The 57,671-nt window shown below is 71.4% G+C and carries 40 protein-coding genes and 6 pseudogenes (2 of these 46 cut by a window edge); 28 read left to right on the forward strand and 18 right to left on the reverse strand.

Annotated features, from left to right (window positions below; genetic code table 11):
- Positions 1-199: the end of a LuxR C-terminal-related transcriptional regulator gene (locus tag ACIBNA_RS11430; RefSeq protein WP_399164980.1), read on the forward strand. It extends 1,526 nt beyond the left edge of the window; 199 of the gene's 1,725 nt are visible here — the last part of the coding sequence; its start codon lies off the left edge, out of view; the stop codon is at positions 197-199.
- A gap of 42 nt (positions 200-241) precedes the next feature.
- Here the strand turns inward: ACIBNA_RS11430 and ACIBNA_RS11435 are convergent, their stop codons facing one another.
- Positions 242-2,809, reverse strand: a complete 2,568-nt coding sequence (locus ACIBNA_RS11435; RefSeq protein WP_399165037.1) for a CHAT domain-containing protein — start codon at positions 2,807-2,809, stop codon at positions 242-244.
- 178 nt (positions 2,810-2,987) lie between these two features.
- Here ACIBNA_RS11435 and ACIBNA_RS11440 point away from each other — a divergent pair, with 178 nt between their 5' ends.
- The 3 genes from ACIBNA_RS11440 to ACIBNA_RS11450 all read left to right on the forward strand — a co-directional run bounded on the left by ACIBNA_RS11440 (position 2,988) and on the right by ACIBNA_RS11450 (position 5,538).
- A complete protein-coding gene (locus tag ACIBNA_RS11440) occupies positions 2,988-4,418 on the forward strand; it encodes a S8/S53 family peptidase (RefSeq protein ID WP_399164981.1) in 1,431 nt (476 codons plus the stop codon).
- Between the two features lie 62 nt (positions 4,419-4,480).
- The gene (locus ACIBNA_RS11445; RefSeq protein ID WP_399164982.1) at positions 4,481-5,056 is read left to right on the forward strand and encodes an RNA polymerase sigma factor; all 576 of its coding nucleotides are present in this window, start codon (positions 4,481-4,483) and stop codon (positions 5,054-5,056) included.
- A complete protein-coding gene (locus tag ACIBNA_RS11450) occupies positions 5,053-5,538 on the forward strand; it encodes a hypothetical protein (RefSeq protein WP_399164983.1) in 486 nt (161 codons plus the stop codon). The genes ACIBNA_RS11445 and ACIBNA_RS11450 overlap by 4 nt, the downstream gene beginning before the upstream one ends.
- A gap of 10 nt (positions 5,539-5,548) precedes the next feature.
- On the opposite strand, the pseudogene ACIBNA_RS11455 reads toward ACIBNA_RS11450, so the two are convergent.
- The 5 genes and pseudogenes from ACIBNA_RS11455 to ACIBNA_RS11475 form a co-directional block, all read right to left on the reverse strand.
- Positions 5,549-6,131: pseudogene (locus ACIBNA_RS11455) on the reverse strand (hypothetical protein); the annotation flags it as partial.
- Positions 6,132-6,211: 80 nt separating this feature from the next.
- The gene (locus ACIBNA_RS11460; RefSeq protein WP_399164984.1) at positions 6,212-7,000 is read right to left on the reverse strand and encodes an N-formylglutamate amidohydrolase; all 789 of its coding nucleotides are present in this window, start codon (positions 6,998-7,000) and stop codon (positions 6,212-6,214) included.
- A gap of 137 nt (positions 7,001-7,137) precedes the next feature.
- Positions 7,138-9,357, reverse strand: a complete 2,220-nt coding sequence (locus tag ACIBNA_RS11465; protein WP_399164985.1) for an NADP-dependent isocitrate dehydrogenase — start codon at positions 9,355-9,357, stop codon at positions 7,138-7,140.
- Positions 9,358-9,884: 527 nt separating this feature from the next.
- Positions 9,885-10,982: a mechanosensitive ion channel family protein gene (locus ACIBNA_RS11470; protein WP_399164986.1), complete on the reverse strand. Its 1,098-nt coding sequence runs from the start codon at positions 10,980-10,982 to the stop codon at positions 9,885-9,887.
- A 230-nt stretch (positions 10,983-11,212) separates the two neighbouring features.
- Positions 11,213-12,196 (reverse strand): YbhN family protein, encoded by a 984-nt coding sequence (locus tag ACIBNA_RS11475; RefSeq protein ID WP_399164987.1) that lies wholly within the window; start codon positions 12,194-12,196, stop codon positions 11,213-11,215.
- A gap of 212 nt (positions 12,197-12,408) precedes the next feature.
- Between ACIBNA_RS11475 and ACIBNA_RS11480 the strand changes: the two genes are divergently transcribed.
- Together ACIBNA_RS11480 and ACIBNA_RS11485 are read left to right on the forward strand one after the other, a co-directional pair.
- On the forward strand, positions 12,409-14,295 hold the full coding sequence (locus ACIBNA_RS11480) for an ABC transporter ATP-binding protein (RefSeq protein WP_399165038.1): 1,887 nt from the start codon (positions 12,409-12,411) through the stop codon (positions 14,293-14,295).
- Between the two features lie 57 nt (positions 14,296-14,352).
- Complete coding sequence (locus ACIBNA_RS11485; protein WP_399165039.1) at positions 14,353-14,811, forward strand: hypothetical protein; 459 nt, start codon at positions 14,353-14,355, stop codon at positions 14,809-14,811.
- A 2-nt stretch (positions 14,812-14,813) separates the two neighbouring features.
- On the opposite strand, the gene ACIBNA_RS11490 is transcribed toward ACIBNA_RS11485, so the two are convergent.
- Complete coding sequence (locus tag ACIBNA_RS11490) at positions 14,814-15,797, reverse strand: Bug family tripartite tricarboxylate transporter substrate binding protein (protein WP_399164988.1); 984 nt, start codon at positions 15,795-15,797, stop codon at positions 14,814-14,816.
- Between the two features lie 97 nt (positions 15,798-15,894).
- Here ACIBNA_RS11490 and ACIBNA_RS11495 point away from each other — a divergent pair, with 97 nt between their 5' ends.
- Both ACIBNA_RS11495 and ACIBNA_RS11500 read left to right on the forward strand, forming a co-directional pair.
- Complete coding sequence (locus tag ACIBNA_RS11495) at positions 15,895-17,526, forward strand: ATP-binding protein (protein ID WP_399164989.1); 1,632 nt, start codon at positions 15,895-15,897, stop codon at positions 17,524-17,526.
- Complete coding sequence (locus ACIBNA_RS11500) at positions 17,523-18,242, forward strand: response regulator (RefSeq protein WP_399164990.1); 720 nt, start codon at positions 17,523-17,525, stop codon at positions 18,240-18,242. Before ACIBNA_RS11495 ends, ACIBNA_RS11500 begins: the two co-directional genes overlap by 4 nt.
- 5 nt (positions 18,243-18,247) lie before the next feature.
- Here the strand turns inward: ACIBNA_RS11500 and ACIBNA_RS11505 are convergent, their stop codons facing one another.
- A complete protein-coding gene (locus ACIBNA_RS11505) occupies positions 18,248-18,529 on the reverse strand; it encodes a hypothetical protein (RefSeq protein WP_399164991.1) in 282 nt (93 codons plus the stop codon).
- Positions 18,530-18,664: 135 nt separating this feature from the next.
- Positions 18,665-19,612 (reverse strand): methionyl-tRNA formyltransferase, encoded by a 948-nt coding sequence (locus tag ACIBNA_RS11510; protein ID WP_399164992.1) that lies wholly within the window; start codon positions 19,610-19,612, stop codon positions 18,665-18,667.
- Positions 19,613-19,819: 207 nt separating this feature from the next.
- On the opposite strand from ACIBNA_RS11510, the gene ACIBNA_RS11515 reads away from it, so the two are divergent.
- The 8 genes from ACIBNA_RS11515 to ACIBNA_RS11550 all read left to right on the forward strand — a co-directional run bounded on the left by ACIBNA_RS11515 (position 19,820) and on the right by ACIBNA_RS11550 (position 39,967).
- Entirely contained in the window at positions 19,820-21,175 is a 1,356-nt protein-coding gene (locus tag ACIBNA_RS11515) for a lysine N(6)-hydroxylase/L-ornithine N(5)-oxygenase family protein (RefSeq protein WP_399164993.1), read from the forward strand.
- 114 nt (positions 21,176-21,289) lie between these two features.
- Complete coding sequence (locus tag ACIBNA_RS11520; protein ID WP_399164994.1) at positions 21,290-22,348, forward strand: FecCD family ABC transporter permease; 1,059 nt, start codon at positions 21,290-21,292, stop codon at positions 22,346-22,348.
- Positions 22,345-23,418 (forward strand): FecCD family ABC transporter permease, encoded by a 1,074-nt coding sequence (locus tag ACIBNA_RS11525; protein WP_399164995.1) that lies wholly within the window; start codon positions 22,345-22,347, stop codon positions 23,416-23,418. Before ACIBNA_RS11520 ends, ACIBNA_RS11525 begins: the two co-directional genes overlap by 4 nt.
- 38 nt (positions 23,419-23,456) lie before the next feature.
- Complete coding sequence (locus ACIBNA_RS11530; RefSeq protein ID WP_399164996.1) at positions 23,457-24,296, forward strand: ABC transporter ATP-binding protein; 840 nt, start codon at positions 23,457-23,459, stop codon at positions 24,294-24,296.
- A gap of 113 nt (positions 24,297-24,409) precedes the next feature.
- Positions 24,410-25,468, forward strand: coding sequence for an iron-siderophore ABC transporter substrate-binding protein (locus tag ACIBNA_RS11535; RefSeq protein WP_399164997.1), 1,059 nt, complete (start codon positions 24,410-24,412; stop codon positions 25,466-25,468).
- A gap of 46 nt (positions 25,469-25,514) precedes the next feature.
- The gene (locus ACIBNA_RS11540) at positions 25,515-27,302 is read left to right on the forward strand and encodes an ABC transporter ATP-binding protein (RefSeq protein ID WP_399164998.1); all 1,788 of its coding nucleotides are present in this window, start codon (positions 25,515-25,517) and stop codon (positions 27,300-27,302) included.
- Positions 27,303-27,360: 58 nt separating this feature from the next.
- On the forward strand, positions 27,361-38,280 hold the full coding sequence (locus tag ACIBNA_RS11545) for an amino acid adenylation domain-containing protein (RefSeq protein WP_399164999.1): 10,920 nt from the start codon (positions 27,361-27,363) through the stop codon (positions 38,278-38,280).
- Complete coding sequence (locus ACIBNA_RS11550; protein ID WP_399165000.1) at positions 38,267-39,967, forward strand: ABC transporter ATP-binding protein; 1,701 nt, start codon at positions 38,267-38,269, stop codon at positions 39,965-39,967. Before ACIBNA_RS11545 ends, ACIBNA_RS11550 begins: the two co-directional genes overlap by 14 nt.
- Positions 39,968-40,051: 84 nt before the next feature.
- Here ACIBNA_RS11550 and ACIBNA_RS11555 read toward each other — a convergent pair whose 3' ends face one another.
- Positions 40,052-41,149, reverse strand: a complete 1,098-nt coding sequence (locus ACIBNA_RS11555) for an alpha/beta hydrolase-fold protein (RefSeq protein ID WP_399165001.1) — start codon at positions 41,147-41,149, stop codon at positions 40,052-40,054.
- 91 nt (positions 41,150-41,240) lie between these two features.
- Between ACIBNA_RS11555 and ACIBNA_RS11560 the strand changes: the two genes are divergently transcribed.
- Genes ACIBNA_RS11560 through ACIBNA_RS11570 form a run of 3 tightly spaced genes read left to right on the forward strand, consistent with a single transcriptional unit; the run spans position 41,241 to position 43,582 of the window.
- Positions 41,241-41,453 (forward strand): MbtH family protein, encoded by a 213-nt coding sequence (locus ACIBNA_RS11560; protein ID WP_086599049.1) that lies wholly within the window; start codon positions 41,241-41,243, stop codon positions 41,451-41,453.
- Between the two features lie 6 nt (positions 41,454-41,459).
- Positions 41,460-43,058 carry an amidohydrolase gene (locus ACIBNA_RS11565; protein WP_399165002.1) on the forward strand — a complete coding sequence of 533 codons (1,599 nt, stop codon included), beginning with the start codon at positions 41,460-41,462 and terminating at the stop codon, positions 43,056-43,058.
- Entirely contained in the window at positions 43,055-43,582 is a 528-nt protein-coding gene (locus ACIBNA_RS11570; RefSeq protein ID WP_399165003.1) for a GNAT family N-acetyltransferase, read from the forward strand. The genes ACIBNA_RS11565 and ACIBNA_RS11570 overlap by 4 nt, the downstream gene beginning before the upstream one ends.
- Before the next feature lie 13 nt (positions 43,583-43,595).
- Here ACIBNA_RS11570 and argB read toward each other — a convergent pair whose 3' ends face one another.
- Positions 43,596-44,501 carry an acetylglutamate kinase gene (gene argB / locus ACIBNA_RS11575; protein WP_399165004.1) on the reverse strand — a complete coding sequence of 302 codons (906 nt, stop codon included), beginning with the start codon at positions 44,499-44,501 and terminating at the stop codon, positions 43,596-43,598.
- A gap of 55 nt (positions 44,502-44,556) precedes the next feature.
- A complete protein-coding gene (locus ACIBNA_RS11580; RefSeq protein WP_399165005.1) occupies positions 44,557-45,213 on the reverse strand; it encodes an isochorismatase family protein in 657 nt (218 codons plus the stop codon).
- A 176-nt stretch (positions 45,214-45,389) separates the two neighbouring features.
- On the opposite strand from ACIBNA_RS11580, the gene ACIBNA_RS11585 reads away from it, so the two are divergent.
- Complete coding sequence (locus ACIBNA_RS11585) at positions 45,390-46,262, forward strand: oxygenase MpaB family protein (protein WP_399165040.1); 873 nt, start codon at positions 45,390-45,392, stop codon at positions 46,260-46,262.
- On the opposite strand, the pseudogene ACIBNA_RS11590 reads toward ACIBNA_RS11585, so the two are convergent.
- Positions 46,219-46,416, reverse strand: a pseudogene (locus tag ACIBNA_RS11590) (substrate-binding domain-containing protein); the annotation flags it as partial. The gene ACIBNA_RS11585 and the pseudogene ACIBNA_RS11590 overlap by 44 nt on opposite strands.
- Here ACIBNA_RS11590 and ACIBNA_RS11595 point away from each other — a divergent pair.
- The 3 genes and pseudogenes from ACIBNA_RS11595 to ACIBNA_RS11605 form a co-directional block, all read left to right on the forward strand.
- A complete protein-coding gene (locus tag ACIBNA_RS11595) occupies positions 46,346-46,516 on the forward strand; it encodes a hypothetical protein (protein ID WP_399165006.1) in 171 nt (56 codons plus the stop codon). The pseudogene ACIBNA_RS11590 and the gene ACIBNA_RS11595 sit on opposite strands and share 71 nt — an antisense overlap.
- A 17-nt stretch (positions 46,517-46,533) precedes the next feature.
- A pseudogene (locus ACIBNA_RS11600) lies at positions 46,534-46,653 on the forward strand (DUF2399 domain-containing protein); the annotation flags it as partial.
- A pseudogene (locus ACIBNA_RS11605) lies at positions 46,628-46,869 on the forward strand (hypothetical protein); the annotation flags it as partial. The pseudogenes ACIBNA_RS11600 and ACIBNA_RS11605, both read left to right, overlap by 26 nt.
- Before the next feature lie 337 nt (positions 46,870-47,206).
- On the opposite strand, the gene ACIBNA_RS11610 reads toward ACIBNA_RS11605, so the two are convergent.
- Positions 47,207-47,422, reverse strand: a complete 216-nt coding sequence (locus ACIBNA_RS11610) for a hypothetical protein (protein WP_399165007.1) — start codon at positions 47,420-47,422, stop codon at positions 47,207-47,209.
- A gap of 588 nt (positions 47,423-48,010) precedes the next feature.
- On the opposite strand from ACIBNA_RS11610, the gene ACIBNA_RS11615 reads away from it, so the two are divergent.
- Positions 48,011-49,024: an EcsC family protein gene (locus ACIBNA_RS11615; RefSeq protein ID WP_399165008.1), complete on the forward strand. Its 1,014-nt coding sequence runs from the start codon at positions 48,011-48,013 to the stop codon at positions 49,022-49,024.
- 125 nt (positions 49,025-49,149) lie between these two features.
- Here the strand turns inward: ACIBNA_RS11615 and ACIBNA_RS11620 are convergent, their stop codons facing one another.
- Complete coding sequence (locus ACIBNA_RS11620; protein WP_399165009.1) at positions 49,150-49,332, reverse strand: hypothetical protein; 183 nt, start codon at positions 49,330-49,332, stop codon at positions 49,150-49,152.
- Between the two features lie 100 nt (positions 49,333-49,432).
- Between ACIBNA_RS11620 and ACIBNA_RS11625 the strand changes: the two are divergent.
- Positions 49,433-50,133, forward strand: a pseudogene (locus ACIBNA_RS11625) (IS5 family transposase).
- Between the two features lie 76 nt (positions 50,134-50,209).
- Here ACIBNA_RS11625 and ACIBNA_RS11630 read toward each other — a convergent pair.
- Positions 50,210-50,422, reverse strand: a pseudogene (locus tag ACIBNA_RS11630) (transposase family protein); the annotation flags it as partial.
- A gap of 90 nt (positions 50,423-50,512) precedes the next feature.
- Between ACIBNA_RS11630 and ACIBNA_RS11635 the strand changes: the two are divergent.
- From ACIBNA_RS11635 to ACIBNA_RS11645, 3 genes are all read left to right on the forward strand, one after another.
- Positions 50,513-51,880 carry a cytochrome P450 gene (locus ACIBNA_RS11635; protein ID WP_399165010.1) on the forward strand — a complete coding sequence of 456 codons (1,368 nt, stop codon included), beginning with the start codon at positions 50,513-50,515 and terminating at the stop codon, positions 51,878-51,880.
- Between the two features lie 14 nt (positions 51,881-51,894).
- Positions 51,895-52,347, forward strand: coding sequence for a hypothetical protein (locus ACIBNA_RS11640; RefSeq protein WP_399165011.1), 453 nt, complete (start codon positions 51,895-51,897; stop codon positions 52,345-52,347).
- A 1,153-nt stretch (positions 52,348-53,500) separates the two neighbouring features.
- Positions 53,501-53,989, forward strand: a complete 489-nt coding sequence (locus ACIBNA_RS11645; protein ID WP_399165012.1) for a GNAT family N-acetyltransferase — start codon at positions 53,501-53,503, stop codon at positions 53,987-53,989.
- 1,174 nt (positions 53,990-55,163) lie between these two features.
- Here the strand turns inward: ACIBNA_RS11645 and ACIBNA_RS11650 are convergent.
- Both ACIBNA_RS11650 and ACIBNA_RS11655 read right to left on the reverse strand, forming a co-directional pair.
- Positions 55,164-56,363, reverse strand: a complete 1,200-nt coding sequence (locus ACIBNA_RS11650) for a threonine aldolase family protein (protein WP_399165013.1) — start codon at positions 56,361-56,363, stop codon at positions 55,164-55,166.
- A gap of 70 nt (positions 56,364-56,433) precedes the next feature.
- A protein-coding gene (locus ACIBNA_RS11655) for an MFS transporter (RefSeq protein ID WP_399165014.1) crosses the window boundary here: on the reverse strand, positions 56,434-57,671 show its 3' portion. The gene runs 43 nt beyond the window's last position; 1,238 of the gene's 1,281 nt are visible here — the last part of the coding sequence; the start codon falls outside the window, past its right edge — the gene reads right to left on this strand; its stop codon occupies positions 56,434-56,436.

Genomic DNA, 57,671 nt, shown 5'->3' on the forward strand with positions numbered 1-57,671 from the left:
CGGCGAACTCACCGCCCGGCAGCGGCAGATCGTCACGCTCGCGGCGGCGGGCCTGAGCAACCGGCAGATCGCCGAACGCCTCACCCTGTCGATCCGGACCGTCGGCAACCACCTGTACAGCGCCTACGCCCGCCTCGGCGCGAGCGACCGCGGTGCCCTGCCCTGGCTGACGGAGATCCCGCAAGCCCAGCCGGCCTGAGGCCGCACCCTGACCGGCGGCCTGACCCGAACAGGGGACGGGTCAGGCCGCCCCGAACGCCGAGAACGCCCAGCCCGTGGCCTGGTGCAGCGCGTCGCCCGGCAGGGCGGCCCGGGCGTCGCGCAGCGCCTCCGCCAGGGACAGTCCGGACCCGAGGCCCTTGTGCAGCGCGAGCATCAGCGGCACCACTGCGGCGTCGTTGACGGGCGCGCTGCACGCCACCACCCCGGCCGTGCCGAGCGGCAGCAGCGCGGTGACCAGGCCGAGCAGTTCGTCGGCGCCGACGGCGGCGAGGAGGGCGGTGTCGCAGCAGGACAGGATGATCCGGTAGGGGCTGCGGTCCAGACGCTCGAAGTCGTGCACGACGATCGGGCCGTCGGCCATCCGCAGGGAGGAGAACAGCGGGCTGTCCGCGCGGAACGTGCCGTGCGCGGCGATGTGCGCCAGCGTGGCACCGTCCAGCTCCTGAAGCACCCGCGGCACCCGCGCCTCGTCGTCCTCCAGGACCGTCGCGCAGGCGTAGCGGCCGGCCAGTTCGGGCACCTCGGCGCCGCCCGTGGCCAGGCCCGGGCCGCGTACCAGCACCTGGCGGCCGTCCGGCGGCGGCGCGGTCTCCCGGGCCCGCAGCCAACTGCCCGCCGAGGGCGACACACTGAGCACCCGTTCCCGCAGCGACGGCAGCAGCGCCCACGGCACCCGGTGCAGCCGCCCGGGCGGCACGATCACCACCGGACCGCCGCCCAGGTGCGCCGCGGCCGGTCCGAGCAGCAGCTCCTCCAGCCGCCGCCCCGCGGCCTCCACCACCGCAAGCCGCGCCTCTGCCCCGGGGTGTGCCAGCCGCCGCAGCCCCGCCTGTACGTGCTCGGCCTCGGTCTCCGCGTCGGCCAGCAGCCCGGCCTCGAACCTGCGCACCCGCCCCTGCCCGCACAGCAGCACCTGCACCCGTCCGTCGAGCACGGCGAGTTCCACCAGCCGTACCCCGTCGCCCAGCCGCTCCAGCAGCCGGCCGACGTCGAAACGGTCGCCGTCCCCGGGGGCCTCGCCGCGCATGTGCAGGGTCCGGGAGCGGATCTGCCGCTCCAGGCGCCGCTGTTCACGCTCCAGGGCCGGAACCGGCCGGCCCTCCATCCGGGCGGCCTCCGCGCGGGAGGCGATCTCGCGGAAGGCGGTCATGCCGCTGAGCAGTTCCGGGTCGGCGGGCGGCCGGGTCGGCGGGGTGGACAGCACGGTGGCCCGCCAGCGCTCGCTCCACACCAGCAGCCGCCGGGGCCCGCCGGACACGAGGCTGGCCCGTTGCGCCAACGCCGCCAGCTCCGCGCCCTGCTCGGTGGCACGCGCCCGCAGCTCCGAGGCGCCCAGCGTCATCCGGTGGTCGTCGAGCACGTCCAGGCCGCGCCGGCACGCCTCAAGGACGCCCCGGGTCGACCCCGCCGCTCGTGCCCGCAGCGCCTGCGCCGCCCAGCCCGTCATCCGCGCCAGCGGCGGGCCGTTCCGCCTGCTGCGGGCGGCGACGGCCAGATGCCGTTCCGCGTCCGCCGTCCAGCCCAGGCCCAGCGCGATGCGGCCCGCGAGCAGCGACGCCTCCGGCGCGGCCGGCGCGCCGAAGGCGGCCAGCTTCTCGGCCACCGCGGCGGCGTCGGCGACCAGCCGCCCCGAGCCGCGCCCGGCCGCGTGCCGCGCCTCGATCAGCACCAGCCGGGCGTGCGTCTCCCACCAGGTGCGCCGCTGCCCGGCGAACAGCCGTACCGCGAGGGCGGCACGGGCGATCGCCGTGTGCGGGTCCCCGGCCAGCCGTGCGGCCCGCGCGGCGGCCAGCAGCAGCTCCGCCTTGCGCGTGGACTGCCCGCCGATCCCGTCCAGCCTCGCGATCGCCGCGTCCGCCTCGGCCAGCGCCTCGGGAGCCAGCCCGGCCGCCATCAGCACCTCACAGCGCCGGATGTTCAGCATGAACGTCGGCGTGCCCAGCCGGGCGTACCGCTCCTCCGCCTCGTCGAGCAGCCGCAGCGCCGCCGGCACGTCACCGGACCGGAACGCGGCGAGCCCCCGGCTCTCCACCGCGTCGGCCTTGTCGTGCTCCTGGCCCGTGGTGTCCCACAGCGCCTCGGCCGCCGTGAAGTCCGCCTCGGCCCGCTCCACCGCCCCCAGCGCCAGATGCACGGTCGCCCGCAGGGTCAGCGCCCGCGCCGTCCAGATCACGTCCTCCGCCTGGCGCAGCACGGGAATCGCCCGGCGTACGTCCTCCAGCGCCTGGCGATGGTGACCGAGCACCCACCACACGTACGCCCGTCGGTACAGCACCCGCGCCCGCGTGTGCCCGCCGCCTCGCGCGACCCCCCGCTCGAACGCCGCCAGGCCCTCCCGGGTGCGGCCCGCGTGCACCAGCGCCACGCCCAGGGTGGCCAGCACGTCCGCCTCCCGGTCGGCCGAATCCGCCCGCGCCGCGAACTCACGGGCCCGCCGCAGATGGTCCAGCGCGAGCCGCAGATCACCGAAGTCCCGCTGCCAGATGCCGATCACCTGGTGGGCGACGGACGCGTGCAGCGGGGACGGGTCGGCGTCGAGCAGCGCCCGGGCCCTCGCGAGAGCCTCGCCCGGGTCGGCGAACACCATCGGCAGCAGTTCCTGCACCGAGTCGCTTCCCGCTGTCACGCCTCGGATGGTAGTGGCCCCGCAACCGCACCACACAGCGTTGGCGCTGTATCAAAAGACCGCCAGACGGCTCTTGTCGACGAGTACCGACGACCGTTTGCCGCACCGACCGATGCCGTCGCCCAGTGGGAGGACCCGCATGGCACCTCAGCGATTCCACGAGCAGTTCGACCAGATCCAGCGCGCGATGCCGGACGTCCCCCTCGCGATGGGACCGGACGACTCGGCCGAGTTCATGTACGAGAAGGGCGTCGTCCTCGTCCGCGACGGCGAGGAGGCCCGGATCGTCGAGGACACCGTACGGGCGCACTTCACGGCGGCACTCGACCTCGACCAGGACCAGGTCCGCCGGGCGGGCCCGCAGACCAACCGAAGCGGCGTCACCCGGATCCGGGTCGGCGACCCCGGCGAGGGGAGCCGGGGAGCGGACCGGGCCGTCGCGCAGGCACTGCGGGCCGTGCGCGAGCGCGAGGCCCGGGCCGGGCACCGGATGGTCGCCCGCAACCACGTGGTGCACATCGCAGTCAACGCCTGCCCCGGCGACGAACCCGTACCCGCCCCGGCGAGCGAGCCGCCCAACCCGGCGGCCGCGGACACGGCGTACGACCCGGACACCGCCGTCGGCGTCCTCGTCGTCGACACCGGCCTCACGCACGACTACCGCTCCTGCACGCTCCTCGCCCACACCGACGGCGACGCCCAGGTCCAGGAGTGCGACGAGCAGGGGATCCTCCAGCAGTACGTCGGGCACGGCACGTTCATCGCCGGGCTCGTCGCCGCCGTCGCACCCAACACCGACATCACCGTGCGCGGCAGCCTCAACGACGCGGGCGCCGTCCTGGAGTCGGAGTTCGGCGAGAAGCTCTTCGAGGCCGTCGACGCCGGCGGCTGGCCCGACGTCCTCAGCCTCTCCGCCGGCACCTCCAACGGCCGCACCGACGGCCTGCTCGGCGTGGAGAACTTCATGCGGGAACTGCGCGAGCAGCGCACCCTGCTGGTCGCCGCCGCCGGCAACAACGCCAGCGCCACCCCCTTCTGGCCCGCCGCCTACGCCGACCTGCCCGGCTGGGAGGACTCCGTGCTGTCGGTCGGCGCGCTGCGCAGCGACGGCGAGTTCGGCGCCTGCTTCACCAACCACGGCCCCTGGGTGAAGGTCTACGCCCCCGGCGAACGCCTCATCAGCGCCCTCACCGGCTTCGAGACGCCCGTCCCGTACGTCTACCAGCACTCCACGTACGACGCCTGCCGCTACGGCTTCGATTACGGCTGCACCTGCCGGCACCCCCGCCACACCGGCGTGCTGAGCGACGAGAACGCCCCCGCCAAGCCGGACCAGGTGATGTTCGAGGGGTACGCGCAGTGGAGCGGCACTTCCTTCGCCACTCCCGTGACCGCGGGCCTGGTCGCCGCCCACATGACGGCGCACAAGGAGACCGACCCGCGTGCGGCCCGGCGGCAACTGTTCGCCGCCGGCACCGGGTTCGCGGAAGTGCGCGGGGCGCACGTACCCGCGCTGCGCCCGCCCACCTGGCGCCCCGTCCCGGTCGTCCGTCACGCCCCCGGGCTGTGAGGGCCGGAACCGCCCCCTCCACGGCGTACGATGACGTGCCGTACTCGAGGGGTGGGGCTGCCGTGGACCGTACTGATGCCGGCGCGCTCGTCCAGGCCGCCGCCGACGGCGACGCGGCGGCCTGGAAGGCGCTCGTGGAAGGGCTGAGCCCCCTGGTGTGGTCCGTGGTGCGGGCCCACCGGCTGTCCGACGCGGACGCCCACGAGGTCTACCAGACCGCCTGGTTCCGCTTCGCCCAGCACCTCGGGCGGATCCGGGAACCCGGCAAGGCGGGCGCCTGGCTGGCGAGCACAGCGCGCCACGAGTGCCTGAAGGTCATCCGGAGCTCGCAACGACTGACCCTGACGGACGATCCACAGCTCCTGGACCGGGTCAGCGAGGACGGCACGCCGGAACAGTCGCTGCTCGACTCCGAGGAGGCCGCCGCCCAGAGCGAACGGGTACGGCGGTTGTGGCAGGAGTTCGAGGAACTGGGCGAGCGCTGCAGGCAGTTGCTGCGGGTGCTGATGGCCACGCCGCCGCCCAGCTACCAGGAGGTGTCCGCCGCGCTCGGAATCGCGGTGGGCAGTATCGGGCCGCTGCGGCAGCGCTGCCTGCGCCGGCTGCGGGCCCGGCTCGAGGCGCGGGGGGCGATATGAGCGACATGAACGACGACGTGTTAGACGAGGACGCCTGGGACGACCAGGAGTTCGACGCCGGGCTGCTGGAGGAGGAACTCCGTCAGGCCGCCGCCGTCCTGGACCCCGTGCCGGCGGAGCTCCAGCAGATCGCCGTCGACGCCTACGCGTTGCACGACCTGGACGCCCGCGTCGCGGAGCTCACCTTCGACTCGCTGGTCGACGCCCTCCCGGTCCGGGGAGCCGGCGAGGTGCCCCGGATGCTGACCTTCCGGGCGGGCGAGGTGACCGTCGACGTCGAGGTCACCGCACACGGGCTGATGGGCCAGGTGCTGCCGCCGCAGCCGGCCCGGATCGAGGTCCTGGCCGGACCAGGCCCCGGCTCCTCGCTCACGGCCGACGACCTGGGCCGCTTCACCGCCGACGCACCGCCGTCGGGCCCGTTCGCCCTGCGGCTGCGAACCGGCGGGGACGTGGTGGTGACGGAGTGGCTGCGGGCGTAGACCCCAGGAGTCACCAGGCGCAGGGCAGCGTCCTCGGTCCCCGGATCATCGTCTTCCGCCGCCAGGCCACCTGGTGTCCGGCTAGGGTCTGTCGTTTGGATCAGGTCGCAGGGAAGCGACTGTTCTGCTCGGTCGCGTCTGCGGCGTGATCCAAACGACAGGCCCTAGGGGAAGACGTCCGGGTCGCGGTTGGCGGCGAGGTACGAGACGTAGACCGGGTCGCCCGCGTGGATGCGGTGCCCGTGCAGGTCGACGTCCTCCCTCGTGCCACGCCTGCCGCAACTCGGGCCGGGTGAGCAGCAGGTAGGGCTTCTGGCCGCAGGTGTGGGTGACGGCCTCGCCGCCGATCTGGAGCGGCTCGGCGAGGCCGACCGCCTCCGTCTCGCTGATGTCGCCGGCGGCGCCGCGGCTGAAGTGCGAGCCATACGCGTCACTTGACGCCCAGTCACCTCCGCGCTGGTGAACCGCGGATCGTCGGTGATCGGCTTCACGTCGTCGTGGCGGGTGGCCGGCCACGCCTATCCCAAGCCGTGCGGCAGCCGGATCCGGGTCAGCGGCCCCTCGCACATCTGCCCCGCGAGGACCGGGCCGAACCGTGGTGGTCTCCTCCGTCACTGCCCCCTTCACCGCGCCCCCGCCGCTTGTCGCGCGGGAGTGCTCCAGCCGGTGACGGTCAGCCGGACACGGCGTCGACCAGGCGGGCCAGCGCGGCGGCGAGCCGCTCGAGGCCGGGGCCGGCAAGGCCGCCCGGCTCGGTCATGTAGGTGTCCCGGCGGATCTCCACCATGAGCGCCTCGACCCGCGGGTCGGTCCCGTAGAACTCCAGCGGCACGTACGCCCCGCTGAACGGGCTGTCGAGCTCCGTCTCCCCGAAGGCCTGCCGCGCGGCGTCCAGCAGCCCGGGAGAGGTGTGGAAGGAGTCGGTTCCGAGACACACCGGCGGCCGGGCCCCCTCCCCGTGCAGCTCGTACGGCAGCCGGGCGCGGGGGTAGGAGTGCACGTCGATGATCACGGCCCGCCCGGTGGCCGCCAGCCGGTCCGCCACGGCCTGCGTCATCGCCCGCGCGTACGGCAGGAAGTACCGCTGGACGAGCGGCCCGGCTTCGACGTCCCCGGACCGCAGCACGGCGCCGTGCGTGGTCCGGGTGTAGACCGCGCCCATCCCGACGGCCCGCATCTCCTCCCGTTCGTCGGGGAAGCGCTCCGGGTCGACGACCAGCCGCGACAGCCGGTTGACGAACCGCCACGGGACGACGCCGGCCGCCCCGGCCGCCGCCTCGGCGATCTCCGCCGTGTGCGCGTCGGTGATGTGGTCCAGCTCCCGCGCGAGCTCGTCGTCGCCCAGCACGATGTCCGCCCGTACGGACGGCGGTATCTCCCGCGCCGAGTGCGGGACATGCAGGATCACGGGGGAGTGCCCGGCGCCGGGCAGGACGTCGAAGGACCGGGGGTCGTCGGTCACGCGGCGGCTCCACGGGCGTTGTCAGGGACGGTGTCAGGGGGCTTCGCTCGAAAGCCCCGCCTCTTCGAACATAACTCCGCCCCGGCCGGGCGGTGCGCCGGCCGGGGCGGAGCGGAGGGACCGAAGGGCCCCGGGCATCAGCTCAGGGACGCCAGCGCCTCGTTCCACGTGGCGGACGGGCGCATGACCTCGGCGGCCTTCGCCGGGTCGGGCTGGTAGTAGCCGCCGATGTCGGCCGGCTTGCCCTGGACGGCGTTCAGCTCGTCGACGATCTTCTGCTCGTTGGCGGCCAGCGTCTCGGCGATCGGTCCGAAGGCCTTCGCCAGGTCCGCGTCGTCGGTCTGCCGGGCCAGCTCCTGCGCCCAGTACAGGGACAGGTAGAAGTGGCTGCCGCGGTTGTCGATGCCGCCGACGCGCCGGGTCGGGGACTTGTCCTCGTTGAGGAAGGTCGCCGTGGCGCGGTCGAGGGTGTCGGCCAGGACCTGGGCGCGGGCGTTGCCCGTCACCTTGGCGAACTGCTCGAGGGACGGCACCAGGGCGAAGAACTCACCCAGGGAGTCCCAGCGCAGGTAGTTCTCCTTGACCAGCTGCTGCACGTGCTTCGGCGCCGAGCCGCCCGCACCCGTCTCGAAGAGGCCGCCGCCCGCCATCAGCGGGACGACCGACAGCATCTTGGCGCTGGTGCCCAGCTCCAGGATCGGGAACAGGTCGGTCAGGTAGTCGCGCAGCACGTTGCCGGTGACGGAGATGGTGTTCTCGCCGCGGCGGATGCGCTCCACCGACAGCTTCGTGGCCTCGACCGGGTTCAGGATCCGGATGTCCAGGCCCTCGGTGTCGTGCTCCGGCAGGTACTGCTCGACCTTGGCGATCAGGTTGGCGTCGTGCGCGCGGGTCTCGTCCAGCCAGAACACCGCCGGGTCGCCCGTGGCGCGGGCGCGGGTGACGGCCAGCTTCACCCAGTCCTTGATCGGCGCGTCCTTGGTCTGGCAGGCGCGGAAGATGTCACCGGCCGAGACGGTCTGCTCGATGAGCGCGGTGCTGTTTTCGTCGACCAGGCGGACCGTGCCCGTGGTGGGGATCTCGAAGGTCTTGTCGTGGCTGCCGTACTCCTCGGCCTTCTGCGCCATGAGGCCGACGTTCGGCACCGTGCCCATGGTGGACGGGTCGAAGGCGCCGTTGGCCTTGCAGTCCTCGATCACGGCCTGGTAGACGCCCGCGTAGGAGGAGTCCGGGATGACCGCCAGGGCGTCGTGCTCCTGCCCGTCCGGGCCCCACATGTGGCCGGAGCTGCGGATCATGGCCGGCATCGAGGCGTCGATGATGACGTCGGAGGGCACGTGCAGGTTGGTGATGCCCTTGTCGGAGTCGACCATCGCCAGCTCCGGGCCCTCGGTGAGCTCGGCGTCGAAGGAGGCCTTGATCTCGGCGCCCTCGGGCAGGGCGTCCAGGCCCTTGTAGATGCCGCCCAGACCGTCGTTCGGGGTCAGGCCGGCCGCGGCGAGCTTGTCGCCGTACTTCGCGAACGTCTTCGGGAAGAAGGCGCGCAGCACGTGGCCGAAGACGATCGGGTCGGAGACCTTCATCATCGTCGCCTTCAGGTGCACCGAGAACAGCACGCCCTCGGCCTTGGCCTTGGCGACCTGCGCGGTCAGGAACTCGCGCAGCGCGGCGACCCGCATCACGGAGGCGTCGACGACCTCGCCCTTGCGGACGGGTACGGACTCACGCAGCACGGTGGTGGTGCCGTCGTCGCCGACGAGCTCGATGCGCAGCGCGCCGTCCTCGGCGATCACCACGGACTTCTCGGTGGAGCGGAAGTCGTTCTGGCCCATGGTCGCCACGTCCGTCTTGGACTCGGCGGACCAGGCGCCCATGCGGTGCGGGTGGGACTTGGCGTAGTTCTTGACCGACGCGGGGGCGCGGCGGTCCGAGTTGCCCTCACGCAGGACCGGGTTCACGGCGGAGCCCTTGACCTTGTCGTAGCGGGCGCGGATCTCGCGCTCCTCGTCGGTCTTCGGGTCGTCCGGGTAGTCCGGCAGCGCGTAGCCCTGGCCCTGGAGCTCGGCGATCGCGGCCTTGAGCTGGGGGATCGACGCCGAGATGTTCGGCAGCTTGATGATGTTGGCGGCGGGCGTCTTGGCGAGCTCGCCGAGCTCAGCGAGCGCGTCCGGGATGCGCTGGTCCTCGGTCAGGTACTCCGGGAACAGGGCGACGATGCGCCCGGCCAGCGAGATGTCGCGGGTCTCGACGGCGACACCCGCCTGCGAGGCGTACGCCCGGACCACCGGCAGGAAGGAATACGTTGCCAGGGCCGGGGCCTCGTCAGTGTGCGTATAGATGATGGTCGAGTCAGTCACCGGGTGCTCCGCTCCACGTCTGCAACATTGCTCGACATCAAGATATCTCGTGATCGACCTCGTCTCGACAGGGGTCCGCGCCCAGTTTCGGTGACCGGGACCCGGGAGCCGCCCGAGCGAAAGCGGACGATGGGATGTCGCAGCCAAGTGACGGCCCGGGAGGCCGCGCTCACCGGCACGGTCGCGGCTCTGACCGGCCGCGCCGCGGGGCTCCGGAAGACCGGACGCGTCCCCGGGGCCCCGAGAGCAGGTGGCCGAGAAGCTGCGGATCACCTCGGCGCGTACGCTCCCCGCGAAAGCCCGCGCCACGCGCCCTGGCGAACCGCGGGGACTCGCGGGCGGCGGCTCGGCCGCACCGAGCGGCTTGACCGGCGACCGGACCGCGGACACGTACCGCTCCCGCTCGCCGCTCTCCGATCGCCACCGAGGTGGTGCAGATCACGGTCGGCGGCTACGCGCACCCGCGGCTGTACGGGAGGAGGACGCCGTACAGCCGGTGGGACGGGCACTGCCCACGAGAGCCGGCCTCAGTCGAGCCGGGCGGAGGTCATGTCGCCCGGCTCGATCTCGCCGGTCCGCTGCTGGGGGATGACGACCCCGCCCTGCTGGAGCGCCACCGTCCGGGCCGGGGCGGGGATGCGGATGCCCTCCGCGCGGTAGCGCTTGTGCAGCCGCTTGATGAACTCGTGCTTGATCCGGTACTGGTCGCTGAACTCGCCGACGCCCAGGATGACCGTGAAGCCGATGCGGGAGTCGCCGAAGGTGTGGAAGCGGATGATCGGCTCGTGGTCCGGCACGGCGCCCTCGACCTCGGTCATCGTCTCGGCGATGACCTCGTTGGTCACCCGCTCCACGTGCTCCAGGTCGCTGTCGTAGGCCACCCCGACCTGGACCAGGATGGTCAGCTGCTCCTCCGGCCGCATGAAGTTGGTCATGTTGGCCATGGCGAGCTGGCCGTTGGGGATCACGACGAGGTTGTTGGACAGGTTGCGGATCGTCGTCTGCCGCCAGTTGATGTCCTCGACGTAGCCCTCCTCGCCGCTGCTGAGGCGGATGTAGTCGCCGGGCTGGACGGTCTTGGAGGCGAGGATGTGGATGCCCGCGAAGAGGTTGGCGAGGGTGTCCTGAAGCGCCAGCGCGACCGCCAGACCGCCGACGCCCAGCGCGGTGAGCATCGGGGCTATGGAGATCCCGAGCGTCTGGAGCACCACCAGGAAGCCGATCGCCAGGACCAGGATCCGGGTGATGTTGACGAAGATCGTGGCCGAGCCGGCGACACCGGAACGGGACTGGGTGACCGTGCGCACCAGGCCGGCCACCACCCGCGCCGCCGACACCGTCGCCACGAAGATGAGCAGCACCGTCAGCACCTGGTTGGTGTGGTGCTGCACCGTCCTCGTCAGCGGCAGCGCCGCCGCCGCGCCCGCCGCTCCGCCCACCACCGCGGCCCACGGCAGCACCGCCCGCAGCGCGTGCACGATGACGTCGTCCCCGCTCCAGCGGGTGCGGTCGGCGTGCCCGCCCAGCCAGCGCAGCAGCATGCGCAGCGCGAAGGCCGCCAGCAGGCCCGACGCCAGGGCGATGCCGGCGAAGACCAGATCGTCCGCGGTGAGCGCCCGGTTCACCTGTCACCTCCGGGAAGCGGAACTGCGGCGAACGCCGTCGCCGGCGGCCGGATGTGAAGTTTCGTCACGTCGTCACCTGTTCGTCCTACGGGATGCTCGATCGCGCGCGACCACCCTGACCTGCGGTCGGCGCAATCGTTCATCCTGCCGCATCCCGCAGGGGGTTTCGTACCGGGGAACGGGCCAAGCCGGGGGAGTTCCGCCAGGGCGCTGAAGGGCCTGTCGGGCGGTCAGATCACCTTCAGCCGTACCAGCGCGCCCAGTGTCAGCGCGCCGGGCAGCAGCGGCAGCCAGACCGTGATGACCCGGAAGGCCAGCACCACGGCAGTGGCCACCGCGGCCGGGCCGCCCGCCGCCACCAGTGCCACGACCAGCGCCGCCTCCACCGAGCCGATCCCGCCCGGGGTGGGCACCAGCGCGACGGCGACCGTCGCCGCCAGGTAGGCCACCGCCATGTGCGCGGGCGGCACGTCCAGCCCCACCGCCCTGCCCACCAGCACCAGCACGGACGCCTGCAACGCGGGGAAGGCGAAGGCCCCGCCCCACAGGGCCAGGGCCCGGGCCGGGCGGGTGTGCACCGAGCGCGCCTCGCCGAGCGCCGTCCGCAGGAAGGACAGCACGGCCGAGCGCACCCGCCGGACCAGGGTCAGTACGGCCACCGCGATGACGAGCACCACACCGGCACCGGCCAGCAGCGGGCCGAACGCCGCCTGAGGAACCAGCGTGCCGAGCCGCAGCGCGTCGGGGAACGCGACGAGCAGGGCACCCAGCAGGACCACCCGGCCGATGCTCTCCGCCAGCAGATACAGCGCGAGGGCAGCCGAGGAGCGGGCGAGCGGCAGCCCGCACACCGTCATGAACCGCAGGTTGACCGCGCTCGCGCCCAGCCCCGTCGGCAGCAGGTGGTTGGCCGCGCCCGCCGCGAACTGCGTGGCGAGCAGCCGCCGTCGGGGCAGCCGCTCGACGACCGCGCCCTGCCGGGTGCAGGCGGCGGCGACCCAGGTCAGACAGGTCGCGCCCACCGCGGCCAGCAGCCATGGCCACTCGGCGTTGCCCAGATGCACGAAGCCCTCGGCCAGCACCGACCGGTGCTGCACCGCGACCACGGTGACCATCAGGAGCGGAAGCAGACACAGGATCTGACGCAGGCGGCGGACCGGGACGCGACGGGGGAGTCGTCCCGGTCGCAGTTCGGGGAGTTGTACCGCTGTCACGTCCGCTGAGGCTTCCCACGCCCCGCCAACGGCGGGTTGCGGACGTGCGGACGGCGTCTTACGCGCGGGGAGCGGCTGGGGGGAGAGCGTCATCAGGGCCTTTGCGGGGGGACGGGGAGAGGGGGTTCGGGCCGATTGTGCGGGATGTCGGGGCGATGCGCGAGCGCCTTGACCTCAAGATTGCTTGAGGTTCTACGGTCCCTTCCATGAGTATGGAGACCACAGCGTGGACACAACTGCACAGCGTCATGAACGCCCAGGAGGAGCGCCGCCCCCTCGCCCTCGCCACCCTGCGCCGCATCGGCGCGTTCGCCCGCCCGCACCGGCGCCGCATCGCCCTGTTCGTCCTGCTCGGCGTGGGGACCGCCCTGCTGGCCGTGGCTACCCCCGTCCTGGCCGGGAGCGTCGTCGACGCGATCGTCTCGGGCGGCACCGAGGGCACCGTCGTACGCCTGTCCCTGCTCATCGCGCTGATCGCGGTGGCGGAGGCGGCACTCGGCATCCTCGGCCGGAGACTGTCGGCGACGCTCGGCGAGCACCTCATCCTCGATCTGCGGACCGCCGTCTTCGATCATGTGCAGCGCATGCCGGTCGCGTTCTTCACACGCACTCGTACGGGCGCCCTCGTCTCCCGACTCAACAACGACGTCATCGGCGCCCAGCGCGCGTTCAGCAACACCCTGTCCGGAGTGGTCAGCAACCTCGTCACGCTGCTGCTCACACTTGCCGTGATGCTCACGCTGTCCTGGCAGATCACCCTGCTCGCGCTGGTGCTGCTGCCGGTGTTCGTGATCCCGGCCCGGCGCATGGGCCGCCGTATGGCGCACATGCAGCGGGAGGCCGCGACGCTGAACGCGGCGATGGGCACCCGCATGACCGAGCGCTTCTCCGCACCCGGCGCCACCCTTGTCAAGCTCTTCGGGCGCCCCGGGGAGGAGTCGGCGGAGTTCGCCGAACGCGCCCGCCGGGTCGCGGACATCGGCGTCCGGACGGCGACCGCCCAGGCCGCGTTCATCACCGCCCTCACCCTGGTCTCCGCCCTCGCCCTGGCCCTGGTCTACGGCCTCGGCGGCGCCCTCGCCCTGCGCGGCACGCTGGAGCCCGGCGCGGTCGTGTCGCTGGCGCTGCTCCTGACCCGGCTGTACGCGCCGCTGACCGCGCTCGCCGGGGCACGGGTCGAGGTGATGAGCGCCCTGGTCAGCTTCGAGCGGGTCTTCGAGGTGCTCGACCTGAAGCCGCTCATCGAGGAGAAGCCGGACGCGCGCCGGGTGCCCGACGGGCCCGTCGCGGTCGAGTTCGACGACGTCCGCTTCGGCTACCCTGCCGCCGACAAGGTCTCCCTGGCCTCCCTGGAGGAGGTCGCCACGCTCGACAAGCGGGGCGGTGACGAGGTCCTGCACGGCATCTCCTTCCGTGCCGAGCCGGGGCAGACCGTGGCGCTCGTCGGTTCCTCCGGCGCGGGCAAGTCGACCGTCGCGGGGCTGCTGCCGCGCCTGTACGACGTCGACGGCGGCGCCGTACGCGTCGGCGGCGTAGACGTCCGCGACCTGAGCGCGCGGTCCCTGCGGGAGACCCTCGGCATGGTCACCCAGGACGGGCACCTCTTCCACGACACCGTCCGCGCCAACCTCCTCCTGGCCCGCCCCACGGCCACGGAGAGCGACCTGTGGGACGCCCTGCGCCGCGCCCGACTCGACGACCTCGTCCGGTCGCTGCCCGACGGCCTCGACACCGTGGTCGGCGAACGCGGCTACCGCCTGTCCGGCGGGGAACGCCAGCGCATGACCATCGCCCGGCTGCTGCTGGCCCGGCAGCGCGTCGTCATCCTCGACGAGGCCACCGCCCACCTCGACAACACCTCCGAGGCCGCCGTCCAGGACGCACTCGCCGAAGCCCTCGAAGGCAGGACGGCGGTCGTCATCGCCCACCGGCTCTCCACGGTCCGGACAGCCGACCAGATCCTGGTCGTCGAGGCCGGCCGGATCGTAGAACGCGGCACGCACGAGGAACTCCTGGCGGCGGGGGAGCGGTACGCGGAGCTGTACCGGACCCAGTTCGGCGGGACGGAGAGCGCGGTCGTGGACGGGGCGGCCGCGTAACACGCCCGACCTGTGTGAACGCCTCCGGGCGCGCATCCGTACCCCTGACGAGTACTCCTGCCTGCCCGCGAGGGCTGGACGGCTCGCACCCGGAGAGGCGACGTTCCCCTGGTCGCCGCCTGCGGCGGCGGTGACGACGACAAGCCGGCCGCCGGCGGCAGGACGGCGGCGCCGAGCGTGTCCGCCGCTCCCGCCGCCGCCGGCGTCGTCGCGCCGGCGAAGGTGGAGGTGATCGCCGGCCTGACGGGCTGCAAGGTGAAGATCCGTACCGAGGCGGACGAGCTGCGCGAGGGCGTGTGCCACACGAAGAAGGGTGACTACCTCATCACCACCTTCCCCGAGGAGAAGCTCAAGGAGACCTGGCTGGAGTCGGCCGGTGTGTACGGGGGCAAGTACCTCGTCGGCATGCGCTGGGTCGTCAGCGCCAAGCCGGAGATGCTCGAACCGCTCCGCGCGAAGCTCGGCGGCACCGTCCGGGAGCTGCGGGGCACCGGCCCCGGCGCGAACGCCTCCTGACGTCACCGCGGTCCGAGCCGGCGGACGAGACCGGCGACCTGCTCGTCCTGCCTGGCCAGGTACGACTCGAAGGCACGGCCGGTGGCGAACACGTCTGTCCAGCCGTGCCGGCGCAGCTCGGCCCGCCACTGGCGGGAGTCGTGCAGCTCGGTCAGCGCCTCGACCCAGCGCCGCCGGTCGGTGTCGCTGATGCCGGGCGGAGCCACGATGCCCCGCCAGTTGTCGAAGACCAGGTCGATCCCCGAGGACTTCAGGGTCGGGACACCCGGCAGGACACCGACCGGCCGCTCGCCGGTGACGGCCAGGACCCGCAGCCGGCCGGCGCGGATCTGGTCGAGGAACTCGCCGAACCCGCTCGTGGCGACGTCGACCCTGCCGTCGAGCAGCGCGGGCAGCAGCTCACCGCCCCCACCGTCGTACGGCACGTACGCGACCTTCCGCGGGTCGATGCCGACCGTCTGCGCCAGCCGCATCGGCAGCAGATGGTCGGGACCGCCGACGGAGGAACCGCCGCCCACCCCGAGGCTTACGGGATCCTTGCGCCAGGCGGCCACCAGCGCGCCGATCGTCCGGTACGGCGAGTCCCGCCGGACGACGATCGCGCCGGCCTCTTCGGCGAGGCGTGCGATCGGGGTGGTCTCGGTGACGGTCACCCTCGACCCCGCCACGTGCGCGGCGCCCACGACTCCAAGGCCCATCTGGAGGGCGAGATCGCCGTTGCCCCTCTCGTCGGCGAGGCGCTGCAGGCCCACCGTGCCCCCGGCGCCGGGCAGATTGAACACCTGCACGTCCGAGGCGATCCCGGCCTCCTCCATCACCCGGGCCGCGGTACGGGCCGTGGTGTCGTAGCCGCCGCCAGGGGTGTTGGGCACCATGAGCCGCAGGTCCCGCGCGGGCCCGTCGCCGGGCCACCCACCGCACGCGCAGGCCGCCAGCAGGGCCAGGGCGGACAAGGCACCGATCAAGGCGCGTGCGGGGCCTCTCATGACACCTCACTTCCGGTTTTCCCGGGTCGGCGTCATGATTGTGCGACTCGGCACACGAGCCGCCCCACCTGTGTCGGCATTGAAGATTGAGTTCATTGTGGTCGCCACCTTTCGTCGCCATTCGCTCGCGGGCGAGATGCTGGTGCTCCAGCTCGCCATCGTCGTGGTGGTGCTGCTGGCGGTCGCCGCGGTCTCGCTCGCCCAGTCGCAGGCCACCTTCAACCGCGTCGAGGGACGCCGGGTGAGCGCGCTGGCCGAACAGCTGGCCGCCAACCCCCTGGTGCGCAGCCAGCTGGTGCGTCCCGTGCCCGGAGAGACGCTCGCCCCGCTGGTGCACGCCACGCAGGCGCACTCCGGAGTGACCTCGGTGACGGTGGCCGACGCCTCCGGCCGGATCGTCAGCTCCACGAATCCCACGGTGGTCGGCGAGCGGCTGCCCCTGGGGCAGGGCAGTCACCGGGCGCGGGGCTGGTCGGGGCAGCTGACGCTGGACGGCAACCGCGAGCTGGCCGCCCAGGTCCCCGTCCTCGGGGCGACGGAGGAGAACCTCGGCAGGATCCTCGGCACGGTGATGATCGGCGAGGCCGATCCGACCGTCTGGCAGCGGCTCAGCGGCGCCTCCTCGTACCTGCTCGCCTATCTGGGCGTCGCCAGCGGGCTCGGCGTGGCCGGCTCCTGGCTGCTCGCGCGGCGGGTGAAGCGGCAGACCCTCGGGCTGGAGCCGGGTGAGATCGCGGGACTCGCCGAGCACCGGGAGGCGATGCTGTACGGCATCGCCGAGGGCGTGATCGCCCTGGACCCGCAGCACCGGCTCACCCTCGTCAACGACATGGGCCGCCGCCTGCTCGACCTGCCCGAGGACTGCGTCGGCCAGAGCCTGGACGGCCTGGGCATCGACGGACGGCTGCGCGACGTGCTGGCCGGGACCACCGCCGCCGACAAGCGGGACGAGGTCGTCGTCCGCCACGGCCGGGTCCTGGTGATGAACCGGATGACCGTCACCAAGGACGGCCGGCTCCTCGGGTCGGTCACCACCCTGCGCGACCGCACCGAACTGGCCCGGCTGGAGCGGGAGATCGGCTCCTTCCGCAGCTCCTCGGAGCTGCTGCGGGCGCAGGCGCACGAGTTCGCCAACCAGCTGCACACCATCTCCGGGCTGATCCAGATCGGCGAGCAGGACGAAGTCGTGCGCTACATCCGCGCGTTGAACCAGCACCGCCAGTCCCTGGACGTCACCCTCAGCCGCCGCGTCGGCGACACGGCGGTGGCCGCGCTGCTGATGGCGAAGGCGTCCCTGGCGGCTGAACGGAAGGTCAGCCTGCGCATCTCGGACGACACCGCGCTGGAGCGGCTGGCCCCGCAGGACGCCGCCGACGTGGCGACCGTGGTGGGCAACCTCGTGGACAACGCCGTCGACGCCGCAGCGCCCGACGGGGAACGGTGGGTCGAGGTGGCGCTGCGGCAGGACGCCTCCAGCGTGGAGATCGTGGTCCGCGACTCGGGGCCGGGCGTGGCTCCCGAACTGGCCCGCGAGGTGTTCTCCCACGGCTTCACCACCAAGGCCGCGCGGGAGGGCGAGCGCGGCATCGGACTGGCCCTGACCAAGCTGGTCTGCGAACGGCACGGGGGAGAGATCTCGGTGGCCAACACCCCCGACGGGGCCGTGTTCACCGCACGCATGACCGTCAGCCACCTCGCCGAAGCGGTGGCGGAAGGAGCGGCCCCATGACCGGAGCGCGCGACATGACCGGAACGCACGACAATGCGGGCACGATCGACGTCCTCGTGGTCGACGACGACTTCATGGTGGCCCGGGTCCACCGCGCGTTCGTCGAACGCGTCGAGCCGTTCCGGGTCGTCGGCGTCGCCCACACCGGCGGACAGGCGATCGAGGCCGTGGACGAACTGCGCCCCGACCTCGTCCTGCTCGACCTGTATCTCCCCGACCTCTTCGGCCTCGACGTCATCCCCCGGCTGCGCGCCGCAGGTCACGACTGCGACGTCATGGTCATCAGCGCCGCGCAGGAGGCCGACGCGGTCCGCGGCGCCGTCCGGCAGGGGGTCGTCGACTACCTCCTGAAACCCTTCGACTTCGAGGACCTGCGCTCCCGGCTGGAGCGCTACGCCGCCCAGCGGGGCCGGCTGCTCACCGCGGTGGTGCGGGGCCAGGCCGACATCGACCGGGTCCTGGCCGGAGCGGGCGTCCCCGCACCGGCCCCCGCGCTGCCCAAGGGCATGAGCGTGGAGACCGCCGAACTCGTCGAGCGGGCCCTGCGCGAGGCGGACGGCACCCTGTCCGCCTCCGAGTGCGCCGCGCTGACCGGCGTGTCCCGGGTGAGCGCCCGCCGTTACCTGGAGTACTTCCACGGTGCCGGCAGCGCGGATGTGTCCCTGCGCTACGGCGTCGCCGGCCGGCCCGAACGACGGTACGCCTGGCGGGCGTGACCCCCCTACGGCGGGTCGTTGCCCTGCTGAGGGTCGGGCGCCGGCAAGGGGGAAGGCGCGGGCGCCGGGACGGAGACCGTCGAGGCGTCCGGCTTCTGCGTCGTGTCCTGCGCGATCCTCACGGTGTACAGGCCCGGACTCTGGTCACGCCACTGCTCGGATTCCGGTCCGACGGCGGTCGCGGCGGTCAGGGGGAGCACCACGGCCCCGGTGAGCGCCAGGACCCAGCCGAGGACGGGGCTCAGGAATGCGCCGGCAGTCCGGTGGTAGCTGTCGTGGTAGGCCAACTGTCGTCCCGGTGGTTCGACTTGACGTCATGTACTGCCCCCATGGGACTCAACTGTCGCAGCCGCCGCCGGCAAAGGGAATCTTGAAACTTAAAGCCCCACGTGCTGCACAGAAGTTTCACAGTCGGCCCTTGGTCAGGGCTGGTTGGTCAGGTAGCCGCCCATGGCGGTGAAGTACTCGGTCGCGGGCAGCTCCCGGCCGTCCTCGGTCCGAACGCGCGTGATGGCCAGGCCGTGGTTGCGGCCGGTGCGGGCGTCGGCGCCGGCGACGATCACCACGCCCTCGCCCTCGCGGTAGAAGATGCGTCCGGGCGTGCCGCCGTACCGTCCCTCGGAGACGACGGCGGCCAGGACCTCCAGTCGCTTGCCCTTGTGGAAGGTGAACGCGCTGGGGTACGGCTCGGACTGGGCGCGGACCAGACGCTCCAGGTCCTCGGCCGGCCAGGTCCAGTCGATGCGGCTGTCCTCGATGGACCGCTTGTGGAAGAAGCTGGCCTGGGAGCGGTCCTGCTTGGTGAACTCCGTCTGCCCGGAGGCGATGAGGTCGAGCGCGCCGATGGTGACCGGGGCGATGAGGTCGACGGTCTTGTGGAACAGGTCGGTCGCCGTGTCCGTCGGCCCGACCGCCACCGCCTCCTGCCGCACGATGTCGCCGGCGTCGAGTTCGTCGTTCATCATGTGCGCGGTGACGCCGACTTCGGGCTCGCCGTTGATCAGTGCCCAGATCAGCGGGGAGAAGCCGGCGTACTTGGGCAGCAGCGAGTCGTGCACGTTCAGTGTGCCGTGGCGCGGCAGGTCGAAGATGCGCGGCGGAATCCACGTACGCCAGTTGTTGGCCACGATGATGTCCGGGTCGGCTTCCTTGAGGCGCTCGAACAGCTCGTCGTCGTCAGGGCGGTTGCGGATCACGACCGGTACGCCGTGCTCCTCGGCGAGGTCGGCGACCGAGTCGCTCCAGATCTTCTCGTACGCGTGCTCGCTCTTGGGGTGCGTCACGACCAGGACCACGTCGTGCTCGGAGTCCAGGAGGGCTTGGAGGGTGCGGTGCCCCCAGGTCTGGTAACCGAACATGACGACCCGCATGGGGTTCCTCCTCGAAGCAGGGAATGGCCGTGGCCAGTAAAGCAAGGCTTACCTAAGTGGTCAACGGGCCCGCTTGGCGCGCGTGTTGGACATCCACCCCCGCTCGCGTGTCCGTTTTGTCTATGGACAGCCTCACGGGATGAGCTTAGCCTTACCTAAGTTTTGGGTGGTGCCTCTTCGGCGTGCCCGACTGACGATGGGAGTGACATGGCACAGGCTCGTCCTGGCGACGCCCCTTTGATCCACGACCTCATAGGCATCGGCTTCGGGCCGTCCAACGTGGCCATGGCGATCGCGCTCAGCGAGCACAACGCACGCGCCGGTGGGGAGGAAGCGGTCTCCGCTCACTTCTTCGAGCAGCAGCCGCACTTCGGCTGGCACCGAGGCATGCTCATCGACGACGCGACCATGCAGGTGTCCTTCCTCAAGGACCTGGTGACGCTGCGGAACCCCGCCAGCGAGTACAGCTTCCTGTGCTACCTCAAGAGCAAGGGACGGCTGATCGACTTCATCAACCACAAGAACCTCTTCCCGCTGCGGGTGGAGTTCCACGACTACTTCGAGTGGGCCGCCGGCCAGGTCGACGACATGGTCTCCTACGGCCACGAGGTCGTCGGCGTCATGCCCGTCGTGCGCGACGGCGTCGTGGAGTACCTGGACGTGACGGTCCGTTCGGGGGAGGGCCTCGAGGTCCACCGGGCCCGCAACCTCGTCCTCGGCACCGGCCTGCGCCCCCTGATGCCAAAAGGCGTGGAGCGCAGCGACCGCGTCTGGCACAACTGTGAACTGCTGGGCCGAGTCGACGCGTTGGAGGGCACCTCGCCCTCCCGGTTCGTCGTCGTGGGCGCCGGGCAGAGCGCCGCCGAGAACGTCGCCTACCTGCACCGCCGTTTCCCCGAGGCCGAGGTCTGCGCGGTCTTCTCCCGCTACGGCTACAGCCCCGCCGACGACAGCGCCTTCGCCAACCGGATCTTCGACCCCGAGGCCGTCGACGAGTTCTTCGCCGCGCCCAAGGACGTCAAACGCCGGCTGATGGACTACCACGGCAACACCAACTACTCCGTGGTGGACATCGACCTGATCGACGACCTGTACCGGCAGATGTACCAGGAGAAGGTCCTCGGCACCGAGCGCCTGCGCTTCCTCAACGTCTCCCGGCTCACCGGTGTCACGGAGACACCGGACAAGGTCAGGGCCACCGTCACCTCCCTCGTCACCGGTGAGGAGACCCTCCTGGACGCCGATGTCGTGGTGTTCGCCACCGGCTACAGCCCCGCCGACCCCGTCGGTCTGCTCGGCGAGGTGGCCGACCGCTGTCTCCGTGACGATGAGGGCCGCGTCCGCGTCGAGCGCGACTACCGCATCGCGACGGAGTCCGCCCTGCACTGCGGCATCTACCTTCAGGGCGGCACCGAGCACACGCACGGCATCACCTCGTCCCTGCTGTCCAACACCGCCATCAGGGTCGGCGAGATCCTGGACTCGCTGCTCGACCGGGGCCGCAAGTCCGCCTCCGACGAGGCCCGGACGGTCGCCGACGGAACCGGCAGCGCTGCGCGTTAGCTCCGCTGTGAGGCCGTACTACGTCTGCGGGTCGACTGTGGCTGGTCGCGCAGTTCCCCGCGCCCCTTCGGGGCGTTGCCGTTCTCGTTGATCAAAGGGATAACGTACGTCGACATGGGCACGATCGCAGTGGAGCGCCCCGCGTCCAAGGTCGCAACTCAGGCCCGTCGGCGGCGAGTTGTGGGCCTGGCCGCGCTGGTGCTGATCCTCGTGGCAGCGGGGGCGGTGTCGTTGGCCGTCGGGGCGCGCGCGTTGAGCCCCGGCGAGGTGTGGCACGGGCTGTTCGCGGCACCGGAGTCCGACCAGCGGCTCACCGAGATCAGGCTCATCGTGGAGACCGTGCGGGTGCCCCGGACGGTGCTCGCGATCGTGGCGGGCGTCGCCCTCGGGGTCGGCGGGGCGCTGATCCAGGGGTACACGCGCAACCCGATCGCCGACACCGGCCTGCTGGGCGTGAACTCCGGCGCCTCGTTCGCCGTGGTGACGGTGATCGCCGTGTTCGGGCTCTCCGACCCGTTCCAGTACATCTGGTTCGCGTTCCTGGGGGCGGCGGTCGCCGGTGTCGTGGTGTTCGGTCTTGCGAGCATCGGCCGCGGCGCCGGGAACCCGTTGACGCTGGCCCTGGCCGGGCAGGGAGTCACGGTGTTCCTCGCGGCGATGACCACGGCGATCGCGCTGTCGGACCAGAAGTCGCTGAACGCGCTGCGGTTCTGGAACGCGGGCTCCGTGGCCGGCGTGGGATTCGGCGTCATCTGGCCGGTGACCGGGTTCATCGCGGCCGGACTGGTGCTGGCACTGATCACGCTGCCTGCCCTCAACCTGCTCAACCTGGGTGACGACGTGGCGCGCGGGCTCGGGGTGAACATCGCGCTGAGCCGGACCATCGGCATCACCGCCATCACCCTGCTGGCGGGCGCCGCGACGGCCGCCTGCGGGCCCATCGCGTTCCTCGGGCTCATGGTGGCCCACGTGGCCCGGTATCTGACCGGGCCCGACTACCGCTGGCTGGTGCCGTACGCGGGTCTGCTCGGCGCCATCGTGCTGTTGGTCTGCGACATCGTGGGCCGCCTGGTGGTGCGGCCGAGCGAGCTGGATGCGGGCGTCGTCGTCGCGCTGCTGGGCGCCCCGTTCTTCGCGGCTCTGGTGTGGCGCGGAAAGTTCAAGAACGCATGAACAGGACAGACGTGAAGCCGGACGTGAAGCCGTCGGTGGCGCCGGGCGTGCGGCTCGGCCAGGTGTCGTTCGTGTGGCGGCCGTGGATCGTGTGCGTCTCGCTGCTGCTCGCGGCGGCGACGTTCCTGGTGTTCTGCCTGTCCATCGGCGTCGGGGACTTCCCCATCGGGCTGCCCCAGGTGATCGCCACGATCTTCGGCCGGGGTGAGCAGGTCGACGAGTTCGTGATCATGGATCTGCGGATGCCGCGCGCCCTTGCCGGGGTCGTCGTGGGCATCGCGCTCGGGGTGTCCGGGGCGCTCACGCAGTCCATCGCCCGCAATCCGCTGGCCAGTCCGGACGTCCTGGGCATCACGAACGGCGCCAGCGCGGTCGCGGTGTTCCTGGTGACGGTGTCGGGCGGGACGGCCGCGGCGATCGTCAGCTCCGTGGGCCTGTCTGCGGCGGCGCTCATGGGCGGTCTCGGCACGGGCCTGCTGGTGTACTTCCTCGCCTGGCGACGCGGGATCGACGGCCTCCGGCTCATCCTCATCGGCATCTCGGTGAGTGCCGTGATGGAGGCCCTCACGACCTGGCTGCTGGTCTCGGCCGACATCAGGGACGTGGCCCAGGCCCAGGCGTGGCTGGTCGGCTCGCTGGACGACCGGTCGTGGGACGAGGTCCAGGTGGCCGTCTGGGGCACGCTCGTCCTCCTGGTCGTCGTGGCGGGCGCCGCGTTCCAGTTCAAGCCGATGCACCTCGGTGACGACGTCGCCGCTGGCCTGGGGGTCCGTTACTCGGCCGTGCGGGCGGTCCTCCTGCTGTGCGCGGTGCTGCTGGCCGGCGTGGCGGTGAGCGCGGCGGGCCCGGTGCCGTTCGTGGCGCTGGTGGCCCCACAGGTGGCGATGCGTCTGGCGCGGTGCCCGACGCCGCCCATGGTGGCCTCCGCGCTGGTCGGTGCGCTGCTGCTGACCGGCTCGGACCTGGTCGCCCGCACGGCACTGCCCGTCAGTCTCCCGGTCGGCGTGGTCACCGCGGCGATCGGCGGCCCCTTCCTCGTCTATCTGCTGGCACGGGCGAACCGCAGATAGCTGATACAAAGTCAGGCGAGCCTAAGTAAGGGGGCCTTGTGGTCACTCAGTCCGTCACCGGGGTCGAGTCCGAGTCCGATCAGGCCTCACGGCTGGCAGCCAGGGGCGTCACGGTCGGATACGGCGCCCGGACCGTCATCGACGATCTCGACGTGGCGATACCCCCCGGGGTGATCACCACCATCATCGGCCCCAACGGCTGTGGAAAATCGACCTTGTTGCGGACCCTGTCCCGGCTGCTCAAACCGTCCAAGGGGACGGTCGTGCTGGACGGTGACGACATCGCCCGGCTCAGGACCAGGGACGTGGCGAGGAAACTCGGCCTGCTGCCGCAGGCGCCAGTCGCGCCCGAGGGGCTGACGGTGGCCGACCTGGTCGCCAGGGGCCGCCATCCGCACCAGAGCTGGCTGCGGCAGTGGTCCTCGGACGACGCCGACGTGGTCGAACGCGCGCTGGCCATGACCGGGGTGTCCGACCTGGCCGACCGCCCGGTCGACGCGCTGTCCGGCGGACAGCGGCAGCGCGTCTGGATCTCGATGACCCTGGCCCAGGGCACCGATCTGCTGCTGCTGGACGAGCCGACCACCTATCTCGACCTGGCGCACGCGATGGACGTGCTCGATCTGGTCGACGATCTGCACGAGTCGGGATGCACCGTGGTGATGGTGCTGCACGACCTCAATCTGGCCGCGCGCTACAGCGACAACCTCATCGTGATGCGGGCGGGGTCGATCCTGGCGCAGGGTCATCCCCGTGACGTGCTGACCGCCGAGCTGCTGCACGAGGCGTTCGGACTGCGCGCCAAGGTCATCGACGACCCGGTGGGCGACCGGCCGCTCATCGTCCCGATCGGTCGCACGCACGTCCAACTCGGCTAGTTCGCCATAAAGTTACACAAGTAAGGCTAGGCTTGCCTTACTGCCTTGCGATACGGTTTGCCTGCCCTTACCCGGGGGCGTAGTGGACAGTGCGAAAGCAAGGGGATTGACGGATGCTCCTCCACAGAACGACGCGCAGGACGCCATGGCGGCGAGTCGCTGCACTGCTCTCCGCCGCGACGCTCGGCGTCGGCCTCCTCGCGGGGTGCGGTTCCGAATCGGACTCGGCGGACAAGGGCAGCGACAACACCTCGACCGCCGCGGCCGGCGCCTTCCCGGTCACCGTGGAGCACGCGTTCGGCACCACGAAGGTCACCGAGGCCCCGAAGCGGGTCGTCACCGTCGGCTACACCGACGACCAGACCGTCCTGGCGTTCGGCATCAAGCCGGTCGGCATGACCGACCAGTACCCGAACCCGGCGGGCCAGAGCCCCGACATCAACACCCAGTGGCCCTGGGTGAAGGACAAGTGGGGTGACACCAAGCCCGAGGTCATCATGAAGAACGGTGACACCGGCCCCAACTACGAGAAGATCGCCGCTCTGCGCCCGGACCTGATCGTCGCGGTCTACTCCGAGATCGACCAGGCCGGCTACGACAAGCTCTCCAAGATCGCGCCTACGGTGGCCCGTACCAAGGCCGAGAAGGAGCCGTTCAGCGCCCCCTGGCAGGACAACGCCCTGCACATCGCCAAGGCACTCGGCAAGGCCGAGGAGGGCGAGAAGATGGTGCAGGACATCCAGGGCAAGCTCGACGCGGCCAAGAAGGCGCACCCCGAGCTCGCGAAGCAGACCGCCGTCGTCCTGTCCTGGTACGAGAACTCGGTGGCGCCCTTCACCTCCACCGACGTGCGCGGCCGGCTCGTGACGGGCATCGGCTTCAAGTACCAGACCGAGATCGACAAGGTCGCGGACGGCAGCTTCTACACCAAGCTCTCGCCCGAGCGCGTCGACCTGGTCGACGTCGACCGCATCTTCGTCATCAACGACAAGGCCGACACGGCAGCCCTGAAGAAGTTCAAGCTGTTCGCCAACCTCGACGCCGTGAAGAAGGGCAACGTGTCCTACCTGCTGGACAGCGAGGGACCGGCGGTCGGCGCGGCCATCTCCCAGGGCACCCTGCTGTCCATGCCGTACGCCGTCGACGAGCTCGTGAAGTCGGTGGCCGAGTAGCGATGCCGGTCATCATGTCCCGTCCCCTGCCCACCCGGGTCGCGGTGTGAGCGCGACCACCACCCGCCCCGCCCCGGCGACCCTGCACACGGCCACCGGACGCGAGGCCACCCGATGGGTCGCGGCGCACTGCCGCGAGGTGCCCTGGCTGTCGGCGGCCACCGTGCTCACCACGGTGGCCGGCGCGGCGCTCCAGGTGCTCCCGGTCCTGCTGCTCGGCCGGGTGGTCGACGGCGTGGTCGAGGGTGAGTCGCGCTCGGTCCTCGTCACCATCGGGGTGTTGATCGGGGCCGCCGCGCTGCTCGGCGCGGCGGCCACCGCGGTGTCGACGTACCTGATCGGCCGGCTGGGCGCCGACCTGCTCGCGCGGCTGCGGGAAGGGGCCGTCCGGGCGGTGCTGGGGATGCCGAGCGCCCGCATCGAACAGGTCGGCCGGGGAGACGTGCTCTCCAGGGTCGGCGACGACGTGGCCGTCATCTCCAAGGGCATCCGTACGGCCATCCCCACGGTGTTCTCGGCCGGAGTGCTGGTCACCATCGCCACGTTCGGCATGTTCGGACTGGACTGGCGGCTCGGACTGGCGGGCGCCGGCGCGCTGCCCGCGTACGCGCTGGCCCTGCGCTGGTATCTCCCCCGTTCCGCCCCGCTCTACCGGAAACAGCGGGTGGCCCAGGCCGACCGCGCCCAGGCGTTGATCAGCGGTCTGAACGGGATCGACACGGTCCGGGCGTACCGGCTGGAGGGCGCCTTCCGCGAGAAGGTCACCAGCGAGTCCTGGCGGGTGCGCGATCTCGGTATCGAGGTGTTCCGGTTCTTCGGCCGGTTCGTCGGCCGGGAGAACCGCGCCGAGTTCATCGGGCTGGTCCTGATCCTCCTGGTGGGGTACGCCCTGCTGGAGGCCGACGCCGCCAGCCTGGGCGAGGTGTCGGCGGCCCCGCTGCTGTTCCACCGGCTGTTCGGCCCGCTGGGCCTCATCATGTTCACCTTCGACGAGGCGCAGAAGTCGGGCGCGAGCCTGACCCGGCTGGTCGGTGTGCTGGGGGAGGCCGGTGAGGGCCGGCTGGTGGGTGACCCGGCCGTCGCCCCGGCGGATGCCGAGCCGTTGCCGGTGACGGTGCGGGGGCTGACGTTCCGTTACCCCGGCTCCGAGGAACCGGTGCTGAGGGACGTCGATCTGACGATCCCGGCCGGGGGTTCGCTCGCGCTGGTGGGTGCGACGGGTGCGGGCAAGACGACCCTGGCCGCGCTGATCGCGGGCATCGGGACTCCCGAGGCCGGGTCGGTGCGCATCGGCGCCACGGACTTGGCGGGTCTGGACGAGGCCGGGGCGCGGGCCCTGGTGAGCATCCTGACGCAGGAGACGCACGTGTTCTCCGGCCCGCTCGCCGACGACCTGCGGCTGTCCGCGCCGGGGGCGACCGACGCCGAGCTGACGGACGCGCTGCGCACGGTCGGCGCCGACGCATGGGTCCAGGCGCTGCCCGACGGGCTGAACACCACGGTCGGCGAGGGCGGTGAGCGCCTGGACGTCACCAAGGTGGCCCAGATCGCCCTGGCCCGGCTGGTGCTGGCCCGCTCGCCCGTGGTGGTGCTCGACGAGTCCACCGCGGAGGCCGGCAGCGAGGGCGCCGCCGAGCTGGAACGCGCGGTCGTGGCGGCGTGCGCGGGCCGGACCACCCTGTTCGTGGCGCACCGGCTGACCCAGGCGATGGCGGCGGACCGGATCGCCGTGCTGGACGCGGGCCGCGTCGTCGAGCAGGGCACGCACGAGGAGTTGGTGGCTCTGGGCGGCCGGTACGCGCGGCTGTGGCAGGCATGGCGCGAGGGTAGTTAGGCAAGCCTAAGTTAGGCTGGGCTTACTTTGGTTTCCTTGAAAGGGTGCTGAGTCTTCGATGATGGAACCGAGCGCTCGTCTCGTACGGCTTTCCCCCGAACGCCTGGCCGACGTACGCCGGCGGACCGGCGACTACTCCGACAAGACCATCACCGAAGCGTGCGCCATCGGGCTGTCGTACTGGACGACGGGCCGGAGCCCCGACGGCATCGACCTCACCCCCGGCACCCTGTTCGCCGACGTCCTCGGATGGGTCGACAACGGCGGGGCCGGGCCCGGTGACTGGGAGGTCGGCGCGGACGGCCGCAGCATCACCGTCCCCGGCGGTGTCGCGCCGGCCGACGCGCAGCTCGCGCTGGACGACCTGGCCGACTTCCCGGACCGCCCCCTCGGCACCATCGGCCCGTCCAGCGTGACCGCGAGACTGGACGTCCTGGCCCGCTGGAACGACACCGACGCCGACCGGGTCCGCCCGACCATCGTGGAGATGTTCCGCGAGCAGGCACGGACCAGACCTGACGCCGTCGCCATCGTCGACGAGCACCGCTTGCTGACCTACCGTCAGGCGGCCGAGCGGTCCAGTCAGCTGGCCCACCATCTGATCGAACGCGGCCTCGGCCGCGAACAGGTCGTCGGCATATCGCTGGGCCGCTCCGCCCAGATGGTCATCGGGCTGCTCGCCGTGCTCCAGGCGGGGTGCGCCTTCGTGCCGCTCGATCCGCAGTGGCCCGCCGCGCGCCGGGCCGTCGTCATCGAGGACGCCCGGGTCGTCGTACAGCTCAACGACTCGGGCGAGCACGACCCGGCCGAACCGCCGGCCCTGGCCGTCGACCTCGACGACTGGCGCTACGGTTCCCACCCCACCGAGGGGACCGGCGTCACCGTCCACGGCGACGCACTCGCGTACGTGATCTTCACCTCCGGCTCGACCGGACGGCCCAAGGGCGCCATGATCCGCCACGAGGCGATCAGCGAGCGCCTGCTGTGGCAGGTGAACGAGATCCTGGGCTTCGGCCACGACGACGCCTCGCTGTTCAAGGCGCCGTTGTCCTTCGACATCTCCATCAACGAGATATTTCTGCCGCTGGTGTCCGGCGCCCGGCTCGTGGTGCTGCGGCCCGGCGGCGAACGCGACCCGCACCATCTGCTGAGCGTGATCGCCGAACAGCGCGTCACCTTCACCTACCTGGTGTCGTCCATGCTGGACGTCCTGCTGGAGATCGCCGGCGACTCCGGCCGGCTGGACAGCCTCAGGCACGTGTGGTGCGGCGGAGAGGTGCTCACCCCGGAGCTGTACGAACGGTTCCGCACCAAGCTCGACATCCCCATGTACCACGGCTACGGCCCCGCCGAGACGACCATCGGCGTCTCCCACGTCATCTACCGGGGAGCCGCGGAACGCCTGTCGACATCCATCGGCAAGGCCAACCCCAACACCCAGCTGTACGTCCTCGACGAGGAACTGCGCCCCGTGCCCGTCGGCGTCGGCGGCGAACTGTACGTGGGCGGTTTCCTCCTGGGGCGCGGCTACGTCAACGCGCCCGGTCTGACGGCCTCCCGGTTCGTAGCCAACCCCTTCGCCGACGACGGCTCCCGCCTCTACCGCACCGGTGACCTCGCCCGGTTCGCCCCGGACGGATCGCTGGACTTCCTCGGCCGCGCCGACAACCAGATCAAGATCCGCGGCATGCGGCTGGAGATCGAGGACGTCGAGGTCGGCCTCGCAGAACACCCCGGCGTACGGCACACCTGCGTCGTCGCACGGAAGAACGCGGCGGGCGGCACCTACCTGGTGGGCTACGTCATCCCGGCAGCGGGCAGCGAGGACCTGCGGGCGGACGAGGTCAAGGCGTGGGCCGCCGCGCACATGGTGGAGTACATGGTGCCCGCCCACATCGTCGTGATGACGCAGTTCCCGCTCACCGCCAACGGCAAGCTCGACCGCAACGCCCTGCCGGAGCCCACCATCGGCACGGGCACGCTTCAGCGGCCCACCACCGAGAACGAACGCGCGGTGTGCGCGGCGGTCGCGGCCGTGCTGCGGCTCGAAGAGGTCGGCGTCGACCAGGACTTCTTCCAGCTCGGCGGCGACAGCATCCTGGCGATCTCACTGCTGAGCGCGCTGCGCGACGCGGGCCTCTACGTCACGGCACGGCAGATCTTCACCCACAGCACCGTGGGGGCCCTGGCCGCGGTCGCGAGCCGGGAGGACGTCTCCACCGTCGACCACCGCGATGTCGCGACCGGGTCCGTCGTGGGATCGCCCATCGTGCAGTGGCTCGGCGAGACCACCGACGCGATCGACGGCTTCGTGCAGTCCGTCGTGCTCAACACCCCGCCGGACCTGACCGCCGGCGCTCTCGACGAGATCCTCACCGCCGTGCTCCGCAGGCACGACATGCTGCGCGCCAGACTGGTGCGCGCAGACCGCTGGAGCTTCGACATCCCCGAGCCGGAGAGGGCCGTCGCCGGGTGGCAGGAGAGCGACCTGCCGTTCGACGCGTGCGTCGCACTCGCCACCGACGCCCTGGACCCCGACAACGGCGTGATGCTGCGAGCCGTCTGGCGCCGCGCGGCAGGGCAACTGGTCCTGGTCGCCCACCACGTGGTGATCGACGGCGTGTCCTGGCGGATCCTGATGGACGACCTGGCCACGGCCTGGCGGCAGTTCACCTCGGGCAACCCGATCGAGCTGCCCCCGGTGGGCACGTCCTTCCGGCGCTGGACGCAACTGCTGGAGCGCGCGGCGTTCGACGCGGACAGCTCCTACTACTGGCGCCCCCTGCCGGGAGAGGACCGACCGCTGGGCAGGCGCGCGCTGTCCGCAGCCGACACCGTCGCGACGGAGCGCCTGCGGACCGTCTCGGCCGGCCCGGAGATCACGGCCAAGCTGCTGGGCGAGATCCCCGCGAAGTTCCACGCGGGCGTCAACGACGTCCTGCTGACCGGGCTCGCCGTCGCGCTCGCCCGGTGGCGCCGCGACCTGGGACAGGACCAGACCTTCGCGCACATCGAACTGGAGGGCCACGGCCGCGAAGGACAGTTCGTGGCGGGCTGCGCCGGCTTCGAGCCCGAGCTGTCGCGGACCGTCGGCTGGTTCACCACTCTCTTCCCGGTGACCGTCGACCCCGGCACGGCGGCCGACCTCACCGCACCCGAATACCTGACCGCCGCCCTCAAGGCGGTCAAGGAAGACCTCGCCCGGGTACCGGACAACGGCGTCTCCTACGGTGCCCTGCGGTACCTGACCGACACCGAGTTCGACGCACCCGCACCGCAGGCGCTCTTCAACTACCTGGGCCGCTTCGCCGCAGGCGAGCCCGGAGCCTGGCAACTCGCCCAGGCCACTGGCCAGTTGGGCGAGAAGCGTGATCCGCGGATGCGCCTGCCGCGCGCCCTGGAGTTCAACGCGATCGCCGAACCGGCCTCGACCGGCGACTACGACCTGGTCACCACCATCTCCTGGCCCGACGGCATGTTCACCGACGAGGACATCGCCACCATCGGCGGCTACTACCGGGACGCCCTGGCCGGACTGGCCGCACTCGAACCGCAAGGCGGCCACTCGCCCAGCGACTTCGGACTGGTGCCGCTGACACAGACCGACGTCGACGCCCTGGACGGCCCGGCGCTGCGGGACATCCTGCCGCTGACGCCGCTGCAGGAGGGCCTGTACTTCCACTCCGTCTTCGACGACGACTCGGCCGGCGCCTACGTCGAACAGCAACTGCTCACCCTGGACGGCGAGGTGGACGCCGACCGGCTCGCGGCGGCTGCCACCCGGCTGCTCACGCTGTACCCGAACCTGGCCGCGCGGTTCGTGGCCCTCGCCGACGGCCGTGTGGTCTCCGTACTGGAGAGCGGCGTCGAGGCGCCCTTCACCACCCTTGACCGCCCCGGCATCACCGACGCCGAGCTGCGCGACCTGGCCGAGCGGGACCGCCGCGCCGGATTCGACCTGGCGACGGGCCCGCTGATGCGGTACACCCTGGTCCGCGGAGGCCCGGGCCGGAACGTCCTCGTGCAGACCGTGCACCACATCATCGCCGACGGCTGGTCGGTGCCGCCGATGCTCCGCGCGCTGCTCGCCGAGTACCACGCGCCCGGGACCGTTTACCCGGTCGGCGGCTTCTCCGACTACGTACGCTGGCTCGCCGGACGCGACGCCGACGAGAGCGACCGCGTATGGCGCGAGCAGCTCGCGGACCTGCCCGGCCCGTCGCTGGTCGCCGAGGGACACACCCCGTCCGACCGGTTCGCCGACACCGCCGTGCGGCCGGAGCCCGACGTCGACGCGGCCGCCCGGTCGGCCGGCGTGCCGCTGAGCGTGGCCGTGCACAGCGCCTGGGCGGTGACGCTGGGCGGCATCCTGCACGGCAGGGACGTGGTGTTCGGCTCCACGGTCTCCGGCCGCGACGCGGACGTGCCCGGCATCGAGGACATGGTGGGTCTGTTCATCAACACGATTCCCGTACGCGCCCGTTGGACCGGCACCACCACCGCACAGGACCTGCTCGACTCGGTGCGGGAACACCAGGGCGCTGTCCTGCCGCACCAGCACGTCTCACTGGCCAGGATCGGCCGCCAGGCCGATGCCGGCTCCCTGTTCGACACCCTGGTGGTGTTCGACGTCGCGACCGACGTGGCCGGGCTGCGGCGGCCCGGCGACACGCTGGTCGTCACCGACCTCGTCAACGAGGGCGCACCGCACTACCCGTTGACCCTGGTCGTGGAACGCTCACTCGACGGCCGTCCGCGCTTCAACCTGATCTACGACGGCGAACTGCTGCGGGAGACCACCGCCCAGTCGATCCTGCACACGTTCACCTCGACGCTCACCGCCCTGCTCACCCGACCGGACACCCTGGTCGACGACGTGATGTCCGAGGGCGACCGGCGCCCCGCGCGCATCACTGCGACGACCCTGGGAGGCCTGTTCGACGCCGTCGCACGGCGCGACCCGGCCGCCACCGCCGTCACCCAGTGCGGTCTCGACGGCGGTACCCGGTCCCTGACGTACGGCGAACTGGCGGACGCCAAGAACGAGTTGGCCGCCGCCCTGCGCGCGGCCGGTGTCGGCCCCGGCCGACGGGTCGCCGTCGCCGTCCCGCGGTCCGTCGAGCAGGTCGTCGCCCTGGTAGCGATCGTCGCCGCGGGCGGCGCGTACGTACCGCTGGACCTGGCCTACCCGGACGAACGCCTGGAGTACATCCTCGCCGACGCCGCTCCACAGGTCGTCCTCGTGGACCGCGAGCAGCGCGACCGCTTCACGGAAGTCCTGGCCCGTACGGGCGTGCGGGCCCGCGTACTCGTGCAGGGCGACGACCTGCCCCGGGCCACCGCCGAGCAGCCCCGTCCGGAGCCCGGCTGGCACGACCCCGCGTACGTGATCTACACGTCCGGATCGACCGGCCGGCCCAAGGGCGTCGTCGTCCCGCACTCCAGCGTGGTGACGCTGCTCGCCAACACCCAGCCGGACATGGGCTTCGGCCCGCACGACGTCTGGGTCCAGTTCCACTCCTTCTCCTTCGACTTCGCGGTCTGGGAGCTGTGGGGCGCGCTGGCACACGGCGGTGAGCTGCTGGTGCCGGAGTACGGGCTGACCCGCTCCCCGGTCGACTTCCACCGGCTGGTCCGCGAGCGCGGGGTGACCGTGCTCAACCAGACGCCGTCCGCCTTCTACCAGTTCATCGAGGCCGACCGGCATGCCGGCGAGCCGCTGCCCGGCCTGCGCCGCATCATCTTCGGCGGCGAGGCGCTGGACCTCGGGCGGCTGCGCGGCTGGGTCGAGCGGCACGGCACCGGCTCGCCCGAGCTGGTCAACATGTACGGCATCACCGAGACCACCGTCCACGTCACCCACCGCGTACTGACCGAGCAGGACTTCGGCCCCGGCGACGACGTCAGCCCGATCGGCGGCCCCCTGCCCGGCCTGGTCACCTACCTCCTCGACGACCGGCTCCGGCCGGTGCCGCCGGGCCGGGTGGGCGCCATCTACGTCGCCGGCGACCAGGTGTCGCTCGGCTACCTGGGCAGGCCCGGCCTCACCGCGAGCCGGTTCGTGGCGAACCCCTTCGCCGGGGACGGCTCCCGCATGTACCACACGGGCGACCTCGCCCGCCGCACCCTCGACGGCGAGCTGGAGTTCGCCGGCCGCGCCGACGATCAAGTCCAGCTCAAGGGCTTCCGCATCGAGCTGGGCGAGGTCGAGGCCGCGATCCGGGAACTCGGAGGCGTGGTCGACGTGGCCGTGACGGTGGCCGACAGAGGGGATCACCTGGTGGCGCACGTGGTGGGCCGGGTGCCGGGGGACTTCGCCGAGCAACTGTCCACGAAGCTGCCTGTGCACATGGTGCCGGGGCGGGTGCTGCCGGTTGAAGCACTGCCTCTGACAGTGAACGGCAAGCTGGATCGAAAGGCGCTGGTGAAACGCGCCCAAAGGGGCGCGGGGAACTGCGCGACCAGCCACGACGCACCCGCAGACGGAACCACCGCGGTGGCCGCACTCACCAAGATCTTCACAGAGACGCTGCCCGGCTCGGACGTGACCGCCGACACCGACTTCTTCCACGCCGGAGGCGACAGCATCATCGCCATCACGGTCGTGAACAGGGCCAGGACGCTCGGCCTGCCGATCGCCCCCCGGGACGTGTTCCTGCACAAGAGCCCCCGCGCGCTCGCCGCGCACCTGGCGACGCGTACACCACAGGCCGCTGCTCCCACCCACCGCGAGGACGGCCCGCTCCCCCCGACGCCGATCATCCTGCGCCAGCGCGAACTGGGCGGCTCACTCACCCGGTTCGCCCAGGCCAGGGCCCTCCAGGCCCCAGAAGGCACCGGCTTCACGGACGCCCAGCGCGCGGCGGGCGCCGTAGTCGCCGCACACCCGACCCTGCGCCTGCGGCTCCACACCGAACACGGAGTGTGGACCCTCCGCACCGAACCCACCCGCGACATCACCGTCGTACGCCCGGACACCACCGACGCCACGACCGCCGCGAACGAGGCCGCCGGACGGCTCGACCCCGAGTCGGGAGAGGTCGTCGCCTTCTCGTGGCTGGAGGCGAGCCGGACCCTGGTCGTCACCGTGCACCACCTCGCCGTCGACTCGGTGTCCTGGCTGATCCTGCTGGACGACCTGGACACGGCCCTGCGCGGTGAGCCCCTGGCCCCGCCGACCACGTCCTACGCCGACTACGCCGAAGCACTGACGCTCCAGTCGGCCCAGGCCGTCGACGACCTCGGACACTGGGTCACCACACTCAAGGCCCCCGAACTCCTGCCCACCGTCGCAGAGTTGCGCGAGACCACGGTCGTGCTCGCCCCCGACGTGAGCGACCGCCTGACCCGCACCGCCCCCGCCGTACTCGGCATCGGCCTCACCGAGCTGCTGTGCGGAGCCCTGCGCACCGCGCTGACCCACATCCAGCCCTCGCCCACCGACCTCGCGATCGACCTGGAGCGGCACGGCCGGGTCCCGGCGCTGGAAGACCACGACTACACCCGTACCGTCGGCTGGTTCACCTCTATCGCACCCGTACGGCTCACCGCGCACACCGACCCCGTCGCAGCCGCAGGCGAAGTCGCAGAACGCCAGCCGGACGAGCGCGCCCACGTCACCTACGGACAGCTCCGGTATCTCAACCCGCAGACGGCCCCCCTGCTCGACACCGCCCGCCCGCAGGTGCTGTTCAACTACCTCGGCCGGGGCAGCGAGTCCCAGGCGGTGCACATCACCGGTGGCGACCAGGGCAGCCCGTACGCCGTCGAGGTCAACGCCTGGCTCGACGAGGCCACCGGAAGCCTGCACACGGCATTCACCCTCGCCGAGGCCGTCCCCGACGAGATCACCGAGCACTGGCAGGGCGCACTCCAGCGCATCGCGGACGCCGCCACGACGGCCGAGCGCACCGCACCGGTCACCCCGCTCCAGCGGGGCCTGTTCTTCCAGGCCCAGATGGCGGGCTCGGCCGGGCACTACGTGGCGCAGAGCTGGTTCACGTTCGACCGGCGCCTGGACACCGGCGCGCTGACCGAGGCGATGGCGTACGTGATCGCCCGGCACCCGGTCGTGGGCGCCGGCTTCACGACCGACTCCGACGGCAACCCGGTCCAGGTCCTCAAGGCCGGCCGGAGGGTCGACGTCCGCACGATCGAGCTGTCGACGGACGCCGAGGTCGACGCGCTGCGGGCCCGGGACCGCGACACGGGGTTCGACCCGGGTGAGCCACCGCTGATCCGGCTGACCGTGGTGTGTCTGCCCGACGACCGCGACGGCCTGCTGCTCAGCTACCACCTGCTGCTGTGGGACGGCTGGTCCCGCGAGATCATGCTGCGGGACCTGTTCGACGCCTATCAGGCCGCCGTCGCGGGCGAGCCGCTCGACGCGGTCCCGGCCACGCCGAGCTTCGAGGACCACGCCCGGGCGCTCGCCGCCAAGGACGCGGCCGTCTCGGAACGCTTCTGGGCGGAGCACCTGGCCGACCTCCCCGGTCCCACACTGCTCGCCGGACCGGCGCCGTCCTTCTCGGACGACCTGCCGCGCGCGCTCGTGCACACGCTGTCCGCCGAACAGTCCGACCTGCTGCGGGAGGCGGCCCGGACGCACGGCGTCACCCTGAACTCCGTGCTGACCGGAGCCTTCGGCCTTCTCCTCGGCGCCCGCACGGGCCGCAGTGACGCCGTGTTCGGCGTGACCGTCTCCGGCCGTGAGGGCGAGGGACTGTCCGACATCGTCGGCGTGTTGCTCAACACCGTGCCCATGTGGACGCGGCCACGGCCGGACGACACGGTCCGCGACTACCTCTCGGCCGTGCAGACGGCCAGGGTCGAGGCGATGGAGCACGAGCACCTGGGGCTCGGCGAGATCCAGCGGGCCAGTGGCCACGACACCCTGTTCGACAACCTGTTCGTGCTCCAGAACTTCCTGGACATGGACGCCTTCGCCGAGATGAACGCCCGGCACGGCATCACCTCGGTGAAGGCCGACGACTCCACCCACTATCCGTTCACCTGGGTCGTCACGCCCGGCGACCGGCTCACCGTCAAGCTGGAGTACCGCGACCAGGACACCGGGAACGCCCGTCGCCTCCTCGACGACTACCTGCGCGTGCTGGAGGACCTGGCCCGGTCGTCCGGCCCGGTGGGCGCGCTGCGGGGCCTGGGGCCGGAGCCCTCGCGGGGCGAGCGCACGGACGTGGGCACGGACACCGTCGTCGACCGGTTCGACCAGGCGGCGGACCGCGCGCCGGATCGCGTCGCGCTCGTCGCCCACGGTTCGAGGATGACGTTCGCCGAACTCCGGGACCGCAGCCGCGCGGTGGCCGGCGTGCTCGCCCGGCGGGGCATCGGCCCCGAGACGAACGTAGGTCTCGCGATCCCGCGCTCCCTCGACTCGATCGTGGCGCTGTTCGCCGTGCTGCGCGTCGGCGCCGCGTACGTGCCGCTGGAGCTGGACCACCCGGACGAGCGGATCGCCGCGATCGTCGAGGACGCCCGCCCCGAGGTGATCCTCACCGTGAGCGCCGTGTCGCCCCGGCTGACCTCGCTGAGCGGCGACCTGATCGAGCTGGACCGCCCGCTGCCCGAGGCCGAGCCGCATGTGACGTTCGCACCGGACGACCCCGACCGCCTGCGGCATCCCGCCTACACGATCTACACCTCGGGATCGACCGGCAAGCCCAAGGGCGTGGTGACCGAGTACGCCGGACTCACCAACATGCTGATCAACCATCAGCGCCGGATCTTCGAGCCGGTGCTGGCGGAGCACGGCTACCGGATCTTCCGGATCGCGCACACCGTGTCGTTCGCGTTCGACATGTCCTGGGAGGAGCTGCTGTGGCTCGCCGACGGGCATGAAGTGCACGTCTGCGACGAGGAGTTGCGCCGCGACGCGCCCCGGCTGGTCGAGTACTGCCTGGAGCACGGGATCGACGTGATCAACGTGACCCCGACCTACGCACAGCAGTTGGTGGCCGAGGGGCTGCTCGACGACCCGGAACGCCGGCCGCCGCTGGTGCTGCTCGGCGGCGAGGCCGTCACCCCGACGCTGTGGCAGCGGCTCGCCGAGACCGAGGGGACGGTCGGCTACAACCTCTACGGACCCACCGAGTACACCATCAACACGCTCGGCGTCGGCACCTTCGAGTGTGAGGACCCCGTGGTCGGCGTCGCGATCGACAACACCGACGTGTACGTCCTGGACCCGTGGCTGCGCCCCCTGCCGGACGGCGTACCCGGCGAGCTGTACGTGTCGGGCATCGGCATCGCACGCGGCTACCTCGGGCAGCCCGCCCAGACCGCGCACCGCTTCGTCGCCTGCCCGTTCGGGGAACCCGGCGAGCGCATGTACCGCACCGGGGACCTGGTGGTCCGCCGGCCCGACGGCAACCTGATGTACCTGGGCCGCACCGACCAGCAGGTCAAGATCCGCGGGCACCGCGTCGAACTCGGCGAGGTGGAGGCCGTGTTCGCGGCGCACCCGGCGGTGCGGTTCGTCGCCGCGGTCGCCCAGCCCGACCCGCAGGTCGACGGCTCGTACCGGCTGGCCGCCTATCTGGTGCTGGACGGAGCCGAGTTGGCCACGGTGGCCGCCGAAGTCGGCGCCGGACTGCCGGACTTCCTGCGCCCCACGCACTACGCCCAGGTCGACAGCATCCCGCTGACGGTGAACGGGAAGGCTGACACCAAGGCGCTGCCGGAGGCCAAGCCGCTGGGCGCGCTGACCACGGTGGGGGAGCGGGGGCCCGCGACCGAGACCGAGACCGTGGTGTGCGAGTACTTCGCCGAGGCACTGGACCTGGACGACGACGAGGTGAGCGCGGTGAGCGACTTCGTGTCCCTCGGAGGACACTCCATGCTGGCGGTGCGGCTGATCGGGCTGCTCCGCCGCGAGTACGGTCCCGTGATCACGATCCGTGATCTGTTCACCCTGCGCACCCCGGAAGCGATTGCCCGACACCTCGATGACAACTCCTGACACGCAGCGGCCCCGCTCGGGGTCCGACATCCTCCGCACCGCACTGCGCCGCAACGTCGGCGCCATGGCCGGCGGCACCCTCCTCATGGGCATGTACCAGGCGGGCGAGACGGCCTTCCCCATCGCGCTCGGCCTGATCGTCGAGCACACGATGCGGGACCGGAGCCTCGGCGCGCTCGGCCTCTCGATCGCCGTACTGGCCGTGATCATCACGACGGTGTCGCTGTCCTGGCGATTCGGGATGCGCGTCCTTCAGAAGGCCAACACGACGGAGGCGCACCGCTGGCGCGTGAAGGTCGCGGCCTGCGGCCTGAAGCCGGTGGCCAGGGAAGTCGACCTCAAGTCCGGCGAGGTGCTGACCATCGCCACCGAGGACGCCGACCAGACCGCCGACATCATCGAGGTGGTGCCGCTGCTGATCAGCTCGCTGGTCGCGGTGGTGGTCGCGGCGGTCGCCCTGGGCCTCGCCGACATCCGGCTCGGCCTGCTGGTGATCGTGGGAACCGTCGCGATCCTGTCGTGCCTGAGCGTGCTGTCCAAGCGCATCGGCACCAGCACCCAGGAACAGCAGGCCCGGGTGGCGCGGGCGGGCGCGAAGGTAGCCGACCTGATCACCGGCCTGCGCCCGCTGCACGGCTTCGGCGGCAACCACGCGGCGTTCCGCTCCTACCGCGAGGTCAGCACGGAGGCGAAGGTCCAGGCGATCACCGTCGCCAAGGTGAACGGTGCGTACGCGGGCACCGCGCTGGCCCTCAACGCGGTCCTCGCCGGCGCCGTGACGCTGACGGCGGGCTGGCTGGCGTTCGACGGCCGGATCAGCATCGGCGAACTGGTCATGGCCGTGGGCCTGGCGCAGTTCATCATGGAACCGCTCAAACTGTTCTCGGAGATGCCGAAGTACGTGATGATGGCGCGCGCCTCGGCCGAGCGCATGGCACTGGTGCTGACCGCGCCGCCGGTGATGACGCCGGGATCCGAACGCCCGGCCGAGAGCGGGGACGTGGAGATCGACTGCGTCCGGTACGGAACCCTGCGCAAGCTGAAGTTCCAGGTGTCCGCCGGGGAGTTCGTGGCGATCGCCGCCTACCAGCCGCGCGCGGCGGCCGACCTCGCGTCGATCCTGGCCGTGAACGTCCCGCCCGGCGCCTACGAGGGAACGGTGCGCCTCGGCGGGCGGGACCTCGCGGACCTGTCGGTCGAGGCGGTCCGCGAGCACATGCTGGTGAACCCCTACGACGGGGAGATCTTCGCGGGGACGCTCCGCTCGAACATCGACCCCTCGGGCATCAGCGGCATGGTCCCCGAGGCCGTCGAGGCGTCCATGCTGACCGACGTGGTCGCCCTCCACCGCGAAGGCCTCGACTACGGCGTCCGCGACCGCGGCGCGAACCTCTCCGGGGGACAGCGCCAACGGCTCTCCCTGGCCCGCGCCCTCGCCGCCGACAGCGACGTCCTCGTCCTGCACGATCCGACGACGGCCGTCGACGCGGTCACGGAACAGCTCATCGCACGCAACGTCGCGAAACTGCGCCGGGGCCGCACCACCATCGTCCTCACCAGCAGCCCGGCCCTCCTGGACGCCGCCGACCGGGTCCTCGTCCTGGACGACGGCGTCGTCACGGCCGAGGACACCCACCGGAACTTGCTGGCGACGGACGAGAACTACTGCTCGGCGGTGGCGCGGTAACGCGCCCCGCCGAGGGGCGCGGGGCTGTTTCGATGTGCGGCTCCGCCGCGTGGGCGCGATCAGCCCCCACCGGCCCGCAGGCGACTACGGTGCCCCCAACACCCAGGCGACATCCCTGACCAGCGCATGTCTCCACCCCACCCGATCATGGCCGGAGGCCGACCGCGAAACCCGCACGGTCGCCCCGGCCTGCTCGGCCAAGGTCTCCACCGCCTCACAATGCGGCAGCATCCGCGTCTCGTGTTCCCCCACATCGAACGCGACCCGCAGCCCCGACAGATCCGCCCCCTCCCGCAGCCGCGCAGCGATCGCACCACCCACCGGACCCCCCAACGAGTCCGCGGCCCCCATCGCATCGGACGTCCACCAGAACGACCCCGACTGACACGCCACACGCGACACCAGCTCCGGAAACTCCAGCGCCGCGTACACCGCGCTCAGCCCACCGAGGCTCTGCCCGGCGGCCACCAACCAGTCAAGGTCGGCGCAGACCCCGGACTCCGCCACCAACGGCAGCAGTTCGTCCCGGACCGCCTCCCACAACTCGGGCCGGCACGCGAACTCGGTCTCCCTGTCCTTCGCCGGCAGGAAGACGAGGGTGACCGGCGGCATCTCACCACTGGCGACCGCCGAGTCGAACGCGGTCATGGCCGGGTGCAGATACAGCCAGTCGTCCCCGTCGAGCAGCAGGACCACCGGTCCGCCGCCGCCCGCCGGATGCACGCGCACGGTCCGCCGCCCACCCAGCCGTTCACTGGCCCAGCGGATCCTGGTGCGGGGCAGGGGCAGCACGCCGTCGGCACCGACAGCGGGCCAGTGCGGCTGGGCCGGCGCGTCCGGTGTCGCGGCGATGGACCGGTCACCGCCGGCCCCGACCGGGTTGAACGGATCCGCGTACGCCTCCTCGCCCACGCGGAACTGGTACGTCACCCGCAGCCGCGCGGGCATGCGCACCTCGGCGTACCAGCAGTCCGTATCGCCGAACCGGCCCAGCGGCACAGGCTCGGACCAGCTCTCGAAGTCGATGCTCGCCGCATCGGACCCACGCCACAGGAAGAGGGTCACCCAGCCGTCGCCGTCGGGTACCGACGCGGGTGTCCGCGCGGCCGCCCAGAACTCGTCGGTGCCGGGTGTGCCGGGCAGTCCGAACGCGGCGAACGTGTCTTCCCCCACCAACCTCATTGAACGTCTCCTTGTGGAGCGGAAAGCGAGAAGGCTAAGCTCAGTTGCGATTAGGCGAGCCTAACCTAATTTTCACAGGAGGCACCGGCACATGAGCACCAACCCCTTCGACGACGCCGACGGCCGTTTCCTCGTCCTCGTGAACGACGAGGGCCAGCACTCGCTCTGGCCGTCCTTCGCGGACGTGCCCGGGGGCTGGACGATCGCCTTCGAGGAGAACACCCGGGAGGCCTGCCTGGAGTACGTCGAGGCCAACTGGACCGATCTGCGCCCCCGTTCCCTCGCCGAGTCCATGGACGCCTGACGCCCGATGCTCTGCACCAGACTGACGAACGCCCGTTTCGTCACCATGGATCCGGCTCACCCCGTCGCCCACGACCTGGGCATCTGGAAGGGCCGGATCGTCGGCCTGGACGAGGCCGTGACCTCGCTGCCCGCACGGGAGGTGATCGACCTTCAGGGCGCCACCGTGCTGCCCGGGTTCATCGACGCCCATGTGCACCTGGCGTGGACCGGCTTCAAGCAGAACACGCCGAGCATCGCCGGCCGCACGCGGATCGACGACGCGCTGGCCGTCGTGGAGGAAGCCGTCCTCCGGAAGGGCGCGCCGGGCGCCTGGGTGAGCATCGCCGGCTACGACCAGCGGGCCCTGGGCCGTCATCTGACCGCCGCCGAACTGGACCGGGTGAGCCACGGACGCAAGGTGTTCGTGCTGCACGACTCCGGACACGGCTGCGTCGTCAACACAGCGGTCCTGGACCTGCTCCCGGCCGGTGTCCCGCACGAGAACGGCTTCCTCGCCGAGGGCGCGATGGGCGCCGCCCGCGCACTGCGCCTGCCGTACTCCCAGGAGGAACTCGCCGAGGCGATCGGACGCGCCGCCCGGACCTGCGTCGCCGAAGGCGTCACCGCCTGCGCCGAGGCGGGCATCGGCGGCACCCTCTTCGGACACAGCCCGGTCGAACTCGGCGCCTACCAACTCGCCCGCGAGAAGGGCCTGTTGCCGCTGCGGGTGCAGCTCATGGTCGCCGCGGACCGGCTGCGGCCCGTCGCCGCGCACGAGGCCGACGGCATCCCCAGGGCCCTCGACCTCGGCCTGCGCACGGGCTTCGGCGACGACTGGCTCTGCGTCGGCGCCCTGAAGGTCTACACCGACGGCGGCATGATGGCCCGTACCGCCGCGCTGAGCAGCCCGTACGAAGGGCTGGACCACACGGGCCAGTTGCAGGACGACCCGCAGACGCTCACCGAGACGATCGTGGCCGGCCACCTCGCCGGCTGGCAGCTCGCCGTCCACGCCATCGGCGACCGCGCGGCCGACGTCGCCCTCGACGCCCTGGAGCGGGCCCAGCGCCTGCGCCCGCGCCACGGCGTCCGGCACCGCGTCGAACACGCGGGCCTCATCCGCCCCGACCAGCTCTCGCGCTTCGCGCGGCTCGGCGTGAGCGCGGTCGTCCAGCCCAACTTCCTGCGCTACTTCGGCGACGACTACGCGGCGATCATGGGCGAGGAGCGGGCGCCCTGGCTGTACCGGGGCAAGGGATTCCTGGATCACGGCATCACCCTCGTCGGCAGCTCCGACCGGCCGGTCACCGACGGATCCCCGCTGCGGGCCGTCCAGTTCATGGTCGAGCGCGCCTCCGAGTCCGGCCAGGTGATCGGCCCGGACGAGGGCATCACCGTGGAGGAGGCGCTGCGCGCCTACACCGTCGCCGGGGCCTATGCCTGCCACTGGGAGGACAGCGTCGGCAGCCTCTCCCCGGGCAAGCGCGCCGACCTGGTCGTGCTCGGCGACGACCCGCGGCGCGTCGACACCTCCCGCATCGGCGACATCGAGGTGGTGGCGACGTACGTCGACGGTCGCGATCGACGCGACGGCGGATTCCGCAGCGGGGAAGGGAAGCGTTGAACACGGCCACGCCGCGCACCGCACCGCCGTTGCCGCGTGCTCCTCTCACAGCGATCTCCGCCGTACGCCCCGCCCGCCCCGAGGACGCCGCCGCACTCGCCGCCCTGTCCCAGCCCTTCGTGCATTCGGGGGCGTTACGCCGACGGCCCGTCTCGCTCTATGCCGCCCACGCGGCCGACTTCCTCGTGGCCGAGGGACCCGACGGCGCCTTGGAGGGCTGCCTGGCCCTGCGCGTACACGCGGCCGACGCGGAGGAGGGGGGCCGTGGTCCCGCGGGCGTTGTCTACAACTTCTGCGTCGCCCGGCACCGGCAGGGCAGCGGACTGGGAGGCCGACTGCTGCGTGCCGTGCTGGTCAGGGCGCGCGCCCAGTCGGTCGGCTCCTTGTTCACCGCGACGGTCGGCAGCGGCAGCCTCTTCCTGCGGCACGGGTTCGCCCCGGCCGGCGTGCGCCTCGCGCCCGCGGCCTGGGCGACGTCCCTGGACCCGCGCCGCAACGCGCGCGTCCTCGCGCGAACCCTGTGACGGCCTCGGATCCTCAGGCGAGGCTCGCCCCGGCGCCCGGGCCCTGCTCCGCAAACACCGTCGTGCCGGGACTGTTCAGGCCCAGCACGCCCCGCAGCAGTGCGTGCGGCACACGGCCGTCGAGCACGTGCGCCCCGCGCACGCCGCCGCGGACGGCCCGCAGGCAGCCCTCCATCTTCGGCAGCATCCCGGCCGCCAGCCCCGGCAGCAGCGCGGCCAGTTCGTCGGCTGTCAGCCGCTCGATCACCTCGGTGCTGTGCGGCCAGTCGGCGTACAGTCCCGCCACGTCGGTGAGCACCACCAGGCGGGCGGCGTCGAGGGCCACGGCCAGGGCCGACGCCGCCAGATCGGCGTTCACGTTGTAGACCTGCGTGTCCTCGCCGCGGGCCACGGGGGAGACGACGGGGATGTGCCCCTGCTCCAGGAGGGTGCGCACCGCGCGCGGGTTCACGTCGACGACATCGCCGACCAGACCGATGTCCACCGCCCGGCCGTCCACCCAGGCCGGCCGCCGTACCGCCGTCATGGTGTGCGCGTCCTCGCCCGTCATCCCCACGGCGAGGGGGCCATGGGCGTTGATGTGGCCGACCAGCTCGCGCTGGACCCGGCCCGTCAGCACCATGCGCACCACGTCCATGGTCTCCGGGGTGGTGACCCTGAGGCCCGCCTCGAAACGGGTCTCCAGGCCGAGGCGGTCGAGCATCGCGCTGATCTGCGGTCCGCCGCCGTGCACGACGACCGGGCGCAGGCCCGCGCGCCACAGCTCCACGACGTCGTGGGCGAACGCCTCCTGGAGGCCGGGGTCCACCATGGCGTGGCCGCCGTACTTGACGACGACCGTGCTGCCCCGGAGCTCCTTTGGCGGGCGGAGCTCTTCGGGGGAGCAGGTCGCGACCTGGTCGGCTTGGGTCACGCTCACGGAGCCACTCCATTCATGGGCAGGCCAGGACTTCCGACGGACAGGGGGAGCGTCGTCACGCGTTCCGCCGCTCCTTGTGGAGGAGCAGGCCGCGCAGCAGGGAGTCGGTCGTGCAGACCACGCCGCTGCGCGCGGCCCACCGAAGGGCCAGGGCGTGTTCCTCGGCGGAGATGTCGGCCACCGCGTCGGCGACGACGAACGGCTGGATGTCGTTCATGAAGGCGTCCGCCGCCGTAAGCAGGACGCCGAGATGTGCGTGCACCCCGCAGATGATCAGCTGGTCGCGGCCCTTGGAGCGCAGCAGTCTGCCGAGATGGCTGCGCAGGAAGGCGTTGTGCCGCACATTGGCCAGCAGATGCTCGCCGGGGCGGGGTGTGAGGGGCGCGATGATCGCGGCGGCATCCGGCTCGTCCCCGATGCCCGGCCCCCACATGTCGGCGACCAGACCGCGCGTGCCCGGCGGCTGCCCGGCCGGCTCCGCGCTGAAGACGACCGGCAGGCCCAGGGCGTCGGCGAGTTCGCGCAGCGCCACGATGTTGTCGACGAGTTCCACCACGGGGGAACGCCCCGCCGGGAACGCCCCGACGAAGTGGTTCTGCATGTCGTGCACCAGCAACGCCGCACGTGCCGGATCGATCCTCCAGGAGACGTGCGGGCGGGGGAGGCAGGAACGATCCGGCATCGGGTACGAGTCGATGGTCGGCAAGCCCACGGTGGTTCCCTCCCCTGATGACGCACCGCACGGATCCGAACTCACGAGTACTGCTTAGCTTAGCCTAACCTAATTAAAATACTAACGCTCACCGCGTGCGCCCGGACAGCGCGTGCCGGGCTCCGGCCAGCCGCTCCCGCAGCTCGGGGACGACGTCGCAGAATGGGACCATGGACATGGACGTCCTCACGGTTTCCGGCGTGCGGGACAGGCTCGGCGAGGCGCTCTTCAGGCGCGTCGCGGGGCCGGACGGTCCCGCCAACCGGGATCGCATCCACAACACCCCGGGGCCGCGATGGTTCGGCGCGGAACGGCCCATCCGCGTCGTGCACGGCGACGCCTCGATGTTCATCGGCGGACTGCGCGCCCTGCTGCTGCAATCCCTGCACCCCCTGGCCATGGCCGCCGTGGCCGCTCATTCCGGATACCGCGGCGACCCCTGGGGGCGGTTGCAGCGCACGAGTACGTTCCTCGCCGTGACGACCTTCGGAACCGCCGAAGACGCCCGCAGCGCCGTCGAACGGGTCCGCGCGATCCACGAGCGGGTCAAGGGGGCGACAGCGCAGGGCGAGCCCTACTGGGCCGCCGATCCCCACCTGCTCGAGTGGGTGCACGTCACCGAGACGGACAGCTTCCTGCGCGCCCACGAGCGCTTCGGGGCACGGCCCTTCGCATTCACCGACTACGACGCCTACGTGGCGGACACGGCGAAGGTGGCGACGGCCCTCGGGGTGCCGGACCCGCCACGGACGCGGGCGGAACTCGAAGCACGCCTGGCCGCGTACCGCCCGGAACTCCGTGCCACCCCGGAGTGCCGGACGACCGCGCGCTTCCTGCTGCTACAGCCACCGCTGCCGCTTGCCGCCCGGCCCGCCTACGCTCTGCTCGCCGCCAACGCAGTGACGTCCCTCCCGGAGTGGGCCCGCAGGCTGCTGGGGCTTCCGCGCGTCCCCGTGTTCGAGGACGTCGCGATACCGCTCACCGGCCATGTCCTGACCAGGGCGATCAGGTGGAGCATGAAGCCCCCGCCGGTGGGCGACGTCCGGTGAGGATCGCCGGCCGCACGCGGGGCGGCGAGGCGAAGGGTCGGCGGACGGTGGTCAGGAGTGGGGCGGAGGTACGGGCTGCGGAGGTGTCGTCGAAGCCCCCCACGCTGACGTCCTCCGGCACCCGCAGTCCGTACACCCGGGCGGCCTCGATGACGCCGAGCGCCGCCTCCTCGTTGGCGGAGAAGACGGCGGTCGGAGGGTCTTCCGTGACCGATGCTGCCGTCGGTTCCGGCGAGCAGTACGGCGCCCCCTGAGCTGCGCCTCGGGTGGCGTGTCGACGGTCGGTCTAACCATTCTGTACACGGTGACGACGGCCGACTGCAGGTCTGTCTACGACGGCGACTTCGACTGGTCTGGCATCGCGGGCCGCCGAGGCACTGCTCGACGCCACCCCGCCCGGTGGCTGTCCCGGCAGTACGCCCTCACCGCCCTCGCCCAGCGCCGTCTGCGCCTCGGCCGCTACGACACCGACAGCGCGGTCGCTCCTGTCCAGCGGCCCGGTGACGAACGGCTCGACGCGCAGGCCCTGCTGAACAGGTCCACGCGCGCGGGCGGCCCCGAACGGCTCCTCGGGCTGCGCGGCCCCGAACGGATTGGACTCGCCGCCTCCGATCTGCAGCGTCATCACCACGCCGAGCGGGTAGTCCAGCGTCACTGTCGCGATGATCGCCCTGATCCGGTCGTTGTCCCACTTCCAGTTCCGTTGGAAGTCGGGCAGTTGTAAGGCCCCGGACGCGACACCCTGCCGCGCGTATGGAGAGTGATTCCTGCAGCGCTCTGCGGTGACCGTCAACCTGTTCGCCGAAGAACGGGATCACCGCGAGCACCGTCCAGTTGAGGTTGCAGGCCCACGGATTCAGAGAGCGACAGCAGGCTCGCCGCGGCCTGTGGCGCATGCTGCAGACAGGGGCGGCTCGCTATCCAGCGGGCCGCCCCTGAAGGCGCTACCTGTTGCGCTTCACGTGGTTGAGCACGTTCATCCCCGCGCTGAGGACGGCGATGAACGCACCACCGCTGCTCGTGAGAGTCGTCAACGGGCTGACATCGAACGCCATCGTCGTGACGGCAGTGCCGAGGGAGACCACACCGGAGACGAGAGCGACGATGGTGATGTCACGCGCCGGATGGTGGCACGCCTGATGGGTCGAGTTGGTCGACACCGTTCCTCCATTGACTTGTTGGCTCGCTTGCGGGAAGAGGGCACGACTCACCGAGGTGAGCGGTCCTTCCCAGCGATGCGCGTACGAGCTCTACGGAGCCCGCAACCAGCAGGTTGCTGGTAAGTGCGCGCATGAAGAGCGAGTCAATGAGTCTCCCGGGAACGCGGTGTCGGTCTGCGGAGCCATTGTTCCGCCCTCAGTTGTTACTGCGCGGACAGTCCAAGAGGCATGGCCGAAAACCACCGGTGTGTTGTCCGACTGCGACCTCCGCCTGGGCGGTACTCAGCCGCAGGGTGCCAGTTGCCGGTGGGGGCAGCGTCGGCCAGCTCATCCCGCCTTGCCTCGTCGTCCGAGTGGACATACTCCCGGCGTATGTGGCCGTTTTACTGCGCGATGCGTCCTAGCTCCTAGATCATGTGAATCAGTGTGTGGTGACCGGCCTTTCTTGAAGGAAATGTTGCTGCTCAGCAACCCGCAGGTGGCCTGTGCGGTCGACTTCGGACATCGACCCCCACACTGCGGCTTCACCCACGTGTCGGCTGGTAGGCATCGTGGACGCGGCGATCACAGTCGAAATGGAGAACCTCAATGAGCACTTACGCCGACCCACTCGTCGACGGTGCAACCCCGATGAGCGAGTACGAGGGGCAGGTGTGGGACACGCTCAACGAGCACTGGCAGCGCCGCAACAACCGCCGTGGTCTGCCGAACTGGGCGAGCGCCGCCCTCGGTCGCACCGGTGAGGTCGCGGGAAACGCCGTGAGACGGGTTACGGACGCTGTGCCAGAGGCGGTCACGGAACCGATCCGTCGCGCAGGCGACGCGGTCGCCGACAAGGCCATGCGACCGGCGCTCGCAGGCGCGGCAGCGTTGCTCGAGCTGGTCAACGACTGGGCCATGGAGCTCAACGACCCGAAGAACGTCGAGAAGCTCGCCCGCAAGCAAGGTTTCGAACTCGACAGTTTCACCGAGCTACGGCAGCAGGATCTCAAGGTTTGCGACCGGCTGCTGTCCCGCAACACCCTCAGGTGGCGCACCGCCGGCGCGTTCGAAGGTGGCGCCATGGGCCTGCTGGCCATGGTCCCCGTCGCCGGTATTCCCGTCGCGATGACAGCGGACATCCTCGTCATCCAGGTCCTGAGCACGTCGATCGCATCGCGCATCGCGTACTCCTACGGCTACGACGCCAAAGACCCCAAGGAGCAGGAATTCATCCAACGCCTGGTACAGCGGTCCTTCATGGCGCAGGCGGCCAAAGCCAAGCCGTTGCGTGAGACCGCACAGGCGGCGAACGCGGTGAAAGGACGCCTGAGGTGGTCACAGAAGCTCCGCCAGGACCACCGCCTTCTGGCCGCCCTTGAGAAGTTGATGCAGCAGCTGGGCCCGGCCGGCTCCAGGGTGCCAGTCAAAAACGTCGCCAAGGTCGTGCCGTTCGTGGGAATCCTCATCGGTGCCGGCATGAATGCCGCGGTCCTCGGCAGGGTGGCCGCCGACGCCCAGCGGTACTGCCAGACCCGCTTCCTGTGTGACAAGTACGGGCTGCCGCTGCCGGCCGCACTGGCGACCGACTGGGACGACGCCCCCCAGACCGACGCCACGTGAGTGATGGCCGCCGGGTTCACGATGCGGCCTCTGCGGGTCCCCACTTGCGGGCGAGTACCCGCGCTCCGTCAGGTCGTGCTAGCGGTCCGTCTTCCCGCGTCGTCGTACAAGGTCGAGGACCCTGATCACTTCTTGGGCTTCTGGAGTTTGGCGGCAGGAATGCGCTTCTTGCCCATCTCGATGATCAAGCCGGCGGCCTTGAACGTGAGATTGAGGGCAACGGTCTCGGGAACCTGCTGGTCGGTGCCGAGGTGCCCGGTGATGTAGCCGCCCATCCGGACATCCGGGTCCAGGCGCTTGAGGACCATGTAGGCGATGGGCTCGGCCTCAACCTCGTTGCGTGCGTGGACTTTCGCTGCACGTGTTGTGGCAGCTCATCTCTTTGATGGGCTGAGCAGTTGATCGGATGTGTCTGTCCGGTTGGTGATCAGTGATGCGATGTGGGACCGGATCGAGCCGTTGATGCCGGCGATCCGGTCCGTGGACGACGGTGGGCGGATCACCGCCGCACGATCGAGGTCATCGCGTGGATGTACCGCACCTGCTCGCCCTGGCGCGACCTGCCCGCAGAGCTCGGCTCCCTTCAAAACAGGATGAGTCCTTCCCCGGCGAGCCTGCCGACCACGCCCTCGGACGCTCCCGGGGTGGTCTGAGCACCAAGGTCCACCTGGCCAGCGACCTCCATGCCCGGCCCCAGGTCATCACGGTCACCGCCGGACAGGCAGGCGACGCACCGGCGTTCACTGCCGTGATGGCCGCGCTGCGAGTGCCTCGCACCGGGGCCGGACGCCCCCGTACCAGACCGGACATGGTGATCGGGGACCGGGCGTACTCCTCCCGCGCGATCCGCTCCCACCTGCGCGAGCGGCGCATTCGGGCGGTCATCCCGCAGCCGGTGGACCAAGCCCGCAACCGGCTCCGGCGCGGCGCGCACGGCGGCCGGCCACCAAGCTTCAACGCCGATGCCTACAAGCAGCGCAACGCGGTCGAGCGGTGCATCAACCGCCTGAAGCAGTGGCGCGGCCTGACCACACGAACCGACAAACTCGCCATCGCCTACCCAGGCCGCACTCCACCTCGCCGCCATCCTCATCTGGGCCCGCAGATGACCAAAGAGACAGAACCTAAAGGGTGTTGCAGAAGGCTTGGTGGCGGGCATGTCTGGGTGACGGCTGGCCTGCTGTTTCACCCTGCCATGGCAAGGTTGTGCATGGTGGCTACGGCCTGGACGGCGTGATGGAGGCCGTCGCCCCTTTGGCGGCAGTCGCGGAGGACCTTCCAGTTCTTCATCCGGGCGAAGGTGTGCTCGACGCGGGCCCGCACGCGCCGGTGTTCGGCGTTGCCTGCCTCCTGGCCGCGCAGGAGGGGACGTCCGGCTCGTCTGCGGTGCGGGACGAGGTGGCGCAGGACACGTTCATGACAGGATTGCGCTGGGGAAAGTTCAGGGAAGTCATAGGGGTGCCCAAGATTGACGTGAAGGGATGACCCGTGACGTCCACTGCGCCTCCCCCCATACCTCGGGCCGCAGGATCGTTTCCGTTCATCGGCCACGCTCTGAAAATGCGCGACAACCTCGGCTTCATCGACTCGCTGCGCGAGACACGGGAACCACTCGTCGAGATCGTCCTGCAACCCGGGACGCGCACTGTCGTGGTCCAGGACCCGGCCCTGATCCACCAGATGCTCAAGGCCCTGGCGCCCACCCTCGACAAGGGCCGACTCTACGACAAGCTGGGCCAACTGCTGGGTGACAGTGTCGTCACCGCCACCGGCCGGACTCACGTACGCAAACGTCGCCAGGTGCAACCGGCGTTCGCCCACACCGAGATCAGCCGGTACGTCGACATCATGCGCGCCGAGGTGACGGCCACGGTCGCCGGCTGGGAGCCCGGGCGGGCCCTCGACGTACGCGAGGCGATGGTCGGGCTGAGCCTCGACATGCTGGCCAAGACGGTGTTCTCCGGCAGCCTCGACGACGCCGTCTTCCGACGTCTGCGCAGCGACCTGTCGGTGGTGATGAACGACGTCGGTGTGCGCATGATGCTGCCCGACTGGGCCGAGCGCCTGCCGCTGCCCTTCAACCGCCGCTTCGACCGGGCCCGGGCCGGCGTACGCGCCACCATCAACACCGCCGTCGACGAACTGCAGGCCTCCGGGCACGACACCGGGGACATGCTCTCCATGCTGCTGCGCGCCGTCGACGAGGAGACCGGCGAGCCGCTGACCGGGGATCAGATCTGCTCCGAGATCCTCACCCTGGCCGTGGCGGGCACCGAGACCACCGCGTCGGTGCTGTCCTGGACGCTGTACGAACTCGCCCGCCACCCCGGCATCGAGGCCCGGGTCCTGGCCGAGCTGGACGGGGTCCTCGGCGGACGGCCGGTCGCCTTCGACGACGTGACCCGGCTGCCGTACCTGAACCGGGTGATCACCGAGACCCTGCGGCTGCACCACCCCGGCTGGCTGGTCACCCGCCGTACCACCGAGGAGACCCGGCTCGGCGAGTGGACGCTGCCCGCCGGCACCGAACTGGCCTACTGCCAGCACGCCCTGCACCGCGACCCCGAGCGCTTCCCCGACCCGCTCACCTTCGACCCGGACCGGTGGAACGACGCCGCGCAGGAGCTTCTGCCAGGCGCGTTCCTGCCCTTCGGGGAGGGCAAGCACAAGTGCATGGGGGACCGTTTCGCCCTCACCGAGATGGTCACGGCGCTCGCGACGATGCTGCGTTCGGTACGGCTGGAACTCGCCGAGGGCCAGGTCATCCGCCAGGTCGCCCGGCTCACCGTACGGCCGCGCGCGCTTCGGATGACCGTGCGCCCCCCGGAACCGTCCCGAGCCGGGGTCGGCCTCTAGCGCGTGTCTCTTCGATGGGGGCCGGCGACGGCACTTGGGAGATGATCCTCGCCGCCGTCCTGGCGGCGGCGGACGCCGATGACGACATCGACTGGACGGTTTCGGTGGACTCCATGGTCGTGCGGGCCCACCAGCACGCCGCCGGAGCACTCAAAAGGGGGCGGCCCACTCCGGCGAGCCCGCCGATCACGGTGCTCGGACGCTCCGGCGGCGGGCTGAGCATCAAGGTCCACCTGGCCGCAGACGGCCGCGCACGGCCCCTCGCCTTCACCGTCACCGCAGGCCAGGCAGGTGACGCACCCGCCTTCGAGACGTGCCACCTCATCATCCGGCCCGCGCCCCGGACGAACTCTTATGGGAAGCGATGGCCGTGCGACTGCGACCAGTCCGGCAAGACCGCATCCAGACACGGGCCACTCTGCGGCGTCGGGGCGGTTCCCCCGGGGCAGGCGAGTCCCTTCCCTTAACGCCAGCCCTTGCGGACGAACCCTGCAACTTTCGAATACCGACACCCCCCAGTGTCGCCGTGACACCACCGAGGCCGTCATCGGCGCCAACACCGGCACCCTGCACCGCCCCCAGACCCTTCTGCTCGGTCGCTACGACAACGAGCGCGCGCTGCGCCCGGTCGGCCGCAGCAGCCTCGTACACCCAGATACAGCCCGGCAGCTCGCCGGACAGCTCATCCGGCCCGCCCGGGCCACCCGTGGGAGGGCGTGCGGTTCACCAGGTCATGGGGTTCGCGCTCACCACTGGACGTGATCCTGGTCGAGCCCGATCTCGTTGCGGAGGTCGAGGTCGACACCGCCCAGGACCGCGGAGCCCGGCGACACCCGGTCAGGCTCGCCAGGCTCCGGGAGGACATGGCGCCTGGCGATGTGGCGGCCTTCGGGGAGGGAGCGGTAACGGCCGCCGGGTGACCGCAGCCGATCAGCCGGACGAGTCCTTGGCGGGCGAGGCATCGGCCACCCGACAGGCCAGGCACAGCGGGTTCTCCAGGGGAGCGACTGTGGCGCGAAGCTAGCCGGGGGGGCTGCAGGTTGCAGCGTCGGGCGCGGGCGCCGTTGCACTCGCCTGTCCTCTTTGGAAGCACCCGAAGCAAGGGCGCAGCGACGACAGGCGTTGTACGTCCGATGTGCAACACACGACCCAGGGACTTCCAGGTCACATTCGTTTGCTGATGCAAAGTTCAGCGTCTCCGGGTGTGTCTGCGGCACATCCTGTCCCCTCGAGGCTGCGCGTCGCGCGGGGAAGGACGCATGGAGATCCCGTGCGCGGCTCCAGGTCGATGTCCCCGGCTCCGAGGACGGTGAGGGCGCGGCTCCAGCCGTCGGGGACGGCGAACAGGTCGAGGATGAGCCGCCTCACGAGGCCAGCCCGAAGTCGTCCTGCACAGGCTGGCTGTCGCTGCGGCAGGCCCAGGGGAAGCAGCCGGTCGACCACTCCGTTCTCCGGCTCCTCCGCGGCGGTTCGGGCGTCCAGTTGCTGCTGGCGGGCGACGCGGCAGTGCCGTGGTCGATCGGGGCCTGGGCCAGTGGTCCCCGGGAGCGGTGCAGGAACGCCTGCCCGAGCAGCCGACCCGCCGCACGAAGGCGCTCTCCGGTGCGAAATACTCTCCCGATGAGTGCACGCACTTCCCCGGTCTGCCGGCCGATCACGATACGGAGGGCCGTCGCGCGGGATGCCAAACGGCTCACGCGGCTCGTGCGTGGCTCAGGCGCCTACGAGGGTAAGTACGCAGCCGCGGTGGCGGGCTACCGGGTCGGTCCTGATTACATCGAGGCCCACCGCGCCTTCGTAGCCGTCGGCGCCGACGAGCCCGGAGGCCGGGTCCTCGGGTTCTACTCGCTCGTCCTCGCTCCACCGGAGCTCGACCTGCTGTTCGTCGCTGACGAAGCGCAAGGCCGGGGTATTGGACGACTGCTCGTCGCGCACATGCAGTCCGAGGCCCGTGCCGCCGGGCTCGACCGCGTCAAGGTCGTGTCGCATCTTCCCGCCGAGGGCTTCTACCACCGCGCAGGTGCAGTGCGGATCGGGACCGTGCTCGCGAACCCGCCCGCCGTGCCGTGGGACCGTCCCGAATTCGAGTTTCGCATTCCTTCGGAATGACGCGGTCCGGGCACTGGAGCCCTATGGCCTGACACGAAACCCTTCTGGCGCCGGCCCCCGGCCCTGCCTCCCCGCGGGGCCCCGTAGGGGCGTCTGTGACAGCGTCGGTGATTGGGCGAGAGACCTGTCGGGGGACATCCAGGCGGGGGGGTGGCAGCTGGGAGGGTGACGAGCAGGGCGGCTTCGCCGGTGTGATGGACAACGTCATCAACGGCCCGCCAGCAGCGCAGCACCGACGCGGCCGCCATCGGCTCCGTCAGGTGCTGCTTGCGCAGCGTGGGGGGGCGAGGTAGTCGTTGATGAAGGTCTTTTCCTGGTCGGCCGCTCGGGCATCCAGAGTGGCGTGTTCAGTGGGTCGAGGCGCTCGGCGGTGGCTACCGCCCAGGTGATCCATGCCTCGGCTTCGGTTCTCGTCTGGCCTGGGGGCAGTGTCTCGACTCGCGTGCGTACGGCGCTCACGTATTCGGTCAGCCGGGTCGCGTGGCGCCATGCCGCTTCCTGCGCTTCGAAGTGCCTGACACGGTACGCCTCGGCGTACTGGACGCGGGCCTGTGAGCCGGAGGGCACGTCCTTGGACGGGCTTGGTCAGGCCCAGCGGCCGGGGTTCGTTGCATGGCCAGCACCACGCTGTGCGGCCGAGGGAGTGGGAGGGGACAGGAACGAGGTCGAGCACGGCAAGGCGCCAGGCGGGGATGTCGATGAGCTCGATCTCGTACCCGTCACGGCACCGGTGCTGGGTGGCCGGTGGATGTAGGCCGGCGTCCCGGGTGTGACAGCGTGATAGCGGAGGACGGCCCGCACTGCGGAACGAGGATGCTTCCGTCTCAGCTGGGAGGGCGAGGAGGCCGGCGGACAGCCGAAGAGCCGGCGGTCCGCGGCCCTGGAGATCCGCTTGCGGCGGACGGGGCTAGTACTCCAGCAGTATTTTGGTGTCTGACCTGGGACGATGCCGGGCGGCTGGAGTGTGGCGGGACGGTAGCTGATCAGGGGCGGTCTCTTCGAGGCTGCCCCTCGATCGTACGACGGCGTCGCTGGTAGTGGCAGCGGCGGGCAGCCTCCTCACGTGATCACCCAGCATGCTGCCGAGCAGTGGGACCTCGAACGGGACGGCCTCTTCGTGCTTCTCCTGCCCGAGGGCCAGGGCGCTCGCCTGCCCCCCAGGCTCCGCCGCCGGCTACTTCGTCTTGCGGTTCGCGGAGAAGGCAGGCTCTTTCCCCAGCACTTCGATCGTCTCTTCCAATTCGCGGACCTTACGGCGCAGTTGCACCAGTTCCTCGCGCTCGGCCAGGGTCAGCGCGCCCGCCGGCCCCTGGCCTCGCTCCGCCGCCAGCTCCTCCGCAATCGCCGCCGCGAACGCGTCCACGTCGCCCTCGGTGGTGTCGAAGGAGGTCATCCAGCGGACCTCGCCGGCCTGCTCGTCCCAGGTGTAGAAGCGGAAACGCTTCTGGAGACGCTCGGTGACGGCCGGCGGCAGGACGGCGAAGATCTGGTTGGCCTGCACCGGGCGGGGGATCTCCAGGCCCGGCAGTTGGCGCACCGCCTCGTACAGCCGCTGGGTCATCGCGTTGGAGCGGGCCGCCGAGCGCAGCCAGAGGTCGCCGCCCAGCAGCGCCTCGAACTGCACCGACACGAAACGCATCTTGGAGCCCAGCTGCATGCTCGTCTTGCGCAAGTGAGCCATGCCGCGCACCGCGTCCTCGTTGAGCACGATCACCGCCTCGCCGAAGAGCAGCCCGTTCTTGGTGCCGCCGAGCGAGAGGACGTCCACGCCGGCGTCGGTGGTCATCTCACGCAGGGACACGCCGAGGGTGGCGGCGGCGTTGGCGAGCCGGGCGCCGTCCAGGTAGACGAGCATGCCGAGGTCGTGCGCGTGGTCGCAGATCGCACGGATCTCATCCGGCGTGTAGCAGGTGCCGAGCTCGGTGGACTGGGCGATCGAGACGACCTTGGGCCGGGCCCGGTGCTCGTCCTCGAAGCCCCATGCCTGACGGTCGATCAGCTCAGGGGTGAGCTTGCCGTCCCAAGCGGGCACCGTCAGGAGTTTGATCCCGGCGACCTTCTCGGGAGCCCCGCCCTCGTCGACGTTGATGTGGGCCGACTCGGCGCAGACCACGGCGTCCCAGCGGTCGAGCATGGTCTGCAGCGCGACCACGTTCGCGCCGGTGCCGTTGAAGACCGGGTACGTGTGCGCGGTGGGGCCGAAGTGGCCGCGCACCACTTCCTGGAGGCGCTCGGTGTAGACGTCGGCGCCGTAGCTGACCTGGTGGCCGCCGTTGGCCAGGGCGATCGCCGCAAGGATCTCGGGGTGCGCACCCGCGTAGTTGTCGCTGGCGAAGCCGCGCTCGTCCGGGTCGTGTCGTCGCTGTACGGTCATGGTGCTCGCTTACTTGTCTCGGTCGGACGGGTGTGACACATGTGGTCCGGACGGGCGCCGGCCGGTCCGCTCAGGCCGGCGCCGGCTCCGTCCGCGCGCGGGCCTTCTCCAGGCCGCGCACCAACGGCGGCGCGGCGAGCCCGAGCAGGGCGAAGAGCGCCGCGAGGACCAGCCAGCCGGTCCCCGCCGCGCCGACGACCAGGGAGGTCATCAGCCACGGCCCGGCGAACTGCTGGAGCCCGCGCCCCAGGGAGAACACCGCCTGGTACTCCCCCTGCCGGCCCGCCGGGGCGAGCCCGAAGGACAGGCCCCAGCTCGCCGACGCCTGGTACAGCTCGCCGAGGACGAGCACCAGCGCGCCGCCCAGTAGGGCCGCGCTGTCAAGGAGCGCGCCGTGCCCCCCGCTCACCGCGAAGACCAGGCAGGACGCCCCCAGCGCCCACCCCGCCCAGCGCAGCATTCGTGCCGCTCCCGCCGGGGTACGCGCGCCCCTGCTGACCGCGACCTGGAACAGCAGCACCAGGACGGTGTCCAGGATCAGCAGCCCCGACACCAGCAGCGCGGGCGCGTCGGTGCTGGTGACGATCCACAGCGGCAGACCGACTGTCAGCAGCGGGTGGTACAGCTCCAGAGCGCCGCACACCAGCGCGACCGCCACATAGCGCACGTCCCGCAGCGCAGCACTGCGCAGCACCCCGCCCGGCGCCTCGGCGGCGGTGGCCCGGGGCCCGGCGCCCGCGGGCAGCCGCATCCCGAGCAGCACGGCGACGGAGACCAACTGGAGGGCGGCGTTGGCCAGGACCGCGGCGTACAGGGCGGTCGAGGTGCCGGCCGCGATGGCGGCTCCGGCCAGCGCGGCGCCGCCGAGGAAGCCCAGGTTGAACAGGCTGCGCATCTGCGCGCTCACCCTGACCCGCTCCGCCTCGCCCACCAGCGCGTCGGTGAGCGACGCAAGGAGCGCGCCCGCCGAGGTCTCCAGGACCGCGATGGCGCAGGCGACCGCGAGGAACCCGGCGAAGCCGTCCACCAGGCAGTACGCGGTGAAGCCGGCGGCCGCGAGCAGGAAGTTGACGGTGAGTACCCGGCCCGCGCCGAGCCGGTCCGCGAGTCGGCCGATGGGCACGGTGCAGACCAGACCGCAGAGCCCGGCGACCGACAGGGCGAGGCCCACGCGCTGGGCGGGGATGCCGAGGGTCCGGGTGAAGAACACGGCGCTGGAGGTGAGGAACACCCCGAGCCCCAGGGACTGGATGAGCGTGAGGACGCCGAGTCTGCGCGCGTTCCCGGCGGCCGGAACGGTCTCCCGGA

Origin of the sequence: Streptomyces sp. NPDC050164, from assembly GCF_044459945.1 — a bacterium.
In the GTDB taxonomy this organism is placed as follows: Bacteria; Actinomycetota; Actinomycetes; order Streptomycetales; family Streptomycetaceae; genus Streptomyces; species Streptomyces coeruleorubidus_A.

Coding starts and splice junctions, on each gene's coding strand:
- ACIBNA_RS11435 (WP_399165037.1), bottom strand. CDS start 2,809: ATGGTGTTCGCCGACCCGGGCGAGGCTCTCGCGAGGGCCCGGGCGCTG.
- ACIBNA_RS11440 (WP_399164981.1), top strand. CDS start 2,988: ATGGCACCTCAGCGATTCCACGAGCAGTTCGACCAGATCCAGCGCGCG.
- ACIBNA_RS11450 (WP_399164983.1), top strand. CDS start 5,053: ATGAGCGACATGAACGACGACGTGTTAGACGAGGACGCCTGGGACGAC.
- ACIBNA_RS11480 (WP_399165038.1), top strand. CDS start 12,409: ATGGAGACCACAGCGTGGACACAACTGCACAGCGTCATGAACGCCCAG.
- ACIBNA_RS11490 (WP_399164988.1), bottom strand. CDS start 15,797: ATGAGAGGCCCCGCACGCGCCTTGATCGGTGCCTTGTCCGCCCTGGCC.
- ACIBNA_RS11500 (WP_399164990.1), top strand. CDS start 17,523: ATGACCGGAGCGCGCGACATGACCGGAACGCACGACAATGCGGGCACG.
- ACIBNA_RS11510 (WP_399164992.1), bottom strand. CDS start 19,612: ATGCGGGTCGTCATGTTCGGTTACCAGACCTGGGGGCACCGCACCCTC.
- ACIBNA_RS11515 (WP_399164993.1), top strand. CDS start 19,820: ATGGCACAGGCTCGTCCTGGCGACGCCCCTTTGATCCACGACCTCATA.
- ACIBNA_RS11520 (WP_399164994.1), top strand. CDS start 21,290: ATGGGCACGATCGCAGTGGAGCGCCCCGCGTCCAAGGTCGCAACTCAG.
- ACIBNA_RS11525 (WP_399164995.1), top strand. CDS start 22,345: ATGAACAGGACAGACGTGAAGCCGGACGTGAAGCCGTCGGTGGCGCCG.
- ACIBNA_RS11535 (WP_399164997.1), top strand. CDS start 24,410: ATGCTCCTCCACAGAACGACGCGCAGGACGCCATGGCGGCGAGTCGCT.
- ACIBNA_RS11545 (WP_399164999.1), top strand. CDS start 27,361: ATGATGGAACCGAGCGCTCGTCTCGTACGGCTTTCCCCCGAACGCCTG.
- ACIBNA_RS11550 (WP_399165000.1), top strand. CDS start 38,267: ATGACAACTCCTGACACGCAGCGGCCCCGCTCGGGGTCCGACATCCTC.
- ACIBNA_RS11555 (WP_399165001.1), bottom strand. CDS start 41,149: ATGAGGTTGGTGGGGGAAGACACGTTCGCCGCGTTCGGACTGCCCGGC.
- ACIBNA_RS11560 (WP_086599049.1), top strand. CDS start 41,241: ATGAGCACCAACCCCTTCGACGACGCCGACGGCCGTTTCCTCGTCCTC.
- ACIBNA_RS11565 (WP_399165002.1), top strand. CDS start 41,460: ATGCTCTGCACCAGACTGACGAACGCCCGTTTCGTCACCATGGATCCG.
- ACIBNA_RS11585 (WP_399165040.1), top strand. CDS start 45,390: ATGGACGTCCTCACGGTTTCCGGCGTGCGGGACAGGCTCGGCGAGGCG.
- ACIBNA_RS11615 (WP_399165008.1), top strand. CDS start 48,011: ATGAGCACTTACGCCGACCCACTCGTCGACGGTGCAACCCCGATGAGC.
- ACIBNA_RS11620 (WP_399165009.1), bottom strand. CDS start 49,332: ATGGTCCTCAAGCGCCTGGACCCGGATGTCCGGATGGGCGGCTACATC.
- ACIBNA_RS11640 (WP_399165011.1), top strand. CDS start 51,895: ATGGGGGCCGGCGACGGCACTTGGGAGATGATCCTCGCCGCCGTCCTG.
- ACIBNA_RS11645 (WP_399165012.1), top strand. CDS start 53,501: ATGAGTGCACGCACTTCCCCGGTCTGCCGGCCGATCACGATACGGAGG.
- ACIBNA_RS11650 (WP_399165013.1), bottom strand. CDS start 56,363: ATGACCGTACAGCGACGACACGACCCGGACGAGCGCGGCTTCGCCAGC.